The following is a 57,671-nucleotide window of genomic DNA, read 5'->3' on the forward strand; positions in this document are numbered from 1 at the left end:
GTCCGGCACGAGCGCGATCTGGGCTACGTGGCGGATCAGGTTCGTGAGCATTTCCCACTGGGAGCGGATCTCGCTCCGGTTTTACTGTCCGACATCTGTCGTGCGGACCTTCTGCTGGAGATCGAGGGCGTCTACCAATTCTCGCTTTATGAAAACTGATTGTTTCTTTCCACCGGAAGGCTATGTGCTGGGGATTCCCGGCGGGCCGATCCTACCGCAGCAGATTTTTCGTTCGCCGCTCATGGAGCGTCGCCTGCAAGCCGGCAAAAACCGTTATAGCTTGGTCTATTCGGCGGTCGCGCCGTCAGGGCAGAAACTCGCGCTGGCCGTTATCTGCGCGGGTTTGCTCGATACTATCGGCGTCCTGTGCGTCGAGGAAGGCAAGCTGTCGCATACACGGTCCGACGACGCCAATGCGCTGGTGTGGACGCCATTCGATGCGGCCGACGCGGTGATCGTCCAGATCGCGCGGCAATACCGATTGCCGGCGCTCGTCGATCTGGAGACGCACTCGGTAGTCAGCAATGATCCTTACACGTTGCCGTACAAGATCATCTTCGACCTCGGCAGCGAACACGACAGTAACGATGACGTGCTGAATGCCGCCCGTATGCGCCGCGACGATCACGTCGCGATCGAGCAGGACCTTTTCTACAACCTGCATGCGGCAGTCTACCGGTCAGGATTTCTAGACGGTCAGGCTTCGTACGACGCCGAAGTGGCCAAGGTCTACGACTACCTGCACCGGCTGGACGCGACCCTGGTCAATGAGCGGTATCTGGCCGGCGACGCGCTGAGTATCGCCGACTTGTGGCTGTTCAGCCTGCTGATCCGTTACGACAACGTTTACGCGACTGCATTTCGCTTGCACAAGTATCGGCTGAGGGACTTTTCCGGGATCTGGCGGTACGTCCGACGGCTTTACCAAAAGGAGGCGTTCTGCCTGACGACCAACTTTGACGTGATTTCGAGAGGCTATTTCCTAGGCATCCCCGCTCTCAATCGCGGTGTGGTGCCTCGCGGGCCGGATGACCTGTTCTTGTCGGAAAAATATGGAAGGATGAAATGAAACTGAAACGTGACCGGCGAGTCAGATGCGCGCAGTACCCCCCGCACCCAGATCGGCAAAACTGATTGTTCTCGCACCGCAGCCTTCCGTGAACTCGAGATCGTGACTCGAAAAGAACACCACCCGATCTTTTGCCAGTGTGCGGAACAGATCCATGAGGACGCCGCGCGCAGCGGCGTCGAGCCCGTTGCTGGGCTCGTCCGCAATGACGACCGAGGCTTTCCCGAGTGTGATGGCACTCAAGAAAATCTTCTTGCGAGTGCCGAGCGACATCTGCTCGAAGCGCTTTTCCAGATGCGGCGCCAACCCGAAACGATGCGCCAGATCGAGCGTGACGTGGTCGACTACCGTTTTTTTGGTCGACGCGACGAGCTCGAGGAACTCGCGGCCGGTCTGGAACGGATACGCCATGCAGTCGTCGGGCACGTACGCCAGCGAGGACTTTGCGTCGAGCGGCGCTTCACGTAGCGAATGACCATTGATCCAGACATCGCCTTCATCGGCATCGATGGTCCCGGCCAGGATGCCGAGCAAGGTCGACTTGCCGCTACCGTTCTCGTCACAAAGCGCCACGCACCCCGCCCCGAACCTGTGATGCAGCCCGTGGAATATGACGCGCTCGCCATAACGTTTGCGGATGTTTTCAATTCGAAGCATCGTAAGGTCGATCAAACGAAGATTTGCCATGCGGCGACGATCCAGACTACGGCGAGTATTACGCCGAGCAATACGGATTCTCTCGGCGCATAGCGTTGTGGAAAACGCAGCAGCACAAGCAGCGGCGCCCCGGCCAATACGATGGCAACAGCGACGTGTATCGACAGGACGCCGTGCACGACCAGAAGCAGTGGCGCGGCGGCCGCAAATGGCAGTGCGATCGCGGCGACCGTCAGTACATCCGCACGAACCTGCACAATCGCGCGCAGTGGGAGCGATCGCACAAAATGCGCCGCCCGAACATGACTCGCGCGCAAATCGCGATAGGTCGCCGCCGCGATCAGCGCGATCACGGCCTGTGCGATCAGCGTCAAGGGCACGGCGCGTGTGTCGAAATCCCAAAGGCGAGCCACGTAACAAGTGGAAACAGCGACCGCACCCATGACTACGCAGCGGCTGACGGTGCCTGCGAAGTGAAACCCCAGAATGCCGAGCTGAAGCTTTACGAACGCCGGAAGCCAACGTGCCGCATTGACGGACATTTGACCGGCCAGTCGACGCCACGTCGTACCGAACTGCCTCGCATGCGAAGAGGATGCCGCAGGCATATGGACCAACGCGAACGCAGCAATGATCAACGACGCCACCAGCAGCGTCGTTCGCACGGTGCTACCCGTCTGCAGCGCGCCGATCAGAATGAAATTGGCAATCACCAACGGCGTTCCGCTACGGATATTGCGCGACAGCACGGCCAATTGCCACCCAAGCGTAATCGTCATCAAACCGGTAACGTACAGATAGTTCGAGGCCTTGTCCGGCAAGTAAGCGAACGCGATCGCCGCAGAAATGACAGGTAACAGCAGCGGCGTACTGGCGATCAGCACGACGGCTGCATCCAGGGTGCGCTGACGCCGATCCGAAACAGGCAACGATTTGGCGAAGACGGCGAACGGGCCGCCGCTAATGGCCGTACGCTGGATCAGCACCCAAAACATGCCGATGGCTTCGAGCATATGCACCCAGACGAACCGCCATTCGAAGCCGTGCCCTGGAGCCAAAGGCGCGAGCACGGGCGCGCCCAGGAGGCGGGACTGTGCAAACACGGGCATGGTGGGCAGCAACAGCAGGATACTCAGGGATAGGGCCTGCCAGTGCCTGTGCAGCACCCGCGCCGTCGTTAGCACGTACCATCGCAATCGCGACGAAAGCATCATTTTTTATTCCCGTAACGCACCACGCGGCCCCGCATGATCGAAGCGGTATCCTGCCATGTCGGCCGGCATGGCACAACTCGTGCGACGACTTCCCGGCACTCGATCATCAGCTTTATGACGGTGAACGACCCTTCTGTCTTCGAGCCACAGCCGGCGTGTGGCCCAGATTTCGCCAGGCCGTTGCGGCGCCGACCACCAGCAGGAGCACCGAAACGACCAATGCCCGCTCCATCCCGTGCATGAACGGCACCCATGCTGTCTGCCGAACGAAGAAGCCGAATATCGCGACGCCCATCACGCCGCCGACCTGACGGGCAGCATTCAACAATCCCGATGCAACGCCCGAGTGGGCGCTACTCACCGCGGTGAGCGTCGCAGCGGTAATAGTGGGAATCGTCAGGGCGATGCCACTTCCTGCGAGCAGCATCGGCACTGCAAGCAGCCAGAAAGATTCCGCGGCGATTGCCGGCCACATCGCGAGATAGCCGGCTGCGGAAATCAGCAAGCCGACCGTCGCCAACGTCCGCGCGCCTAGCCGACTCGCCAGTCGCCCGGCAACGATGTTCATCAGCATCAAAATACCCATCATCGGCAAGAGTGCGACGCCCGAGCGCACGGGTGTCATGTGCCAGACGGACTGAAAGAGCAGGCTTAACGTGAAGACAATGCCGTAGAAGACCAGATTCGCGATCATGCCGATAACCGTCGCGCTGCGGACGGTCCGGTCCTGCCACAACGCGGACGGCAGCATCGCGGCCGGATTGCGTGCTTCCAATCGAATGAACACGATACTCAGCCCGATGCACAGCGCGAACGCGCCGAGAACAAGAGGACTGCTCCAGCCCAGCGCGCTGACTTCGGTCGATGCGAACGTGAGCGCCGCCAGCGCGAACGCACCGGTGAGCTGCCCGGGAAGGTCCAGGCTCCTGCCACGTTGGGCTTTCGTTTCAGGCGCGAAACGCCATGTCAACCAGATGCCTGCAACACCAACGGGCACATTGACCAGAAAAATGCTGCGCCAGCCGATCCCGGCGACAAGCAGCCCGCCCACAAGCGGTCCCGCGGCCAACGCGATACCACCGCCCGCGCCCCACCAGCCAATCGCCCGGCTACGCGCCGTCGTATCCTGAAACGCCAGACGCAGAACGGCCAGCGAATTCGGCACCAGCAGCGCTGCGCCGATTCCCTGGACGAGACGCCACTCGATCAACGCCCGCATGGATTGCGTCAGGCCGCAGCCGATCGATGACAGCGTGAATATCGCGTAGCCTGCGATGAACACATGCTTTGCACCAAGCCGGTCGCCCAGTGCGCCTGCGATCAGCAGCAACGACGCGAAAACGAGCGCATACGCATTGACGACCCATTGCAGGTCCGTGACGTCCGCGCCGAAAGCGATCCGCAACGTGTCGAGCGCGACGTTGACGACACTGACGTCGACCAGAACGACGACAAAGCCGAGGCATGCCGCCACTTGAACCAGCAACGCGTGATGTTTGGAGGGTGACGGCATCGACAATCCTTTGAATTGGGAAGGTCGAAGCGTAGAGGATCGCGGTCTGTGCGAATATTCCGCAAAATCGCACAGCAACCCGGAGAAAATGCACCGATGTTCGACTGGGAAAACCTTCGCTGCTTCATTGCCGTTGCGCAAACCGGCAGTCTCTCGGCCGCGGCGCGACGACTGAGTATCGATCATGCGACGGTCAGTCGTCGCATCAGCGCGCTCGAAGCTGAACTGCAGTTACGTGTGATCGACAGATTGCCGCGCGCGTGCCGACCAACGTCGGCGGGCAGGCAGATTCTGCAATTCGCCGAGCAGATGGAAGCGCACGCGTTTGCGATCGAGCGCCTTGCGCTGGCGGAGCACATGCCGATGCACGGCATCGTGACCTTGAGCGTGCCGCCGGTGCTCGCGAACAACCTCTTCGCGAATCACCTTCATGAATTCGCTCGATTACACCCGGGCATTCGGCTGTCGATGGCCAGTCAGGCGCAGCGAATCTCGCTCGGCCGCCGTGAAGCGGATCTTGCGGTGCGCCTCGCTCGCCCCGACGAACCACAAAACGTCACGCGCAAGCTTGGTGAGATGACGTTCGGGCTATATGCGAGCCACGAATATGTGCACGCGTCCCCCCCCGCCGATTGGGCATTCATTGGCTATGAAGCGCAATTCGCCGAAATGCCGCACCAGAAATGGCTCGAGTCGATCGCTCAAGGTCGCCCGATCGTTTGCGAAGTCAGTGACATCACGACGCAGCAGGTGGCGGCCCGAACGGGAGTTGGCGTAGCCGGGTTGCCAATATTCATGGGTGACAGCGATCCTGATCTGCAACGCCTGCCGTTCGATGGGGAGTCGTTCTCTCGTGAAATCTGGCTGGTTGTACATGCCGATCTCAGGCATGCGCCGCCGATTCGCGCGGTGATCGACTTCATCTCGAGCGTGGTCGGCCGGACCTTCGCCGCGAATTTGCAGCCGTAACGACAGTTGCAACGCGGGGCTTGCAACGTCGGGGGGGCAAGTGGCCGATGCTACGCCGAACGGACATTCGCCCACCGACTTCTCGATTCCACGAAACGCTGGCTTCCCGACTATAGCGTGGCACGCATCGAGGGAGCGGATACCAAGCTGATACGGCCCATTGACGCTTCACGACTGGCTTATCAGGATCGCCTTTCGTCCGTCGACGGATTCGTAGGCCATGGCATCGTCGATCAGATCGAAGCTGAATTCCTGACCGAGGCGCGTCCTGAACACGGGGTCGCCGATCATGCCCTCGAGCGCACTCAGCGCAGCCACCAACCTTTCATGTTCTCTAACCGTTCGGCTCTCGAAATTGCTGAAACGCTGCATCGACAGATCTTTCATCATGAAAAGCGATGCCGACACGGAAAACGGAACCGATCCGGCCATCGTGCCGTAGAAATATACCGATGAGCGCATCGGCAGGCAGGCTGCCATCTGGCCGGTCAGCGCACCGCCCACGCCATCGAATACAGCCGTCGTTCCAAGCTCGGCGGACAGCTTTTCGAGTGTGTCGGTGAAGTCTTCATCGGCGCGCACGATATGCTCGATACCCCGGCGTTGCAGCGCTTCCTGCGCCGCCTGGCTCCTCACCATGGAGATGACCGGCATATTTCTCCGACGGGCGAGTGCTGCGAGCGCTAGCCCGGTTGCCGAGTTCCCCGCCGTGGCAATCACGCCCCGGTGCCCAGCCTCGGCAATCGTTTCGAGAAACGCATAGGCCGTCATCGCGTTCACGAGCGACCCGCAATAGTCCCGTGCGCCGACGTGTTCGGGCAGGATCAGGCAACTCGTATATGGCACCTGCGCTGTTTCGCACCAAAGCCCGATGTTGTACGAGCCACGGTTCAGCGAGCGGTAGATAGCGACGCGTCTACCCATATAACGCGCGGGGACGCCGGCGCCTGTCGCCACCACCGTCCCGGCGCCGGAAGCGCCCCACACGTCGTACTGGCTCGCCGCGAGCGCTTTGCCATCGTCGGCACGCATACGCAGAAATATCTTGTCGCCATGGTTGATTGCAGATGCCTCCATGTCGATCAGCACATGGCCTGCTTCTGGCCGGCCCGGCGGCCGGATATCCCGTACTTCCAACGAGCGTTCAGGGGTCACGCAAATCGCTTTCATGACGCATTTCTCCAGCGGTAAACAGTGATGGCGGTAACGGCACAGGCGGTAACTTAAACAAGTACGCCCGTTGCCGAAACGCAGCCTCCCGGCATACCATCGATTCCGATACAGAATGGATCGATACACATACTCATGGATCGCCTGGATGCAATTCGCCTGTTTGTTCGACTCGTCGAATGCGGCAGTTTTTCCGCCGTAGGGCGAGAGGAAGGCATTGGACAACCGACCGTAAGCAAGCAGATTGCCGCGCTGGAAGCGTATCTCGGCGCTCAGTTGGTGTTGCGAACGTCGCGTCAGGTGGTGATCACTGCGGCGGGCCACGCGTTCTATGAGTCGGCCAAGCCCTGGATGGAGGGCTTCGATTCGCTGGAGTCATCGGTCGGGACGCAACAGCAAGCACCACAAGGACTGGTTCGATTAACGACGGCGCCTGCCTACGGCCGCCTGTGCGTGACGCCGCTACTTCCCGGGTTCTTTCGACAATATCCGCACGTTGCGCTCGAATTGTCCGTATCCGAGCGACAGGTCGACCTGGTCGGGGAAGGATTGGATCTGGCAATCCGCCATGGGCCACTGGTGGATTCCTCGCTGACGGCGAGAAAACTATCAGAGACGGAATCGCTGCTCGTGGCCAGTCCGGGCTATATCGCGGCTAAAGGCAGGCCTACCGGGCTGGTTGATCTGGACGGACATACTGGCGTCGTCTTCGCTCGAAACCGCGAGCGCCGCCCTTGGCAGTTCAAGGTCGGACGGGAAACCGTCCGTCGCGTTCCGCGGGGGTCTTTCTTGACAGGTGACGCAGAGCAGGTGCGCGCCGCGGTACTGCATGGGCTCGGCATTGCTCAGGCGCCACGATGGCTCTTCGAAGCGGAAATCGATACCGGACAAGTCGAGGTCCTCCTGCCTGAGTTTCAGCCGGAACGGATGGCAATTCACCTCGTCTATCCAGCCGGTAGACGCGTACCGACGCGAGTCCGGGTGGTGATCGATTATTTGATGTCGGCACTCGGAGCATGACGTACAACGAGTCGCCCATCGAGCGCAAAGGCATGTGAAGGCTCTCACTGCATCTCGTCGAAACGCAATTGCATTTTGCGGTAGAAGCCTTGCCCGCGCGAGCGGCCGAGCAGCTTCGCCTACCCTTCCATACTTCGATCCCAAGGCGGCTCGTTACCGAACGCTGCGGTCAGGTAGTCAACGAACCGTCGAACTTTAAGCGGTATGCGCCGTGCACTCGGGTAGACCGCCTGTATCGTCAACTCAGTTGCTCGGTAGTTTGGCAGTAGTGCTACGAGCTCGCCACGTCGCACATGCTCCCCGAAGACGAAAGTCGGGCCGTACGCGACGCCGGCGCCCGCCAACGCGGCAGACAGAAGCATTTGGGTGTTGTTGGCAGCGACTCGACAGGGTCCTTCGATAACATGCGCCCGGTTTTTCGCATCGAATAAGGTCCAATCTCCGGCCGAGACGGCTTCGCTGAAGACGAGCCGCTGTGCATGAAGCAGATCACCTGGCCTACGCGGCGTTCCATGCCGCTCGATGTACGCGGGTGACGCGCATATGACCATTCGACATGGCGCGATGCGACGTGTAACGAGCCCGTTGTCCTGCAGCTTCCCAATTCGGATTGCGACGTCAATACCGGCTTCCAGGAGGTCGACATAGCGGTCACCGAGAAGCACTTCCACATTGACCTGCGGGTGGTCCTCGAGATAGCGGGCAGTAACCTCGCCCAAGTGCATCGCACCGAACGTGACAGGCGCCGCAATTCGCAGAACGCCGCGCGCCGTGCGTTGCGAATCGTGCGCCTCCCGGTTGGCGTCTTCAAACGCTTCCAGAATTTGCTTGCTGCGAGCGTAGTACGTCTGACCGATATCGGTCAGACTCAAGCGCCGCGTGGTGCGTTGTAGAAGTCGCGCATTCAGTTGGGCCTCGATCGCACTCACGTGTTTTCCGGCCATCGCCGGCGACAACCCGAAGCGCCGCGCGGCCGCAGCCAGACTGCCTTCTTCGACCGCGGCGACGAACACGCCAAGGCTGGTCAATCGGTCCATTTCGCATCAACCTGATTCGATAACGACATTATCGACTGCCGCCACCCTACGCGCAATTATCGAATTGCAGGCTCGACGCTACGATTCACCCATCAAACCGGGAAGAGGTAGCGCAAATGGAAATTGAAGTGAATGGCACGCGAATCCACGTCACCCAAGCCGGCCAGGGCGAGCCGGCCCTGGTGTTCCTGCATTACTACGGCGGCTCGTCGCGGACATGGCAACGCGTAACAGACCAGTTATCAAGCCGATATCGCACTGTTGCCATTGACCATCGGGGCTGGGGAAAGTCGGATGCACCAGCGGATGGCTACCGTATTGCCGATCTCGCGGCGGACGCCGAGGGCATCATCAAGACCTTAGGCTTGCAACGCTACGTACTCGTCGGTCACTCCATGGGTGGCAAGGTCGCGCAGTTCATCGCGTCGCGACGCCCGACCGGGCTTCAAGGTCTTGTGCTCGTCGCGCCATCCCCACCGTCACCGATGCTGCTTTCCGTGGAAGAACGCGCGACGCTGACGGGCGCCTATCAATCGCGCGAGTCGGTCGAATTCGTGATCGACCACGTACTTACCGCCAGACCGCTCGACGCCGCCTGCCGCGAAATGGTCATCGAGGATAGCCTGAAGGCTGCGCCGCAAGCCAAAGCCGCCTGGCCGGACGTAGCGATGCGCGAAGATATCAGTGCAGCGGTCGCTTCGATCGACGTTCCGACGATCGTCATCTCCGGGGAATTGGACCAGGTGGATCGCGTGGCCACATTACGGATGGAACTGCTGCCGCGTATTCCGCAGGCGACCATGCACGTTCTTCCTGGTGTCGGTCATTTGGCACCGCTGGAGGCGCCGACCGAAGTTGCACGAATCATTGAAAACTTCCTTGCTGCCGCAGAAAACGAGGTTCATCGCGGGAAGCCGTGGAGGGTCTGAGGGCGATTGCGAAAAAGGGCCGTCACTGAATGGAGTGGCTACCCTTGCCGCACGATGAACACCCGATGTCCACGGCGCGCGTACTCAGTCTTCGTGCGGAATGCCTTCGATCGGGCACTCCGGCGTGCCAGGCGTTGCACGCGTGAGCGCTTCGACGCGGCGACGCGTGGCGTCGGGATCCGCGACCCAGTCGCGATAAAAGCCGAATGGACATTCGGCGACGCCATTCGCGCCATCGCCGGAATGAATCGTGCCGGTATAGCCGCGATGCAGCAGCTTGTAGAGATGATTCTGCGACTGCATGTTGCGCCGCGCGTCGCGAATCATGCCGAGCGACAGCTCCGCATACTGCACGCCCATTTCCTCCTCGCCGCATTCGCCGAGCGTGCGCCCGTCGAACCCGACGATCGCCGAATGGCCGAAGTACGAATACACGCCGTCCCAGCCCGTGGCGTTGGCCACGGCCACGTAGGTGTTGTTCATCCACGCCATGGCCTTCGCGACCATCACCTGCTGCTCTTTCGCCGGGTACATATAGCCCTGGCAGCGCACGATCAGCTCCGCGCCATTCATCGCGCAGTCGCGCCAGATCTCCGGATAATTTCCGTCATCGCAGATGATCAGGCTGATCTTGAGGCCCTTCGGCCCGTCCGTCACGTAGGTGCGGTCGCCCGGATACCAGCCCTCGATCGGCGTCCACGGCATGATCTTGCGATACTTCTGCACGATCTCGCCGCGATTGTCGATCAGCACGAGCGTGTTGTACGGTACCTTGCGCGGATGCGCCTCGTGGCGCTCGCCGGTGATCGAGAACACGCCCCACACGTTGGCCTTGCGGCACGCCGCCGCGAAAATATCCGTCTCTTCGCCGGGAATCGTGGACGCCGTATCGAACATCTCCTGGCGGTCGTACATGATGCCGTGCGTGGAATACTCGGGAAACACCACGAGATCCATGCCCGGCAAACCCTGCTTCATGCCGACCACCATGTCGGCGATATGGCGCGCGTTGTCGAGCACCTCCGCCTTCGTGTGCAGACGCGGCATCTTGTAGTTGACCACCGCGACACCCACACAATCGCGGCTACTCGAAATATCACCATGTCGCATAGCGCTTCCTCCTCGAACACGTTGACGCCGCGCGCGACGGCCGCTGCTTCCGGGCATCGGCTCGCGCGCGGCACACCTTAGTGGCTGATCATCCACGGCCGTCCCGCCGGCCGCTTGAGGCCGTCCGGCGCCGCGCCGGCGAGCTTCGCCGCGCCGCCCGAGCAGCAACTGCAACCGGCGCGATGGCGCAGCGGCGGCCCGTCGCCGGACTGACGCGGCGCGTGCGCGGCACGCTCGTTGGTCGCGTGGGCGGCGCGGCGCGCCCCTCCCATCAGCGCCAGCGATGGCGCGCTGACGACGCGTCCGCCTTCTGCGCCGCAATCGGGACAGCAGCACGGTTTTTCGCGATCCGCGATGCGGCGCATCACGGAGAACGGCCCGCAGTTTGCGCATTCGAAGTCGTAGATTGGCATGACAGCCTCCTGTTTCTGCGTCATTTCAGTGGGTCGCTCACGCCTTCGCGAGATCCGGCGAACACGGCAGATCCACGCTGCCCTGGATGTGCTGGATCGGGCCGTCGGCATTCGGGCGAATGTCGAAGTCGAAGATCTGCGTGGGCAGCCACAAGGTCGCGCACGCGTTCGGAATGTCCACCACGCCGCTGATATGCCCTTGCACCGGCGCACAGCCCAGCAGCGAATACGCTTGCGCGCCCGAGTAACCGAATTTCTTCAGATATTCGATGGCGTTCAGACACGCCTGCCGATACGCGGTGGTGACGTCGAGATAATGCTGGCCACCCTGCTCGTCGACGGAAATGCCTTCGAAAATGAGGTAATCGTTATAGTTTGGCGTGATCGGGCTGGGCTGAAAGACGGGGTTGCGAATACCGTATTTCGCCATGCCGCCCTTGATGAGGCTCACGCGCATATGCACCCAGCCGGCCATTTCGATCGCGCCGCAGAACGTGATCTCGCCGTCCCCCTGGCTGAAGTGCAGGTCGCCGACCGACAGGCCCGCGCCATCCACGTAGACGGGGAAAAACACCTTCGAGCCGCGCGACAGATCCTTGATGTCGCAATTGCCGCCATGCTCGCGCGGCGGCACCGTGCGCGCGCCCTGCGCGGCGGCCTTGTCGCGCGCCTCGCCGGCGAGCTTGCCCATGTGCGCGGTGGCCGCGAACGGCGGATTCGCGAGCGGCGGCACGCGATCGGGCTCGGTCGCGATCAGGCCGGTTTCGCGCGCGTTCCAGGTTTCCAGCAGCTTCGGATCGGGCAGGCAGCCGATCAGGCCCGGGTGAATCAGGCCCGCGAAATTCACGCCTGGAATATGGCGCGAGCTCGTATAGACCCCGTGAAAATCCCAGATCGATTTTTGCGCGCTGGGGAAATGATCGGTGAGAAAGCCGCCGCCGTTCGTCTTCGAAAAGAAGCCGTTGAAGCCCCATTGGCTTTCGGCCTTCGCGCCGATGTCGAGCAGATCGACCACCAGCAGGTCGCCGGGCTCCGCGCCGTGCACGCCCACCGGGCCGGAGAGAAAGTGCACGATCGACAGGTCGATGTCGCGCACGTCGTCGGCGCTGTCGTCGTTCTTGATGAAACCGCCGGTCCAGTCGTAGGTTTCGAGGATGAAATCGTCGCCGGGCTTGACCCAGCAGGCCATCGGAATGTCGGGGTGCCAGCGGTTGTGCACCTGTTCGTTTTCGTAAGCCGACTGGTTCAGATCGACCTTGATGAGAGTCTCGGGCATGGCGTTCGCTCCTGGGTTTGCGGATTGACATACGGCGCGGCGCGAACGCCGCACCGCGCTCAGACGGACAGGTATTCGCGGATGCGGTCGGTGTCGCCCGCATCGCGCGTGCTCTGGTGCACGAAGCGGCCGCCCTCGATCACGAACAGGCGGTCGGCCACGTCGAGCGCGAAGCTCAACACCTGCTCCGAAACGACGATGGCAATATTGCGGCTCGTGCGAATCTGGTTGAGCGCCTTGGCGATGTCCTTGATGACGGACGGCTGGATGCCTTCGGTCGGCTCGTCGAGCAGCAGCACTTTCGGGTCGGTCGCGAGCGCGCGCGCAATCGCGAGCTGCTGTTGCTGGCCGCCCGAGAGATTGCCGCCCTTGCGCTTTCTCATGTCGAACAGCACGGGAAACAACGCGTAAAGTTCGTCGGGCACGCGCTGGCTCTGCGCGTTTTCGAGGCCCGTCTGAATGTTTTCCTCGACGGTCAGCGACGCGAAAATCTGCCGCCCTTGCGGCACGTAGCCGATGCCCCTCGACACGCGGCGGTAGCTCTCGTCCTTCGAAACGTCGGCGCCGGCCACGCGCACCGTGCCGCGATTGGCGGGCAGCATGCCGATCAGCGCCTTGAACAGCGTGGTCTTGCCCATGCCGTTGCGGCCCATCACGGCCACGCTTTCGCCTTGCGCAACGGAAAAGCCGATGCCGTGCAGCACTTCGCTCTGGCCGTAGCTGACGACGAGATCGTCGACTTCCAGCATGATGTGTTCTCCGTGTTGTCGTTCGGTTGCCGACTCAGTGGCCCAAATAGACGTCGATCACGCGCGGATCGGCCTGCACCTGCGCCATCGGCCCTTCCGCGAGAATCTTCCCCTGATGCATGACCGTGACCTTGTGCGCGATGCGCTCCACGAAGGCCATGTCGTGTTCGATCACGATCATCGAGCGGTTGCGGCAGATGCGGTCGAGCAGATCAGCGGTCAGTTCGCGCTCGCGCACACTCATGCCCGCAATCGGTTCGTCGAGCATCAGCAGTTCAGGATCCTGCATGAGCAGCATGCCGATTTCGAGCCACTGTTTCTGGCCGTGCGAAAGCAGCCCCGCTTCCAGATCGAGCGCGGCGGCGAGACCGATTTCATTGGCCACGTCGCGCACGCGATCGGCCACTTCGGCATCCTCGCGATAGGCAAGCGCGCCAAACACGCTGCGTCCGCGCGGAAACGACACTTCGAGGTTCTGCGCCACGCTCAGGTTTTCGTAAATCGACGGCGTCTGGAACTTGCGGCCAATCCCTTTGCGCACGCGGCGGAATTCCGCGAGATGCGTGATTTCCTCGTTGCGGAACTTGATGCTGCCCGCCGTTTCCTTCGTCTTGCCGCAGATGAGATCGAGCAGCGTGGTCTTGCCCGCGCCGTTCGGGCCGATCACCACGCGCAGCTCGCCGCGTTCGAGATAGAGATTGAGCGAATCGATCGCCTTGAAGCCGTCGAACGACACGGTCAGGTCTTCGATCGCGAGCAGAAAGTCGGTATTGCTCATGCTTCACGCCTCCTCGTTCGCCGCGCCGAGCAGCCGCCGCACGCGCGGGCGCACATGCTCGTCGTAGAGGCCCGCCAGCCCGTTCGGAAACACCATCACCACGCCGATGAACATCGCCGCCATCAGATAGAGCCAGAGGTTCGGAAAGCTCTCCGAGAACCAGCTCTTGCCGAGATTGACGAGAATCGCGCCATACACCGCGCCGACCAGCGACATGCGCCCGCCAATGGCCGCGTAGATCACCATTTCGATCGACGGCACGATGCCGACGAACGACGGCGACATGAAGCCCACCTGCAGCGTGAACATCGCACCGCCGATGGCCGCGAGCATCGCCGCGAGACAGAACGCGAACACCTTGAACATGGCGACGTCGTAGCCGGAGAAGCGCACGCGGTCTTCCTTGTCGCGCATCGCGAGCAGCAGCGTGCCGAGCTTGCTGCGCTGAACCCAGCGGCAGGCGAGCAGCGCGCCGATCAGCAGCGCGGCGTTCACGAAATACAGCACGAGCTTCGCGTGATCGGTGCGGATGTCCCAGCCGAGCAGCGTGCGCAGGTCGGTGATGCCGTTCACGCCGCCCGTATAGCCTTGCTGGCCGATGATGAGCACCGAGAGAATCAGCGCGACCGCCTGCGTGATGATCGCGAAGTACACGCCGCCCACGCGCCGCTTGAACATCGCGTAGCCGATCACGAATGCGAGCGCCGTCGGCACGACGAGCACCGCGAGGATCGAGAACGGCAAGTAATGAAACGGCTTCCACCATGCGGGCAGCGCGGTGAGCTGGTTCCAGTCCATGAAGTCGGGAATGCCGGGCGTGGTCTGCGTGTGCGTGGCGGCCGGATCGGACGCCTCGAGCTTGAGAAACATCGCCATCGCGTAGCCGCCGAGGCCGAAGAACACGCCCTGGCCGAGACTGAGCACGCCGCCGTAGCCCCACGCGATCACGAGGCCGAGCGCCACGAACGCATAGGTCAGATACTTGCCCATCAGGTTCAGGCGGAACGTGTCGAGCGCGAGCGGAAACACGACCACGATCAGCAGCGCGAGCAGCACGATGCCCGCGTAGCCGGAGGCGTCGAGCCGCGCGACGCGCGCGCGCCAGCCGACGGGCGGCGCGCCCGGGCCGGATCGCGGGGATACGCCGCCCGCCGCGGGTTGGATGGGTTCCATGTCCATCTCTCCAGTCGAATGAAGCTGTGAATGAGGCTTGTGCATGAACGCGCGCTGACGCGAGCCGCGGCGCTTAAACTCGCCGCACCTTCGAGGCGAACAGACCCTGCGGACGTAGCATCAGGATCACCACGACGGTGAGCAGCGTGAGCACGCGCGCAATCGAGCCGGACAGAAAGAACTCGCTGATCGACTGCATCTGCGCGATGCCGAACGCCGACGCCACGGTACCGAGCAGGCTCGCCACGCCGCCAAACGTCACGACGAGAAACGAATCGACGATATAGAGCGAGCCGCTCGTCGGTCCCGTCGAGCCGATCGCCGTGAAGGCCGCGCCCGCCACGCCCGCGATGCCGCAGCCAATCGCAAACGTCATGCGGTCGGTGCGCCGCGTGTTGATGCCCGCCGCGTTCGCCATCGGCCGGTTCGCGACCGTGGCGCGCACGCGCAAGCCCCAGCGCGAGCGATAGAGCGCGAGCAGCAGGCCGCCCGTCATCAGCAGCGCGAGGCCCATCACGAACATGCCGCTCACCGGAATGTCGAGGCCGGGCGCGGGCTCCCACGAACCCATCAGCCAGTCGGGCAGCGCCGGACTCACTTCCTTCGGCCCGAAGGTCGAGCGGAACACCTGCTGCATGCCGAGGCTCAGGCCCCAGGTGGCGAGCAGCGTGTCGAGCGGGCGCTTGTAGAGATGGCGGATCAGCGCCCATTCGGCGAGCCAGCCCGCCGCGAAGGCCAGCGCGAACGCCGCGAGAATCGCGAAGAAGAAATACACGGGCGTGAGCGCGTGCCAGACGTTCTGCGAAAACCACGAAAACAGGTAGACCGTATAGGCGCCGATCGTCATGAATTCGCCGTGCGCCATGTTGATCACGCCCATCTGGCCGAAGATCACGGCGAGCCCGAGCCCCATCAGGAGCAGGACGCTGAAGAGGCTCAGACCGGCGAAGCCCTGCATCAGCGTGATGTTGAAAATATCGGTAGCGGACATCGAACGCTCCTCGCGCGGCGGCGTCATCGGCCGCCGCGCCGCTGCGGTTGACGGATTACATGTAGCCCTTCGGGAACGGATTCGGCTGGATCGGCTGCTCCGACTGCGCGACGACCTTGAACTGGCCGTCCGCCTGGCCCTGGCCGATCAGCGAGCGGCTCCACAGGTGATGGTTCGCATCGACCTTCGCGTAGCCTTGCGGCGCGTTCGCGACGTCGATACCGGCCGAATGCGCGACCACCTTGTCCACGTCGAAGCTGCCCGCGCGCTCGCATGCCGCCTTCCAGATCCACGGCCCGAGATAGGCGGCCTGCGTCACGTCGCCGATCACCGACTTCTGGCCGTAGCGCGCCTTGAACGCCGCGACGAACTTCTTGTTGTTCTCGTTATCGAGCGACTGGAAATACTTCATCGACGAATAGAAGCCCGCGAAGTTGTCGCCGCCGATGCCGAGCACTTCGTCTTCGGTCACCGACAGCGTCAGCAGGAACTGCTTCTGCGGCGTGATGCCCGCGGCCTTGAGCTGCTTGTAGAACGCCACGTTCGAGCCGCCCACCACGGTCGCGAAGATGCAGTCCGGGCGCGCGAGCTTGATCTTGTTCATCAGCGACGCGAACTCGGTCGTGCCGAGCGGGTAATACTCCTCGCCCACCACCTTCGCGTGCAGATGCTGTTCGATATGGCGGCGCGCGATCTTGTTGGACGTGCGCGGCCAGATGTAGTCGGATCCGATCAGGAAGAAGGTCTTGGCCTTCTTCGTGTTCGAGGCCCAATCGAGCGCCCAGAGAATCTGCTGGGTCGCTTCCTGGCCCGTGTAGAACACGTTCTTCGACTGTTCGAGGCCCTCGTAGAAGGTCGGGTAATACAGCAGGCCGTTGTCCTTCTCGAACACCGGCAGCACCGCCTTGCGCGAGGCCGAGGTCCAGCAGCCGAACACCGCCGCGACGTGATCGTTCTCCAGCAGCTTCTTCGACTTTTCGGCGAAGGTCGGCCAGTCGGAGGCGCCGTCTTCCTGAATGATCCGCACCTTGCGGCCGAGCACGCCGCCCATCGCGTTGATCTGCTCGATGGCGAGGCGTTCGGCCTGGATCGAGCCGGTTTCGGAAATCGCCATCGTGCCCGTGGCCGAGTGGAGCTGGCCGACCGTCACCGTGGTGTCCGTGACCGCGAGGCCCGTGGTGTTGACCTTCGCCGTGGGCGGCGTTTGCGCCAACGCGCCGCGCGGCAGGCCCAGCGCCATCAGCGGCGCGGCGGCGAGACCGCCGAGCATTTTCCGGCGCAGCGGCGAAGGCATCCGGGCATCGTCATCGAATCGATCGTCTGCGGACATCACGTTCTCCTTATCGGGTGCCCGGCGCGGGTCGCTGCGGGCTGGGTCGAGGTTGGACGCAATGTAGGAAGCCAATTTGACGATCGAAATACGTCAATCGACGTATTCCCGGCGCGCGGACTGGAATGTAATTTGCATTGCAGGGCGATCCTGAGCGGCGCGGTCCGCCGTCATGCCGTTCGCGCCCCGCTCGCGCCGCTTTCGCACCAATTCGGATCATCGTCATGTCCCAGAGTCACCCATCAGTGGGCGCGCCCGGTACGCAACGCATCGTCAAGGTGCGCCGCGACTACAACGCCTGGGTCGGCGACGAAACCCTCGAGGACTACGCGCTGCGCTTCACGCCGCGCTCATTCCGGCGCTGGTCGGAGCTGCGCGTGGCCAATACGGCGATCGGCGCGGTGTCGTTTCTGGTGCTGGAGGCGATAGGCGGCAGTCTCGTCGTCAACTACGGCTTCACGAACGCGTTCTGGGCCATTGCGGCCGTCTCCGTGCTGATCTGGCTCACCAGCCTGCCCATCAGCTATTACGCAGCGCGCTACGGCGTGGACATGGACCTGCTCACGCGCGGCGCGGGCTTCGGCTATATCGGCTCGACGGTCACTTCGCTGCTGTACGCGGTGTTCACGTTCATTTTTTTCGCGCTCGAAGCGGCCATCATGTCGCTTGCGCTCCAGCTTTATTTCCATATTTCCCTGGCGATCGCCTACGTCGTGAGTTCGCTCGTGGTGATTCCGATCGTCATGTTCGGCATCACGCTGATCAACCGCCTGCAAAGCTGGACGCAGCCGCTGTGGCTCGTATTGTTCGTGCTGCCCTACGCCGCCGTGCTGTGGCGCCATCCCGACCTGATCGCGCAATGGACCACCTTCGCGGGCTTCGCGCCGCAAGGCCGCGCTTTCAGCCTGATCGCCTTCGGTCAAGCCTCGACGGTCGTGTTTGCGCTGATCGTACAGGTGGGTGAACAGGTGGACTATCTGCGTTTCCTGCCGCCGCTCACCGCGAAGAACCGCACGCGCTGGTGGTTCGCGTTGCTGTCGACGGGGCCGGGCTGGATCGTGCCCGGCGCGCTCAAGATGCTGGGCGGCGCCCTGCTCGCCTTCATCGCGCTCCAGTACGAAGTCGATGCCAGCCACGCAACCCAGCCGACGCAGATGTACCTCGTCGCCTATCATCTGCTGCTCGATCCGCTGGGGCTCGCGAGCTGGGCGCTGCCCGCGATGACGCTGTTCGTGATCGTCTCGCAGTTGAAGATCAACGTGACCAATGCCTATGCGGGCTCGCTCGCCTGGTCCAATTTCTTCGCACGGCTCACGCACAGCCATCCGGGCCGCGTGGTATGGCTCGTGTTCAACGTCATGATCGCGCTGCTGCTCGTGGAAATGGGCGTGTTCGACGCGATCGCCAAGGTGCTGTCGCTCTACGCGAACATCGCGATTGCGTGGATCGGCGCGTTGTTCGCCGATCTCGTCATCAACAAGCCGCTCGGCTATAGCCCGCGACATATCGAGTTCAAGCGCGCGCATCTCTACGATGTGAATCCCGTGGGCGTCGGTGCGATGCTGATCGCAGCCGCCGTCGCGATGCTCGCGCATAGCGGCCTGTTCGGCGTGCTCGCCCAGGCGATGTCGTCGTTCATCGCGTTCGGTGCGGCGTTCGCGTGCGCGCCCGTGCTCGCGGTACTCACGCGCGGTCGCTATTACATTGCCCGCGCCGCGCAACCGACCGGCGACGCCACCTCGCTGCGCTGCGCGATTTGTGAAAACACCTTCGAACCCGATGATACGGCGCACTGCCCGGCCTACGGCGGCACCATCTGCTCGCTGTGCTGCTCGCTCGACTCGCGCTGCCACGATCGCTGCAAACCTCATGCGCGCTTCGCGTCGCAAGCCGACCGCGCGCTGCATCGCGTGCTGCCGGGCGCGCGACTCGGTCCCGCCGCGCTGCGCCTCATTCACTATGCGAGCCTCGTGTTCGCCATGCTCGCGGTGCTGGGCAGCGTGCTCTATCTGATCTGGTCGCAGAGCGCGACGTCGATGAGCGCCGCCGGGCCGGCGATCGGCCATGCGCTCTCGGGCAGTTTTCTGAATATCTTTCTCGCGCTCTCGCTGGTGGGCTGCATCGCGGCGTGGTGGTTCGTGCTGGAGCGCGAAAACCGCCGCGTCACGCAGGAGGAGTCGCAGCGGCAAAACGAATTGCTGATGCTCGAAATCGACGCGCATCAGAAAACCGACGCGGCGCTCAAGCGCGCGACCGCCGCCGCGGAATCGGCCAATCAGGCCAAGAGCCGTTACGTGTCCGGCTTGAGCCACGAGCTGCGCACGCCGCTGAACAGCATTCTCGGCTACACGCAATTGCTGCTGCAGGCGAAGGAAGAACTCACACCCATGCGCTACAACGCCGTGCGCACGATCCATCGCAGCGGCGAGCACTTGCTCGCGCTCGTCGACGGCCTGCTCGACATCGCGCGCATCGAGGCGGGCAAGCTTCAGTTGAACATCGCCAAGGTATCCCTCGCCGATTTCGTCGCGCACCTGACGTCGATGCTGCGTCCGCAGGCGCTCGAGAAAGCGCTCGCATTCGACGTGCAGACGGTCGGCCGGCTGCCCGCCACCGTGCGCACCGACCAGAAGTGCATGAGTCAGATCCTCACCAACCTGATCGGCAATGCGATCCGCTTCACGTCGAGCGGCGCGATCACACTGCGCGTGAGTCACGCGCTCGATACACTCAAATTCGAGGTGATCGATACCGGCCCCGGCATCCCGCCCGCCGAAATGGAGCGCCTGTTCCTGCCGTTCGAACGCGGCGAAGCGGCCCATGCGTACGATCACGGCGCCGGTCTCGGACTCACGATCTGCCGCCTGCTCACGCAAGCGCTCGGCGGCAGCCTGGAAGTGGACAGCGAAGTCGGGCACGGCACGCGCTTCGTGGTACGCCTGTTCGCCCCCGCCGTCGACGCGGCGGCCGAAACCCACGCCGAACTCGCGTCGATTCGCGGCTATACGGGTGCGCGCCGCGCCATTCTCGTGGTCGACGACCTCGACGATCAGCGCGACATCGTCGTGCAATTGCTCACGCCGCTCGGCTTCGACGTCGCTGAAGCGGCCAGCGGCACCGATGCGCTGCGCTGGCTGGCGATGCACACGGCGGACGCGATCCTCATGGACATTTCGATGCCGTTGATGGACGGCTACGAAACCAGCCGCCTGATCTCCGAGAATCAGTTGTCGAACGCGCCCATCGTTCTGCTCTCCGCCAACGCGTTCGCCGATGACCGTGATCGCGCGAGCGCGACCGGATGCAAGGGTTATCTGGTGAAACCGCTGCAGGTGAACCTGCTGCTCGACAAGCTTGCACAACTGCTTGCACTCGAATGGATTGCATCCGACACCCGCGCGAGCGCGCCGGCCGCGACACATCCGCTCACCCCCGCCGTGTGGCCGCGCGAGCTCGTCGACCAGCTGCATGCGCATCTCGAAGTCGGCTACGTGCAAGGCGTGATCGAACAGCTCGACGCCGCCCACGAGACCTGGCCCGCGTTGCGGGATCAAATCGCCGCGTTGCGCTCGTTGGCGGAACGTTTTCAGCTAAGGGAACTCGAGCATGAACTTGACCGACTCGCACGCGGCGCGGACGCGTGACGCGCACACCACGATCGCGGCCTCACCGATCGTCGACGACCCGGCCGCGCGGCTGCGCGAACGGCCGGTGATCCTGATCGTCGACGACACGCCGGAGAACCTCGCCTTTCTTTCCGATACGCTGCAGGCGCACGGCTACGCGGTGATCGTCGCGCTGTCCGGCGAGGACGCGCTCAAACGCCTCGCGCGCGTGACGCCCGACGTGGTGTTGCTTGACGCAATGATGCCCGACATGGACGGCTTCGAAACATGCCTGCGTATCAAGCAGGACGGACGGCACGAGCATCTGCCCGTGATCTTCATGACTGCGTTGACGGAGAGTGAGCACGTCGTGCGCGGCTTTCGCGTGGGCGGCATCGACTACGTGACCAAGCCGGTGCAGCCCGAGGAATTGTGCGCGCGCATCGGCGCCCACGTGCGGCGTTCACGCGCCCAGTTGTACGCGGAGGCGGCACTATCGCTCGACACGCGCGCGGCGCTGATCGTCGGCGCGGACGGCACGATTCAGTGGCAGAGTCCGCAGGCGGCACATCATATCGCTGCCTACACGGCCGCGCATGACGCCCCCGCCGGTGCCGCGCAAACCGCGAACGCACGCGATACCGATGCGCCGCCGAAGCTGCCTGCGCCGCTACGCGCCTGGTTCATCGACTGGCTCGCGCGCGGCGCCCAAGGCGACGCCGTGCACGAATTCAGCTCGGGCCCGATACGCCGCTCGGCCAGTGCGACGCTCGGTCCGGAACCGGGCAAATGGATCGTCATCCTCAAGGAAAGAGACGACACCGTGCATTGCAATGCGCTCGCCGAACGCTTCGGCCTGACCCTGCGGGAGGCCGAGGTACTGCTCTGGGTGTCGCACGGCAAGACGAACCGCGATATCGGCGACATTCTGGGCATCGCCCCGCGCACGGTGAACAAGCATCTCGAACACCTGTTCCGCAAGCTGCATGTCGAGACCCGTGCGGGCGCAGCCGCCGCGGCGATCAAGATGCTCGACCGCACGTGACAAGCGCGGATCCCGGCATCGTCCAGTCCCGATGCCCTTGCCGTGCGGCTCGCCGTGACGCGTCGTTCACGTGGCGATCCCCGTCGCGGCGACGTTGAATGCAAGCGCGTTCACGACGCGGATTCAGCTAGGCAGTCCAACACATAATTTCGCAAACTTGATCTTTTGCTCTGTTTATGGATAATTGTTCATAACTCGGGCGACATGCTCCCCGTAGATCTCGTCACGAGCCCCTAGCCGGCCAGCCCCGCTCGGCTGGCATCCCCTTTTTCGGCACCCGACCCTATTGGTCCGCCGAAATACCGTCACGATTCCACCCGGCAACGGCGGAATCGTTCGCCTGCGACGCAGGCCGTGAAGCGCCAGAGGAGACACTGGCGCCTTACTCCAAAGTGCGGCTCCAGATCGTGCTCAACCAGAGGAATCGTCGCGCCTTCGATCCAAACCGGTTTGGATGGGCTGCGAGCGGTTTCCCTACTCGGTGACCGACATGACCAGGCAATCACCCCGGATACAAACCGGAAGTCCACCTCATCGGCGCGTTCCATTTGCCCGACGCGGCAGCATGCCGCCCGGCCACGTCCCCGCGCTCGCCTGAGCGTCCGGGTGCGCCCTTCTGCGCCCGACTTCAGCGAAGCGTTGCCACCCATGCGGGGGCGCCTTTTACCGCAGTAGGCACATGCCGTCACGCTGCGCGTTCGTTCGCCGTGCGACGAACAGCATCACGAGGAAAACCGTCATGGCTTCTGATTCCGCCCTTCCCGACACCCCCGCGAGCCGCGCCGGGTCCACCCCATCCGCCTACATGCGGACCGTCGCATCGGTCGCGGCGATCGCCGGTGGGCTCTATGGATACGACACCGGCATCATTTCGGGCGCGCTGCCCCTCATCGCGCGAGACTTCGCCCTCGACTACCGCGCACAGGAGCTCGTCGCCGCGGCGATCCTGCTCGGCGCGGTGATCGGTGCGCTGGCCGGCACCCGCATGTCGGCCGCATTCGGACGCCGCAAGACCATTACGATCGTCTCGGCGATTTATGCGGCCGGCGTGCTGGCTGCCGCACTATCGCCCGACGTGTGGTCCCTTGCCGCTTCCCGGCTCGTGCTCGGATTCGCGGTCGGCGGCTCGACGCAGATCGTGCCGACCTACATCGCGGAACTCGCGGAGCCGGACAAGCGCGGTCGCCTGGTCACCTACTTCAACGTATCGATCGGCATCGGCATCCTGCTCGCGGCATTGATCGGCGTCGCGGGGAACGACCTGTTTCCCTGGCGCGCGATGATCGGTATCGCGATCGTCCCGTCGGTGATCCTGATGGTCGGCATGACCCGACTGCCGCGCAGCCCGCGTTGGCTCGTCGAGCAGGATCGCGTGGCCGACGCGCATGGCGAGTTGTCGAAGGTGCGGGAATCTCAGGCAGCCGTCCGACACGAGATTGCCGATATTCGGGATGTGGTCGAGCGACAGCAGAACAGCGCGACATCGGGCTGGCGCACGATGCGCGAGCCCTGGGTACGCCCCGCCCTCGTCGCGGGCCTCGGCGTCGCCGCGTTCACCCAGCTCAGCGGCATCGAGATGATGATCTATTACACGCCGACGTTCCTTCGCGACGCGGGGTTCGGCGCATCGGCATCGCTCTGGGCCGCACTCGGCGTCGCCATCACCTATCTCGTGATGACCTTCATCGGCAAGCTGATCGTCGACCATGTCGGCCGCCGCACGCTCAGCCTTGCGACTCTGCCCGTTGCAGCCGCCAGCCTCGTCCTGCTTGGCTGCCTGCTGCGCGGCGACATCGTTTCGCCTATGCAGCAACTGTGGATCGTCGCCAGCCTGATCGCGTTCATGGTGTTCAACGCCGGCGGTATCCAGGTCATCGGCTGGCTGACCGGCGCGGAAATCTACCCCGTCGCGATTCGCAACCAGGCCACCGGCGCGCACGCCGCGATGCTATGGGGCTCGAACCTGCTGCTGACCGGGACTGCGCTGACCGTGACCAAATGGCTCGGTGTCGGCGGTGCGATGTGGGCGTACGCGTGTCTCAACGCACTCGCCTGGGTGTTCATCTACTTCATGGTGCCGGAAACGCGCGGTCGCAGTCTCGAGGACATCGAGCGCGCATTGAAGCGCGGAACGTTCGGACCGCGCCATTCATGATCGAGCCGAGTCAAGCCGGTCACCTCTATCCCGCCTTCTCATCACGGAAACCGACATGAACGAACTCCCTGCCGCTCGTCGACTTTCGGACTATGCGCTCATCAGCGATTGCGATGGCGTGCTCGTCAATAGCGAGGCAGTCGCCGAACGCATCATCGTGACTCGCCTCGAGCACCTCTGGGGGCTGGCCGGCCTTCGCGACGTCGTGCGTCCCATGCTCGGCATGCGAACCGAGCAACTGCTGCGCACGGTCGCGACCGTCGTCGGTCGGCCGCTCGACGACGACACGATCGAGGCGATTCGCGCGGACGTCCACGCCAACGCGGTGAATGCGCCGGCCATCGACGGCGTGCGCGACGCATTCGCCGCCGTTCCGCTCGTCAAGGCATGCGCGAGCAACAGCGACTTTTCCTACGTGCGCAGCGTGGTCGACCGGATCGGCCTGGCCGACATGTTCGGCGAACGATTGTTCACGGCCGACCAGGTGCCCTCGCCCAAGCCCGCACCCGACGTCTATCTGGCCGCCGCCCTTCGCATGCATGTCGCGCCCGAGCGTTGCATCGTCATCGAAGACAGCGTGACGGGTACGGCAGCCGCGATTGCCGCCGGCATGACCGTACTCGGTTTCGTGGGCGCCGCGCATGCGGCACGCACGCAAACGGACAAGTTGCACGCTGCAGGTGCGTACGTCGTCTTCAACAACATGGCCGCGCTGCCGTCGCTCGTCGAGCGCTGGCTGCGAAGAATGCACGACACGGCGCCCGATGTGCGCATGCGCGCCTGACCTTCCTCGATCAAGCAACACCTCGCGATCATGAATGACAAAGAATCCCCGCTGGCACACGAAGATGGCTCGCGCCATCCGCTCTCCCATGCAACCATCGGACACGCCGCACCGCACGTCGCCGTTCCTGCCTACGACCGTCATCGCTTGACGGCAGGCATCGCGCATATCGGTGTCGGTAATTTCCATCGCGCACATCAGGCACGCTACATCGACCACGTGCTGCATCTGCCCCGTCACGAAAACTGGGCAATATGCGGAATCGGACTCGGTAACAGCCGGTCCTCGGTCGCAAAGGCCGATGCGCTCCGCGCGCAGGATTGCCTCTATACGCTGACGGAGTTCTCGAGCGACGGCGCGACAACCGTGCGTGTAATCGGTGCAATGATCGAATATCTGCACGCACCGAGCGATCCGGAGGCCGTCCTGACCAGGCTTGCCGATCCGGCGATCCGGATCGTATCGCTGACTATCACGGAAGGCGGTTACAACCTCGACGAGACGACCGGCGCATTTCGGTTCGATACGCCCGACGTCGCATACGATCTTCTGGGAGGACCACCCCGTACCGCGTTCGGGTTCATCGTCGAAGCGCTCAGGCGGCGCCGGGCCGCCAACGTACTGCCCTTCACCGTGATGTCCTGCGACAATCTGCGCAGCAACGGCGATACCGCGCGACGCGCGGTGCTCGATTTCGCCCGTGCGGTCGACGTCGATCTCGCTGCCTGGATCGAGCGTTACGTCGCGTTCCCGAACAGCATGGTCGATCGGATCGCGCCGCAGGTGACGGATGCGGTCCGCCTGCACGCCAACCGGTTGTCAGGCATCGACGACACGGCGCCGGTCGTTGCCGAAACATTCTCGCAATGGGTGGTCGAGGACAGTTTCAGCGCCGGACGCCCGGCATTCGACGCCGCGGGCGTCGAATTGCGCGACGACGTCCATGCATACGAGGCAATGAAGGGGCGCATGCTGAACGCTTCTCACATGTTGCTCGCTTATCCGGCGATTCTGTTGGGACATCGCTTCGTCCATGATGCAATGGCCGATCGCGATCTCGCCGCGCTGCTCGATACCTTCCTTACCCAGGACGTCGGCCCGATCCTCACGCTACCGCACGGCGTGTCCGCGCACACCTATGCTCAAAATACGCTCGCGCGCTTTCGCAACGCCGCACTGGGCGACCAGTTGCTGCGCGTCGCGCACGACGGCGCATCGAAGATTCCGGTGTTTCATGAAAAGACCATCGGGGCACTGGTCGCGCGCCACCGCGACATGCGCCGTGAAGCCCTGCTGCTGGCTTGCTTTCAGCATTACCTGAAGGGCGTCGACGATCTCGGCAACCCGTTCTCCGTCAGCGAACCGCAGTTCGATGCATCGGATCTCGATCGCGTGCGAAGCGGCGATCCGCTCGCGATCCTCAAATCAAAGCCGTTCGCCACACTGGGTCTCGATGGCAACGCGGGATTCGTCGATCAATTCCGCACGATGCAGGCAGCCGTGGCAAGAGGCAGGACGCGTGACGCCGTCCGGCTGGCGCTCGATTCGGATGCTTGAGCGACGTATCGCTTCGCGAACATCGGTGGCGCGATTGATGCTGTCGGAGCAATACGTCGAACGACCGCCTGAATGATCTGTGGATAGCGGGTACCGCTGACGACGGCGGATCGGTAGCCCGCCGCGGCGAGATCAGTCGGTTCCCGTCGAACCCGAACCCGCGCCGGCGATCAAGGGGTGAGGGATACGAGAGCCGCAGTTATCTCCGCCACCGTTCCTCGCCCGTATTTTTCCGGACAGCGCGTCCTCGAATGCCCGGTTGAGTTCGGTCAGCTTCGCGTCGAGCCAAGCCAGTTCCCGGTGGGCGGGTAACGGATGATCGCCGGACATCGCGAGCGTTCCGGGCCCGGCGTTCGCGGCCGCATCGGCTCGCGTCGCGCGGCTGCGAGCCAGATCGCTCATCAACGCATCGATCCGCGTGACGATGGCTGCGCGCGCATGCCGCTCGAATGCGACAACCGGGCCACCGGCTTCGACAGGCAGGAGTGTCGCCACGATTCGACCGTACAGCCAGCAGTACAGCAGCGCGTCCAGCAACCGTCGGGCATCGCCGGATACACGGAGCATGCGCCACGCGGCCAGCGGCCTGACAGCCATGCGCACGTCGTGAAAACGGCGATCGGCCGCGCGCGTCTGCGCCGCCCCCGGCCGCGTGCCGTCGTCGCGTTCGTGCACGAGTTCTCGCAGCGCGGCCAACAGGCTGTGCGAGCGCGTCGCAATGTGGCGCGACGCCGCCAGTGGCATCACCAGCATCGCCGCCGCGAACGAAACCGCGCAGCCGATCAACACCTCGCCGATACGCAGTTCCGCAAGCAGTCCGATCTCGAACCCGAGTTGCGCATAGACGAGGCCGATCAGCACCGTGAGAAAGAAAACGCCGCGTCCATAGGCGTGCAGGATGTGGTATGCCCAGGCAAACACACAGACGCCCATGACGATGGCCACGAGTGCATTCGCATGATGAACGGCGCTCACGACGAGTACGCTCGCGAGCGCGCCGGCGAGCGTACCGGCGACGCGTTGCGCGCCGCGATAGATCGTGTCCGCGCACGAATACGTGCCAAAGAACACGACGAACGTGCTGAGTACCGCCCACATCCACCGCTCCGACGACAGCGTCTCGCCGATCAACATGGCGGCGAACGCAGCCGCAGCAGCGCGGATCGCCGGTAGCCATGCAAGCGTGCGCCAGCCGACGAACCACGGAATCGCACGCGCGGGCCGCGGCATCGTGGCCGGACGGGCGGCGGTCATGCGCGCCGCTACTTCGTCGGCGACGGTATCGAAGCGAGCGATCGCGGCGCGCAGCGCCGCGGCGGCAGCGTCGGTCCGATCGTGGTTCAGCACGCGCCGGGCCGCCGCCATCTCCAATGCGACGAGCGCGGCGTGCAGCGCATGCGCGTCGCCTTCATCGAGTTTCGACGCGTGATTCTCGAGTGCGATGGCGGCTTCGTTCAACGCGAGCAAATGCGTCATCGCATCCAACGTGCCCGCGTCCGACACGTCACTTCGTGCGATGCATGCCGCTTGCAGCGATACCGAGCGCGCGATGAGCCGGGGCGTGTGCGCCGCATGCGTCGGCAACAGCATCCGGCAGACGAGCACGACGCTCGCCGGGCCTGCGATCGACATCGCCAGCATGCGGCCGACCTGTAGCGCGGTCGGATGCAGATAGAGGCCGAGGTAGTACATGGCGATCGCCAGGAACGCACATCCGACCGTGCGCGGCCCCTGGGTTTGGCACAGCATCGAACAGAACAGGACGATCACGAAACCCGCCTTGCCGACGGCGGGCCACGCGCTCACGACGGCGGCTGCGGCGAAGCTCGCGCATGCGACGCCGTACTGCCATGCAAGCGATTCATACCAATCCAGCCGGTGCGCATCGCGCAGGAACAGTGGCGCGATCATCGCGAAAAGTATTCCAACGGCGCCGGTGGTGATCGCAAAACCGAGATGGAGCGCCGATGCAATGCCGAGCGCGCCGGCAAGCAGGCTCGCCAGCGCGGCGCGCGCCCCGCCCAGCAGGCGATGAAGACCGGGGTCGACGATAAACAGGCGGTCAATGGCGCGTGACAACGAAACAGCTGACATGATCGAAGTATTCCAAGAGGCAGCGCGGCTGCGTTCGGCCGGAATGCCGACCGCGGCGTTCATGACGGCCATCGCGAGTCGCGAGGGCCGCCGTGCCGAACTCAAAACACGCGATCCACCCAGCCGTGGTGATCGGCGTCGCGCCCGCTCTGGATATCGAGCAGCGCAGCCTTCAGGCGCAACGTGACCGGCCCCGCGCCACCTTCGCCGATCGTGAAGTCGTACGCACGGCCCTTCACCCGGCCGATCGCCGTCACGGCCGCCGCCGTGCCGCACGCGAACGCCTCGACCAGTCGACCGCTGCGCGCGTCCGCCTGCCACTGCTCGATCGTGTAGCCCTCCTCCCGCACCGTGTAATTCAGATCCCGGGCCAGCGTGATCAACGACGCGCGCGTGATGCCCGGCAGAATCGTCCCGTTCAGCGGCGGCGTCTGGATCGACCCGTCGTCGAACACGAAGAACACGTTCATCCCTCCCAGTTCCTCGATCCAGCGGCGTTCGACCGCATCGAGAAACACCACCTGCTCGCAGCCTTCGCGGATCGCCTCCGCCTGCGCTGCCAGGCTCGCCGCATAGTTGCCGCCGCATTTCGCGTCGCCCGTGCCGCCCGGCGCCGCCCGCGTGTAGTGCTCCGACACCCACAGCGTCACCCCCGATGCGCCGCTCTTGAAGTACGCGCCGACCGGCGTCGCGATCACGCAGTACAGATACTCGGGCGACGGCTTCACGCCGAGCACCGCCTCCGTCGCGATCATGAACGGACGCAAATACAGCGCCGCGCCATCGAACGCCGGAATCCAGTCACGATCGGCGCGGACCAGCGCACGTACCGATTCGACGAACATCGCCTCCGGCAACGGCGCCATCGAGAGCCGCTCGGCTGAATGGCGAAAGCGCCGCGCATTCGCATCGGGACGGAATAACGCCGCGCCGCCGTCCGGCAGCCGGTAGGCTTTCAAGCCCTCGAAAATTTCCTGCGCGTAGTGCAGCACGAGCGTCGCCGGATCGAATCGGAACGATTCGCGCGGCCCGATTTTCGCGTGATGCCACCCTTGTTCCGCCGAGTAGCGGATCGTCACCATGTGATCCGTGAATACCCGGCCGAAACCGGGATTGTCGAGCAGCGCGGTGCGCTCGGCCGCCGCGACGGGGTGAGGATTTTGTTCGAATTCGAAGTGCTGGACGGAACCGGTGCTCATCATTTGCCCCTTGATCGGCAGCGGGACCGCCCCGGCTGCTACGGGCAAAAATTTATCGTAGAAAAAATAATTTCAGGTTGCGTGTTCGACTTAAGATGGACGCGGTTCAGCAATTCAATGCTTCAAAAATCGAACATCCAGGCACCGCGTGCCTCAACCGAATAGGTCGGATCAATGGCCGTGATCGAGCTGGACGAAATGGACCGTCGCATTCTGAGGGCGCTCCAGGAAGATGGGCGACTCCAGAACGTGGAACTGGCGCAGAAAGTGGGCTTGTCGCCATCACCGTGCCTGCGTCGAGTCAAGCAGTTGGAACAGGCTGGTGTGATCGAGCGCTACGCGGCGCTGCTCGACGCATCGAAGATCGGCGCGGGGTTGACCGTCTTCGTCCGCATCTGGCTGACGAGCCAGGACGCGAAAACGGTCGATCATTTCACCGAGGTGGTTCAACGTCTTCCACAGGTTCTCGAGTGCCACTTGATGGCGGGCGATTGCGATTGCCTGCTGCGTGTCGTGACCGCCGATATCGACGCCTATCGGAAATTCCAGATCGACCACCTGACTCGGATCGACGGCGTGCAGAGCGTGAAGACCGAGATTCCCATGCAGAAGATCAAGCAGACTTCCGTGCTTCCGCTTTGATCGCGCACGCCGCGACGGAACGCCGCATGCGAAACACCGGCGAGTCCTGTCGAACCGAGACTCGTGTCGGCGATCAAGTGGCGTTCGCGGAGTCATGCAGCCTCCGCGAACGGCATTGGCGTCAGAAATGATGCAGCAGCGCGATACGCGCGACATATTGATTCGGGCCTGACGAAATATCGGCGGCGCCCGGAATGTACGCGTAGTCGAAGTCGGTTCCAGTGTGCGCGTTCATCGCATGCTGATAGACGCCTTCCACGAATACCGACGTGCGTTTCGACAAGTCGTAATTCAACTTCGTGCTCAGTTGATGCCACTTCGGATTGAACGCGCCGACCGTCGACGCGACCCGGGCCTGAGTGTACGTGTATGCCGCGCCGATGTAGAACGCCGTCGTGAAGTGATAGAGGCCATTCACCTCGAAGTTGTCGAATTTCCACGATTTCCACGCACCGCCCGCCGGCTGCGTCGTACCGGTGAAATACGCGTCCGAAGTCGGATCGTAGACGTCGACGTGCGAATACGTGAATCCCACCAGCGCGTTCGAGAACGCATAATTCACGCCGATGCCAATGTTCTGCTGCGACGATGCATCGAACGTGTTGTCGCCGGTGATCGCCCCGTTCGGATCGGCATTGCGTGCGTTATTGATCTTCAAATACGACGCGCCGACCGTCAGCCCGCCCTGCTGATATTGCAGCGCGGCGCCATACAGGCGGTTGTTCGCGAAGCCGCCCGCCTGATTGCTGAATCCATACATCGCCTCCGCGGTAATGCCGTGCCACACCGGCGACACGTACTTGACCGCGTTATTCACGCGGAACGAGTAGTCGGTGTTGTCGTTGTCGTACGGATGCGAGAACAGGTAGCCGGTCCAGTTGCCGTTTGCGGTGAGCGGCGAGAAGAGATCGACGCTCGGATCGTACTGGCGGCCGAACGTCAGCGTGCCGTATCGATCCGACGCGATGCCGACGAAGGCCTGGCGGCCGAATTCCCGACCACCTTGGTTCATTTTGCCGGTGTTGACGTCGAAACCGCTCTCGAGCGTGAAAATCGCCTGGTAGCCTGCGCCAAGGTCTTCCGTGCCCTTGATACCCCAGCGGCTGCCGTAGTCATAGCCGCTTTGCAGTTGCACGGTCCCGTGGCCGCGTGCGTTGCTCGTGTAGTTGATACCGTCCTCGATCTTGCCGTACAGGGTCACGCTGCTCTGCGCATGTGCGGCTGCAGCAAGCAAGGCGGCGGGTGCGATGATCCCCCAACGCTTGTTCATGACGATTTACCCCCAAGTCTTTCGTTTGCCGGTCGTAACGCTTCCGCGCTGCGTATGTGCCGCGTCGAGGCTTCTCGACGATGCGACGGGCGCAGTGTAATGAGCCGATTTTCTGCTGATAGCCCTTCGCGGCAGGAAGGTGCTCTCCAAAACGGGGGGTGTTTGTCAGCGCGGGAAACGGCTAGCGGGCTGTTGAAAAGCGGACCGGCCAGCGCTCTATAGACAGTCACGAGCCGTTTGGCACGTAGCATGGCCGGCAGTCACGGAGACCGGAAACGGGGTTTCGCCCTCAGGTGCATCGAACGGGCACATGCTCAGGCAGCTTGATTTTATTCGTGGCTGCCTCTTTCGGCAGGCAGAGCATTTCCGTCACTTCCGCGGACCGTGCCGCATCTTCCTCACCATCGCATCGAACAGCTTGATCGCGAACCGATCATTGCGGATCAGCTGCGCTGCAAGCTCCGAACAACGCGCCTTGATCGCATCCGCCAGCGGCACATCGCTGCCACGCAGCGCCGCGGCCTGGCATTGAATTTCAGCGGCACGCTGCGCGGTCCACAGCAGCATGAAGGTACCCGGAATATCCTTCTCGCAAACAGCGATGCCGTGATTGCGTAGCACCAGCACATGTTTGTCGCCGAGGCTCGCGAGCATCCGTGTTTTCTCATCGTCAAACAGCGTGATCCCTTCAAACGTGTGATAGGCCACCCGCCCAAACAACTGCGCTCCGTAGAAATCGTCGTGGCGAAAGCCCTCTTCCTTCAAGGCTATCGCCGAAATCGGAGTCGTATGGGTATGGACGATACAATGCACGTCGTCCCGCGCGCCATGGATCGCACTATGCAACGCGAACCCGGCGGGATTGCCCGGATACGGCGACGGATCAATCAGATGACCCTCGTGGTCGACCTTCAGCAAGTTCTCCGGCGTCACCTCGTAGTAGTTCAAACCGAACGGATTGACAAGGTAATGTCCATCTTCACCCGGCAACCGTGCCGAGATATGGTTGAAGATCATTTCCGTCCAGCCCATGTAATCGATCAGATGATAGAACTCCGTCAGTTGAACGCGCAGCGCCCATTCGGCATCGGCGATATGGTCCGGTTTGCGAATATCTGAAAGGATGGCATATGTCATGACTATTCCCGTTTAAAAGACACTTCTGTAGTACATGCTTTAACGAAGCGTGCGCTGCGTCGTTCGATAGCGCGTGAGCGCGAGGATCGCGCGGGTAGTCGGCATCGGAATGCCATACCGGTCGGCAAGCTCGAGCACGGCGTCGCCGATCGCCGCCAGCTCCAGACGCTGCCCCTTCTCGTAGTCCTGCAGCATCGACGTGCGGAATGCCCCCATCTTTTCTCCCTGGACGAGAAATGCGTCCTGATTCAGTGCGATGCGTGCGCCGTAGCGCTCCGCCACGCTCATCACCTCATCCATCATGTCGACCACCAGCTCGCGCAACTCCGCTGCGCCGTAGATGTCCTGCAAGGTTCCACCGGTGACGACGGAGAGCGGATTGGACGTGAGATTGGCAATTAGCTTGGTCCACACGTCATCGCGAATGCACCTGCTGGCGCGCGCGTCGATGCCCGCGTCCGACAGCAGCGCGCAGACTTGCCGCAGTCGCGCGCTCGGACGGTTGTCCAGCTCGCCCAGAATCATCCGGTGCGGATTGGTTGCGATAACACGTCCGGGTTCGCGCGCCTCGGCGGTGATATACACGACACACCCCAGAATCTGCTGCGACGGCAGCATCGCAGCGAGGCTGCCGTCCGGGTCCACGGCGCGTACCGATTCGTAGCCGAGACCACTACCGGTGCTGCCGTGCCCACGACCGCCCTCACCGCCGAAATACCACCACGGCACCCCGTTGACCGTCGGCACGACCAACGTCTCTTTTCCGAGCATGGGCTTGATGGACGTCAGCAAACCCGATAACGCGTGAGCCTTTGCACAAACGAATACGATGTCCTGAATATCGAAATCGTCGACCCGATCACTGGCAGGCACATTCACCCGGATCGAACCGGACAGATCATCCAGTTCGATCCCTCGTCGGCTGATGGTCTCGAGTGTCGCGCCCCGCGCAAACACGCTGACCACCCGACCGCTAGCGGCAAGCCGCGCCGCCAGGGTGCTGCCGATCGCACCAGCACCCGCCACGCATATCTTCGGGTCCGACGGAATGCTGTCTCGATGACCTCGTTCTTCCGTGCGATCCATCTCAAGACAATCCCAAGTAAACGTCGACGATCCTCGAGTCCCGGGCGATCTCGTCCGCCGGCCCCTCCATCGTCAACGCACCCGTTTCCAGCACGTACGCGTAGTCCGCGACTTTCAGCGCGGCACGCGCGTTCTGCTCGATCAGCAGGATCGACACACCGCGCTCACGCAGCGCAGCCACGATACGGAACATTTCACGTACGATCAGCGGCGCCAAACCCAGACTCGGTTCGTCGAGCATCAGCAGCCTGGGCCGCGCCATCAACGCGCGTCCGACTGCAAGCATCTGGCGCTCGCCGCCGGACAGCGTGCCCGCGGCCTGGTTGCGACGCTGCCGCAAACGTGGAAACAGTTCGTAGACCTCCTGCATCGTCTGCGGATGGTCGCGATGGCCTTTGCGAATCCGACTGAACGCGCCTAGCAACAGGTTGTCCTCCACAGGCATTTCGGCAAACAACTCGCGCTTTTCGGGCACGAGATTCATACCCGCCGCTACCCTGTCCTCGATCAGCGCATGCGGGTGATGACGGCCGCAGAAGGCGATCTCGCCCTCCGACGGCAGCACGCCCATGAGGGCCGACAGCAGTGTGGTCTTGCCTGCGCCGTTCGGCCCGATCACGGTCACGATCTGCCCTTCGCCCACCCGTAGACTGACGTCCGACAGCGCACGCACCTTGCCATATGAGGCCGACAGATTGCGTACCTCCAGCAGTTCTCCGGCCATTCATTCCTCCCCGCCCAGATAGGCCTCGAGTACCGCTGGATGCTTTTGCACCTCGGCCGGCAGACCTTCGGCGATCTTCTTGCCAAAATCCATCACCACCACGCGATCGACCAGATTCATCACGAAGTCCATGTCGTGCTCGACCAGCAGAATCGCGAGTCCCTCTTCGCGCAGCTTGTTCAGCAGCTCGGCGAGATCGCGCTTCTCCTGATAGCGCAAGCCGGCTGCCGGCTCGTCGAGTAACAGCAGGCACGGATCGGACGCGAGTGCCCTGGCGATTTCCAGTACGCGTTGCTGTCCAAGAGCCAGCGATCCGGCTTCCTCGTTCAGATAGGCACCCAGCCCAACCCGATGGATCTGCCGCGCAGCTTCGGCCAGCAAACTGCGTTCTTCATCCCGTTCGCACCGGAACGCGGCGCGCAGTTCGCCACTGCTTCCGCGCAGGTGCGCACCCAGCGCGACGTTGTCGAGCACGCTCATCCGGCTCAGCAGCCGCACATGCTGAAAGGTGCGGCTCATACCGCGCCGGGCAATCTTTCTCGAGCCGATGCCGGTGATGCGTTCGCCGCGAAACACGACCTCACCGGAGGTCGGCGTATCGACGCCGGAGATCTGATTGAACATCGTGCTCTTGCCCGCACCGTTCGGCCCCAGCAACGCGACGATCTCCGCTGCGTGCACGCTCAGACTGACGGCATCATTCGCCACCAGGCCACCAAAGCGGCGCGTGACGTCGCGCACCTCCAGCAGGACTTCGCGCCGTGGCGGCATGGAGCGCTTCGGCAACGCAGCGGCATTCGCATCCACGCGGGAACCCATGCGGCTCGCGCTTCGGCCGATCACTGCCAGTTGACGCGCGAACAGCGGCCACAAACCACCCCGCGCGTAATGCAGCAGGAATACCATGCCAAAGCCGAACACGATGATCTCGAAGTTGCCTGTCTCGCCGAGCAGCTTCGGCAGGATGTCCTGCAACCACTGCTTCGCGATGGTGAATACGCCCGCTCCCAGCAGTGCGCCCCACACCTGCCCCGCACCACCGATGACGGCCATGAACACATAGTCGATCCCCATCTGGATGCCGAATGGCACCGGGTTCACGAACTGCTGCATATGCGCATAGAGCCAGCCGGACGCACTCGCCTGCAATGCGGCGATGACGAAGATCACCATGCGCGCACGCGCCGTATTTACCCCCATTGCTTCGGCCATTACCATGCCGCCCTTGAGCGCCCGTATCGCGCGGCCTGCACGTGAATCGAGCAGATTGCCGGTACAGACGATCGCCACCAGCAGGAACAACCAGATCAGGTAATACATGCGGGCGCCGTCGCGCAGGCTGACACCCGCCAGCGTCACCGGCGGAATATCGGCGATGCCCGTGTTGCCGCCCAATCCGCCGATCGCGCCGAACGCGAAATAGAGACTCAGGCCCCATGCGATCGTCCCGAGCGGCAGGAAGTGGCCCGACAGACGCAAAGTCAACGCGCCGATCAGGCAGGACGCCACCAGCGTCAACACCAGCCCCGCCACGAGCGTCAGCCATGGCGATGTACCCAGCCAGCCAATCCATGCCGGCAGCGTCGCAGCCTGCACGGTTAGCACGGCGGTGGTGTAGGCACCGATGCCGACAAACGCCGCCTGGCCAAAGCTGGTCATACCGCCGACGCCCGTCAACAGCACGAGACCCAGCGTCACGAGCGCGTACAACGCAATGTAGTTGAGCAGAGTCACGTAGAACGGCGGCAGCACGAGTGGGGCAACCGCTAATAGCACCAGTGCACAAATGAAGATGCGGCGAGGCGTCATTCTTCCTCCTCAACAGGATGACTCTTCAGGGAGCGCCACAGCAGCACCGGGATGAGCAGCGTAAAAACGATGATCTCCTTGTAGGGACTGGCCCAGAATGCCGAGAACGATTCAATCAGCCCCACCAGAAACGCCCCTGCTACTGCGACCGGATAGCTGACAAGCCCCCCGATGATCGAGCCGACGAAGCCTTTCAGACTGATCAGAAAACCCGAGTCGAAATACAGCGTGGTAAGCGGCGCGATCAGAATCCCGGACAGCACGCCGATTAGCGCAGCGATGAAAAACGTCGCCTTGCCTGCGAATACGGGTGAAATACCCATCAGCCGGGCACCGATCCGGTTGAATGCGACTGCACGCAACGCTTTTCCATAAACGGTGCGTTCGAATGCCTGGCGCATCACGACCATCAACAGTATGGATGTCGAAATAATCAGCAACGCCTGACTGCTCAGGTTGATGGTGCCGAGCTGCAACGGCACGTCGATGAACGGCGTGATGCGCGCGCCCTCCGGGCCGAAGATCAGCAAACCCAACCCCACGAGTGCCATATGCACCGAAATCGACACGATCATCAGCACCAACACCGACGATCCAGCCAGCGGTTGATAGAAGAGTCGATACAACTGTGGGCCGAGCGGCACGATCAGCGCAAAGGTCAGCAACGCTTGCAGCGAAACAGGGAGTTGAGCCACCGGCAGCACATGTACCAAGACGGCGAGCACGCATGCGTAAGCGAGCTTCCCGCATTCCACGGCCGACAGGCGAAGCGCGTGTATGCGCCGATAGCGCGCAGCGAGGTCCGCCGCCGCTTCTGCTAACGAGAATGCGACCAGCAACCAGACGACGAGTAGTGGCTTGCCCGACTGCATCGTTGCCAGCGTCAGCGCGCCGTAGACCACGAATTCACCCTGAGGGATGAACAGCACCCGGGTGACACTGAATACCAGCAGGATCGACAACGCCAGCAACGCATAAATTGCACCGTTGGTGAAGCCGTCCTGACTGAGGATCGAAACTATCTGAGCGTTCATCGGGACGTCTGGCTTTGACTTATTTGATGAGCGCCCAATTGCCGTTCTTGACGGTAATCAGCACGCGACCGCGATCGTCAAAACCGCTATGATCGGCGGAACTCATGTTGTAGACGCCCTGCGTGCCGACCAGATCGCGGGTCTGCTCGAGTGCATCTCGCAATGCACTGCGAAACGCAGCCGTACCGGGTCGCCCCGCCTTTTTTTCCGCAATCGGCACCGCACGTTCGAGCAGGAGCCCCGCATCGTAGACGTTCGCACCGAAGGTTGCGGGTTTTACGCCATTCAGCTTTTGATAAGCGTCGATATAGGTGGTCGCGACTTTCTTCGACGGATTACTGTCGGGTATCTCGGGTAACACGAGCATGAGACTAGCAGCCAGCACCGTGCCCTCGACCTTGCGGCCGCCAAGCTTCAGAAAATCGGGCAACGCCGCGCCGTGTGTCTGATAAAACTTGCCCTTGTAGCCGAGGTCATAGAGCGTCGCTTCCGGTAGCACACTGGCGCCGCCGGGCGCTGCGATCAGTACGGCGTCCGGATGGCTGGCCATCACCTTGAGCGCCTGCCCCGTCACCGAACTGTCCGCGCGCTGGTAGCGTTCATTCGCCGTAATCTGTATCCCGTGAGTCTTGGCAAGCCCCGAGAACACCCGATACCAGTTCTCGCCATACGGGTCATTCAAGCCGAGGAAGCCCACGGTCTTCACGTTGGTCCTGACCATATAGTCAACCAGCGCCTGAGCAATCAGGTCATCGTTTTGCGTGGTCTTGAATACCCACTTTTTCTGCTCGGTCATTGGCAGCACCACCGCGGCGGTGCCGACCGGGGCCAACATCGGCGTGCCGGATTCGGCGGCGAACTGGATCACACCCATCGCATTGGGCGACCCGGTCGGTCCAATGATCGCGTCGACCTTGTTTTCGGAAATGAGCTTCTTGAAGTTGGTCACCGATGCCGTGGGATCGCTCGCATCATCCAGAGAAATATAGTCGACGCTCAGATCGCCGATTTTCTTCGGTAACAGCGGCACCGTATTTTTCTGTGGAATACCGACAAGTGCTGTCGGCCCCGTCGACGAAGTAACCACGCCGATCTTGAGTTGCGCATAAGCCGGCAGCCAACCGGCAGCGGCCAGTGCGACGAGCGCCACCGTCGAAATTTTCTTCAACAACATTGCAAGCTCCCAAGGACAGGTTAGCGAATACCAGTGAGTCAATTAAGATCGGCTATGAATTCGGTTCGGCGGGTTAGCGCACGCGACACATCCGATGAAGCTGTCGGCAGTAGTAGACAGGGCTTCTGCGCCTTCTCGAACCTTGATGTCGACCAGTTCGACAAAAAATGACGGAATGCGAACCCACCTGCTTGGATTCGGTGATCTTCCCCTGAAAACTGACACTCGCAATTTCGGAGGGAAGTCAGTGACCGAGCAGACGGCTCGGGCCGACATGCCAGACCGGCCGCCATGAGCATCGGCAGTGACGGCACTGGCCTTATCGGAAAAATCTGAGCAGCACGCATCGGATACGCCGACTCGTTAAACGGTGAAGGCAGTCTAAGAGAACTATTTTTTGACAGTAACCCAACAAAACCACCGCCCGACCTAGGAAAATCTTTAGTCGGAGGCCCAGTCTGAAACAGGGTTCGTGCAATGAATGGACGCGTTCTGCATTCCACCACTGACATAGTTTCGCCAGTGAAGATTCGGTAAAAACCTAAAGATTATTCTGCAGCGGCAAGTGCATTCCTTTGCTTACCGTCAAAAAAATGATCACCTAGACTGCGCTCGTCGTCGGGACATTCAGAGTGCCGGGTTGGCTACCGGCGGCACCCGCCCCATCGCCCCAGCCTTCCGGTTCCTTACACGGTCTGGCGAATTGATTGCGGCATGGTCGTTTTATCGAATGACATGATTGCCAGTCCTTGGGGAGGAGCTCTGCCTCTCTTACATATTTGGACTACGAATCATGTCATCGAATACTGACTTACAAGAAAACTACGAGACACGGAACGAACCTTCAATCCAGGGGAACTAACAGCATGACCAAGCGAATCATTCTCACCTCGGCATTGACGTTATGTGCAACGCCAGTCCTTGCTCAATCAAGCATCACTCTGTATGGCCGGATCGACACATCGATCGAATATTCGAACTTCGGCCCCAATCACGTAGTCCACATGGGCAGCGGCGACATAGCCGCCACCTCATGGGGACTCAAGGGCGTTGAAGACCTGGGGGGAGGGCTACGTGCCATTTTCAAGCTCGAGAATGGTTTCAATTCCTTTAACGGCGTTAGCGGGCAGAACGGCGCATTGTTCGGCCGCGAATCATGGGTCGGTCTCGCGGGATCGTTCGGCGCGTTTCAGGCTGGCGTCAACTACACCCCGATTCATACGATTCTCGTCACGTATTCGCTGCCGGCTTACGGTGCGGGTCTGGGCTGGGGCAATGCTGCTGACAACTTCGTCTATGGCCCTTCACTGCGCGTGAGTAACTCGTTGCGCTATGTGTCGCCGCGCATAGGCGGGTTCCTCGTTCGCGCACTGATCGCCAGGGGCAACAACGGCTCGTCGAACAGCGCTCCGGCATCGCTTGGCGATACCTACAGCGGAGGTATCAACTACGTGTACAACAATTTGTCTGTAGATATCGGCTATCAGCTTCAACGCTTCAGTCCGGTCAGGACGCTCACCGCAAGTAGCCCGGTGGAAGGCGGCAATTACGCACTTGCCGGCGTGTCGTACAACTTCGGCTTCGTAAAACCGGCCTTCGTTTATATGAGGCACCGCGGCGGCCAGGACTTGCCCAATATGGCCGGCTCGACCTACGCGAATCCGCATTCCGACTTTTTCGAGGCAAGCGCCGAAGTACCGATCAGCGTCGGAAAACTACTGCTCAGCTACGGCCACTATCGCAAGATCGCCAATAGCGATGGAAACGCCGATTCGTTCGGTATCCGTTACGACTATCCGTTGTCGAAGCGCACCATCGTATATGCGGGCGCCGCCGAGGTTCGCAACGGCGACGCTGCGTCGTTCTCGCTGAACAATGCAGGCGGTCCCGCTGCGCTTGCCGCACCCAAGCCCGGCCAGAATTCGAACTCGGTCGTGATCGGCATGTTGCACATGTTCTAGACACGGATTCGCTTACTGCAACTTTTTTTGAACCGCTACGATGACAGCTGACCGGCTCGATGTTTCGGGGCGGCCAGCTATTCTCATTGCAGCGAACTTCGAAGCACGATATGGATGCACCGACCCAGTCCCCCATTGTGTACGTCGTCGATGACGACGAGGATATGCGTACGTCGCTGTCCTGGCTGCTCGCCTCGGTGAAGATTCAGACCCGCTGTTTTCAGGGTCCAGTGGAGTTCCTGGAACAATTCGATCCCAGCGTGCCGGGTTGCTTGGTGCTGGATGTACGCATGCCGAGGGTCAGCGGCTTCGATCTGCAAGCTGAGCTCAACCGTCGAAGTGTCTCGCTGCCTATCATTTTCGTTTCAGGTCATGGCGATATCCCGATGTCGGTACGTGCCCTGCAGAACGGCGCGATCGATTTCGTCGAGAAGCCTTACAACTCGCAGCAGATGCTCGACCGCATCCAGAACGCGATGAAGATCGCGAGCGAAACGCATCGGGTGAATCAGCATCTCCAGGCGTTGATCCAGCGCATCCGTGCGCTTACGCCGCGCGAGCAGGAAGTACTGAACGGCGTGATCGAAGGAAAAGCGAGCAAGCTGATTGCGCGTGAGCTGGGTATCAGCGCAAAAACGATCGACGTCTATCGCGCGAGCATCAAGGAGAAACTCGGCGCGACCTCTTTTGCGAGCTTGCTCAAGGACGTGATCGAAGCGCGGCATGCAATGGCCACAACCCACCCGCGTGGCTAGACCTCAAGGGCAGGCAGTCGGCCACTTCCACTGATCAATGTGCCCCCAGGTTGGCGCATAGTTCAGCATCACGCCGCACGCAAAAATTGCGGCCCTAACGACTCGATCGAGGGACAACCAAGCTGTCCCAGCGTACGATCGATTTCAGAGACCAGCAAGGATAGCGCATGCAGCGCACCGTGTTCTCCGCCCGCCGCGACACCGTAAAGCACCGGTCGGCCGATCATCACCGCGTGCGCGCCAAGTGCGAGTGCCTTAACCACATCGGTACCGCGGCGAAAACCGCTATCCACAATCACCGTTGCACGTCCCGCGCAGACGCGAACGATCTCGGCGAGCACGTCGATCGATGGCACGGTGCCGTCGAGCTGACGGCCACCGTGATTGCTGACGACCACACCGTCTGCACCTGCGTGGATTGCGCGGGTGGCGTCCTCGGCATCCAACACGCCCTTGACGATCAGCGTGCCCGCCCAGCGTTCGCGCAGCCACGCCACCTCGTCCCACGTAATCGAGGCATCCATCTGGCTCGCCATATAGCCCATGCCACTGCGCACGCTTTGCTGGCCAGCCGGCAGATATTCGGCAAGATTTGCAAACGTCGGAGCACCGTGCGGCATCAGCACATTTCCGATCCAGCGCGGATGGCACAGCACATCGATCTGATTGCGCCAGTTCAGTTTCATCGGCGCACGAAACGGTCGTTGTGCCCATTCTCGATTGCCAAGGTGGGTTGCGTCCGTGGTCAGCACCAGCGTGTCGCAGCCAGCCTGAGCAGCACGATGCATCAGTCCCGCGGTCACCGCACGATCCTTCAACATGTAGAGCTGCATCCAGACACGGCCGCCCGCTTCGCGTGCGAGTTCGTCGACACGCATGTTCGACACCGTGCTGAGCGTGAACGGGATGCCGGTCCGCGCCGCGGCGCGCGCGAGTGACAGATCCGCGTGACGATGGTAGATGCCGTTGAAACCGGTAGGCGCGACGATCAACGGCAACGCGACGGGCTTGCCGAACAGCGTGCTCGACAGGTCCCGGCGCTGCGTATCGACAAGCGCCTTCGGCACAAAGCGCCAGCGCTCGAATGCGCTCCGGTTGGCCTGCATCGTCACCTCGTCCTCTGCGCCTCCGTCCAGATATTCGAACGCGAAATTCGGCAGCCGGCGCCGAGCCAGCAGCCGGAGTTCGTCAACATTGCAGGCGCGGTGAAAGTGAGCGGGGACGAACAAATGTCTTTTCATCAGTGTTTGAGACGTGGGCTAAGTATGGATGCGTTGCTGCTGACTCGTGGACGACTGTGAGTCAACCATCCCGCTCTTCTAGCGGAAGCGTGAAGCAGAAAGACGTGCCGCTGCCTGGATTGGCTTCGGCCCATACGTCGCCACCATGCCGGGAAATGATGTTCTTGCAGAGCGACAGTCCGATACCGTTACCCCCGAGCTTCGACGTGAAGAAACCGTCAAATACTTTCTCATGCTGGCCAAGATCGATTCCGACACCGGTGTCCGACACGCGCAGCACTGCCCGACCGCGCTCCGAACACGTCCCGATGGTCAGGAAACGTGACGCCTCGGGCACGTCGAGCATGGCCTCGACCGCATTGAAAGCGAAATTGAGGATCACCTGCCCGATCAGGATCTTTTCGCAGCGGACCCGTATCGGGCGATCGCTAAGCGTGAATTCGAATGCCACGCCAACCTCCCGCGCCTTCAGGGCGACGAAATACTCGACATCGTGCACGATGTCGTTCAGGTCGATCACCTCCTCAACCTGTTCGAGCTTCACGACGTAATCGCGGACACTCTTGATGATGATCGACGCGCGCTCGACCTGTTTAAGCACGCTCTCCAGCCCCCACATCACTTCGTCCGGGGTAACAGGCGAATCGTTGAGTCGCATCATTCCGCCCTCGAGAAAATTACGCGCCGACGCAAGTGGCTGACTGAGTTCGTGCGAGAGCGTCATGGCCATCTCGCCCATTGCGTTATAGCGCGCAAGATATTCGAGCTTGCGCTCGCTTGCTCGACGCATTTCCTCGGCCTCGACTTGAGGCGTCACATCACGAAAATGCAGCAGGATGCCAGTCAGGTCGTCTTCCAGCTCAACATGGCGGCAGAATGCGTCATGCCAGCGCAGCGATCCGTCACCATTTCTGATTCGGTAGCGAAACGAAGTCGGCTCGTGACACAGCTCCGCTTCGGCGAGCTGTGCAAGCACAACCCGCTGCGATGCGCCATCGCATAACGCGGTGAAATTCATCGGTGTCGACGCATCCGCCGGCAACCCAAGCAGCCGACACGACGACTCGCTCAGATATTTGATCTCGCCGTTTTCCGACAGTACGGCAATACCTTCACTCAAGTCATGCATGAATTCCTTGAGGCGTGCTTCAAATCGCTTCAGATCCTTTTTGATTCGTTCTTCTGCTGCAATATCCCTGAACTGGACCATCAGTACGTCACGATCATGTAGCTTGACACATGTCGCTACCGCTTCTGAGAGGATTTCCGTGCCGTCTTTCGCGCGATAACACCATTCGATAATGCTCTCGCCGTTCTCCGCTGCATCCTTCAGCCACTGCAAGCCGATCTCATGTCGGTACTTTTCCGCGTTGCGGCTCATATCGGGCGCTTTGAGCGGCCGCAGTTCTTCGACGGTGAAACCCAGTGTGTTGCATGCTGCGGCATTGGCCCAAAGAATGGCCTTGGTTTTCGCGTCGTGCAGGATCATGCACGTCTTCAGCGATTGAAGAAGCGCAAGGCGGTCGGCATCCGACAATTCGAATTCAGGAGACGTTTCCATTCGCTGAGATCCAACGACGAAGTGTGACAGCTATGTAGCAAGGTCAAATCACAGCTTAATGTGTCATCGATTTTGACCCATAGAGGCGAAATGGGGTCCCCAGCCAAAGATTTCTTTAGTGGTAAGAGTCGCCTTGTATCTCTCCAACTGGTTGATAAAATTCTCGAATGCCGACATTGATAGCCACCAACTCGGTTTGGCCGCATTGCTCCCGAGCGCTACACCGTGGAGTTCAAGGGAAGACTTTAGGCGGATGAGTTGTGAGTGATGTACCCGTCAACAGGCGCAGAAGCGGAAATCGCAGGAGTCACGCGGACGTTTCGTTTGTTACCTGCACGACCAACCAACACGCCGACCGTATACAATAGATATACCGAAAACCATCTGCAAGACACATGACAGCGCCCGCTCCGACCCACTCCGAAAAACTCGGCGAACTCGCCTACCAAGCGTTGCGCCGCATGATCCTGGGCAAAGCGCTCAGAAGCGGCGGCCCGGTCGTCGAAGGCCGCCTCGCCGAGGAACTGAACATCTCGCGCACGCCGATGCGTGAAGCGCTCCTCCGCCTTGAAGGCGAAGGCCTGCTGGTTCGCTCTGGCGCGCGTTCATACTCGGTACGCCTCGTCAGCGCGCAGGAATATTTTCAGGCAATGAAGGTGCGAGAACTCCTGGAGTGCGAGGCAGTCGCACTCGCGATCGGCAAGATCGACAAAAAGCAGATTCACCAGCTTGTCAAGAAAATCAAGTCTCTCAGCAGCGGCCAGCAGGAACAGGCGCACTGGGAAGTCGACGATCAGGTGCATACGCTGATGGCCCGCGCGAGCGGCAACGATGTACTGGCGCGAACGATCGAACTCGTTCGAACCAACAGCCGACTATTCGAACTGGTCACGCCCTTTAATCGCATCGAGGACGATCGCGCCGAACACCTCGCGATTCTCGAAGCCTATCTGGCAGACGACGCATCGGCCGCGCGCACTGCCGTGCGTGCCCATCTTCAGAATCTCCGCCGCTATGTGCTCGAGCGTCTGGCCGAAGGCACCTATGGCTGATTCAACTCATGCGTCGGGCTCGCGAGGAGGTCCCGCAGCGCCAACGCGACCGTTTTCGTCGCGATGCGCAGGTCCTCGATTGCCACGCGCTCGTCGGCGCGGTGGCCGTTCGCCTCGAGCAGCGTGCGCGGGCCCGCCCCGTAAATGACTGTCGGAACACCTGCTTCGCAATACAGGCGTGCATCCGTATAGAGCGGCACGCCTTCCGTCGGGATATCCTGATCGAACACCTCTTTGGCCGCCCGCTGGAGTGCAGCGGACAAGCGTTCTGCGCCATCGATGGCGCGCAGCGGCGACGTCACGAGAACTTCGCGAATGTCCACGCCAACGCCGGGCCAACCGGTGACCGCCGTGCCGATCAGTGCCTTCAGGTCGCTCACCACGTCGTGAGGCGATTCCTCCGGAATGACGCGCCGGTCGAACCGGAACGTCACCTTGTCCGGTACGACGTTCGTATTGATCCCCCCTTCGATGAGGCCCACCACGAGCGTCGGATGCGAAATACCAGGCGTCGCGGAATGGATCTCGCGCAGGGCATTCCGATGGGCATAAAGCACACCGAGTATTGCAGTAGCCGCTTCCAGCGCATCATGGCCCGTGTCGGGCCGCGCGGCGTGCGCCGACTTGCCGCGCACCGTCACCTCCAGATGCACCGCACCATTATGTGCGGTCGTGATCGAATACGAGAAGCCCGCACAGATCGCATAGTCGGGCTTCACGATGCCCTGCTTCAAGAGCCATGCGGGACCGACGATGCCGCCAGTCTCCTCGTCGTATGTCAAATGAAGTTCGATCGTACCGGCCAGCGACAGGCCGCTATCGATCAGCGCCTTGAGCGCGAACGCATACGTCGCGAAATCGGATTTCGATACGGCGGCGCCGCGGCCGATCATCCAGCCGTCCCGGATTTCGGCACCGTACGGATCCGCACTCCATCCATCGCCCGGTGGAACGACATCGCCATGCGCGTTCAGCGCAACAACCGGGCCGTCGCCGAAACGATGGCGAATGACGAGATTGGTCGCGCTGACCATACCGGCCGCCATTACCTCAGATGCCGGCACCGAATGCCGCTCCACGGTGAAGCCCAGTGTCTCCAACCAGTCGGCTGCCATGTCCGCATGTGCGGCGCAGTCGCCGGGCGGGTTGTCCGACGGCTTACGCACGAGTGCGGCGAGAAAATCGACCTGCGTTGCGAAATTTCGATCGATGGTGTCGAGCAGCGCTGCTGAAAGCAACTTTGCATCCATTTGCGATTCCTTGAATGGCAGTGAGCTACCGCGCCGCTGCACCGGCGGTGCACGACGCGAACATGATATCCGGCGCCGAACCGGCTCAATGGCGCAGAATCTTTCCCACGAATTCGCGCGTCCGTGATTCTCGCGGGGCGTCGAAAATTGCTTGCGGCGATCCCGACTCGACCACCTGACCGCCCGCCATGAACACCACTTTCGTCGATACCTGCCGGACAAAGCTCATTTCGTGCGACACGATCACCATCGTGATGCCGCCCCGCGCCAGCTCGTGGATCGTATCGAGCACTTCGTTGACGAGTTCCGGATCGAGTGCCGCGGTCACCTCGTCCAGCAGCAACAGCTTGGGCTTCAGCACAAGCGCACGGGCAATCGCGACACGCTGCTGCTGTCCGCCGGACAACTCGTCGGGATAGGCTTGCAGCCGATGTGCGAGACCGACGCGCGTGAGCAGTTCCGTGGCCTCCCGCTCGACCTGCTCGCGCGGTCTACCGCGAATCTTCGTCGGCGTGATCATCACGTTCTCGAGCGCGGTCATGTTCTGAAACAGGTTGTATTGCTGGAACACGATTGCGACATCCGTACGCAACGCGCGCACGCGCTCGCGGCTGGCGTAATCGATCTCGCGACCATCGAGCAGCACGCTGCCCTGCGCGAGCGGCAGCAACCCGAGCAGCACGCGCAACAATGTGCTCTTGCCCGAGCCGGACGGACCGATCAGGCTGACGACCTCGCCTTTCTCGATGGAAAGATTGATGCGTTCGAGGACGGTATGAGCGCCATACGATGCTTTCAGATCAACGATTTCGAGTTGCGGCAAGGCTCTTCTCCAGATGCTTTCCAAAACGCGACAGCGGGTAAGACATGACGAAATACAGCAGCAGAATCGCGCCGTAGACGAGACCGGCGGAAAATCCCTTGTCGTTGAGCACCTTTCCGGCGGACGTCAGCTCCATCACGCCGATCTGCGAGGCCAGCGCGGTATCCTTGATGAACATGACGAAAAAACCGAACGTCGGCGGCACGATCACCCGCCAGGCCTGCGGCACAACCACATACCGCAGCATTTTCAGGTAACCGAAATTCAATGTGACGGCCGCCTCGCGCTGATTCGGATGAACGGATTCGAGCCCGCTTCGCACGATTTCGCCCAGATATGCCGACGCAATCAGGCTTACGCTGACGAGCGCGACCGAAAATGTCGACAGCTTTGCGCCGCTTGACTGGCTCGCAAAGAACACAAGCATCAATGTGACGAGGAACGGTATACGCCGAAACACGACGCAATACGCGAACAGCAGCGCCCGAACCGGCGCCAGTGCGCGGGTGCGCGTCACCCGGACCACGGCCACGGCGAACCCGACGGCAAAGCCCGCGGCACATCCGACGGCGGAGAGCGCGAGGGTCGCAACGAAACCTTGCACCAGCAGCGCGGCGTTGTAGTAGGAGAACAGATGGCGCAGTTCCGACGCGGCAGTATCGACCATCAAAACACCTTTATCTTCGCTCGGCACGCATATCGCCCAAATGCCGCGAGCGCGAACGTCGCAATCAACGTGATCGCGATGTACATCACCGCTGCCACACTAAACGCCTCGACGGACAGATACGTCTGCGAACTGAGATTGAACGTCCGCCCCGTCAATTCCTCGACACCGAACACCGATGCCATCGAGGTACCGAGCGTCATCACGATGAACTGGTTCGACAACGGCGGAAACATGACTTTCAACACATGCGGAAAGATGACGTAACGCACTATCTGCGAGGTCGAAAACCCGAGCACCTCCGCTGCCTCGATCTCTGCTCGACGCACCGATGCGAAACCGGCGCGCTGGATTTCGCACAGGTAGGCGCCCGCGTTGAAGGTCGCGCCGATCAGCACCGCCGAAAACGGGCTCAGCGTCACGCCGACTTCCGGCAGCGCGAAGAACAGGAAGAAGATCTGGACGAGCTGCGGCGTGTTGGTCGCGAACATGACGTAGGCGGCGACGACTCGCCGTAGCGACGCCGGCCCGTAATGCACAATGGACGCGCACACGACGCCGATCAGCATGCCGAACACGAACGCGAGCATGGCGATCTGCAGGCTCAGCCATGCACCTGCAAGCAGATACGGCCACTGTTCGAGGATCGGGGCGAACTGAAGTGTTATCGTCGTCACTTTGCGGCGGTCATAGGCGCCGCAGTCGGATCGTGCAGCATCGGGCCGCCGAACCAGCGCTTCCAGCTGGCTGCAACGAAGCCTGTTTTATGCAGCGTGGCGATTTCCTTGTTCAAACGTTCGGTCAGCGCGGTATTGCCCTTTCGGATGCCGATGCAATCGTAGTCGACCTCGATCGGCGAATCGACGACTCGCCATTTCGTCGGATAGTTCTTCGTATAGCTCAGCATGAAATCGAGCACGTCGATCAGCGCATCGGCCCGCCCCTGCGCAATCGCGCGCACCGCGTCCGGGTAGTTGTCGAGCAACAGCAATTGCGCCTTGGGCAACTGTTCCTGGATCAGCTTCACCGGCGTCGTGCCGCGAACCTGCACCAGCCTGACCGAGGGATCGTTCAGTTGCGTGTAGTCCTTGAACGTGGTGGCTTGCGTCGTCAGCACGCCCAGCACTTCGGTATTCACCGGATCGGTGAAATCGATCACCTTCAACCGGTCGGGGTTGCGGGTCATGCCGCCCATCACCGCATCGATCTTGTCGGCCATCAGGAACGGCACGCGATCGGCCGATCCGACGGGAACGATCTCGAGCTTCACACCAAGCGCATCGGCCAGCTTGCGAGCAACGCTGACATCGAAGCCGTCGATCGTATTCTTCGCGTCGTACAAACCGAGCGGCGGCAAATTCGGATTGATACCGAACACGATCTTCTTTGATTCGAGGATTTCTTGCAGGGAACGCGCGTGAGCCGGGGACGCGCCGATCAGCGCGACAGCGACGAGGCCGGCGGCAAGAAGACGGCTCAGGATGATCGGAGGCTGCATGGAAAGCTCCTAACGATACGGGTCGGGTTGCAAAGATTCGGGCTGGAAACGCTCACCTCGAAGTACGATTTTTTTGGTCATTTTGCGTATACGAATCGTATACGTTAGTATCAAATCATCGCCCAAAATCGTTGTCAAGCAACGCTGTGCAACCGGAGAACGTCATGCGAAACGAGATCGCGGATCAGGCTGCCACGGTCGAATTCTTCTTCGACGAACGAAAGTTCACCGCCCGCGCGGGCGAATGCGTCGCGGCGGCCCTGTTCGCCGCCGGCGTCAAGACGCTTCGCAAGAGTCCCCGCCTGTTTCAGCCGCGCGGCATGTTCTGCTTGATGGGGTCTTGTCAGGAATGCCTCGTCATGGTCGACGGCGAACGCTTGCTCGCTTGTCGCACGACGGTGACGGCGGCACTGCGCGTCCGGTCAATCCCGGAGGTCTGCGTCCATGACTGATTTCGATCTGGTCGTGCTGGGCGGCGGACCGGCCGGTGCAAATGCGGCGCTTGCCGCAGCCGGGGCAGGATTGAAAGTGGCGCTGTTCGACGAGAATCGTGCGATCGGTGGACAGGTCTATCGAGCGCCCGTCGATCCGCGGCCGGTGGACGGCGATGCGGAGCGCGAGAACGGCGATGCATTGCGAGCAGCCGTCGACAAGAGCGATGTGTCCGTCTTCACCGATCACGCGGTGTGGTCGATCGGCGGCAACTACCGTATCGACGCAGTCGGGCCGCGTGGCTTGGTTCAATGCAACGCGCGCGCACTCGTCGTCGCAACCGGCACGACAGAACGTGTCGTGCCTTTCGACGGCTGGACAACACCGGGGGTAATCGGTCTGGCCGCCGCAACCATTCTGCTGAAGTCGCAGCATCGTCTGCCCGGGCGAACGACGCTCGTTGCGGGATGTGGACCGCTGCTCGCCGCCGTCGCGGCGAAAACCATCCTGAAAGGCGGCATGGTCGTCGCGATAGCCGATCTGGCGGGACATGCGGACTGGTTGCGCACGCTACCGTCGATCTCGGCGCGCCCCGACCTGATGCGCCAAGGGTTCGACTGGTGGCGCGTAATCCGGCGCGCCGGGGTACCGATTCACTCGCGTCATACCATCGTGCGAGTCGAGCCGCAGGGCGAGCGCCTGCTCGCCACGCTGGCCCGATGCGATGCCGCCGGGCGTCCGATCGACAGCGCGCGCACGACGGTCATCGCCGACTGTGTCGCGGTCGGCCACGGCCTCACGCCTGCCACCGATGTGACGCGCCTGCTCGGCGCGTCGCACCGCTATTCCCGCCATGCCGGAGGATGGATTGCCACTGCCGACGATGACGGCCGGACATCCCGATCCGGCCTCTACGTCGCGGGCGACGCGGCCGGGATCGCCGGTGCGGCAGCGGCCGCCATTCACGGAAAACTCGCAGGCACTGCCTGCGCGCTCGACTTGTCGGCGTCCGATGTCGCGCGCGTGACCGAGCGGATCGACAGTTTGCGCCATGCATATCGGAAGGCGGCACGGGCCGGTCATGCCATGGCCCGTCTGATGGCCCTGCGGCCGGCCCAGGTGGACGCAATTGCGGCAGATACGATCATCTGTCGTTGCGAAGACGTACGGCGCAGCGAGATCGACGCCGCGATCGATGCCGGTGCGCTTGACATCAATCAGTTGAAGGCTTGGACCCGCTGCGGCATGGGGCCATGCCAGGGGCGCACCTGCAGCGACATCGCGGGCGAATTGCTTGCGCACCGGGCGGAGGTCGGAACACGTGAAGCAGCCGGCTGCCTGACCGCGCGCGCGCCGTTGCGGCCCGTTCCCATCGGAGCGCTCACAGGGACGTTTTGCTATGACGACATTCCGATTCCGCAGGCTGCACCGCTATGAAAGCGACACCCCATCGGATCTCCAGCCATTACGACACTGCCGTGGTCGGCGGCGGCGTCATGGGATGCACGACCGCCTTGTTTCTGGCCCGCGCCGGAATGCGCGTCGTGCTGCTGGAACGGGATGCGCTGTGTCGAGCTGCGTCGGGCGTCAACGCCGGCACGCTGACGCTGCACATGACGCGAGCCGCCCTCGTTCCCTATGCTCTCCGCGCGTGGGACATGTGGATGCATGCCGACACCTGGCTCGGCGGCGGCGTACTCGCGACGCCCGCGGCGGGACTGTCGCTCGCGTTCACCGATGCCGAATGCGCGCTGCTGAGGAAGCGGGCAGACGCGCGCCGTCAATACGGCGCTGCAATCGATCTGATATCTGCCGCTGACGCGTGCCGGATCGAGCCCGGACTCAATCCCGCCGTCCGCGAAGCGGCATTCTGCGCTACCGACGGCTTCGCAACCGCCTACCTGACGGGACGCGCCTATCACGCAGCGTTGCGCGAGGCGGGGGTCGAGATTCTGGAGCATACGCCTGTCACGCATATTGACCATGTGAACGGCCGCTATCGCCTGCATAGCCCGGATAGCGCGGTGTCCGTCGATGCGACGCGTCTCGTGATGGCAGGCGGCGTATGGCTGGAACCACTCCTCGCGTTGCTCGACATTCAAATTCCGGTCAAGACGCTCGTCAATCAATTGATCGTCACCGAGCGGATGCCACCGGTGATGCGCTCGGTTTTGAGCATCGCAAACGGGCTCCTCTCACTCAAGCAATTCGCGAACGGCACCGTCCTGATCGGCGGTGGCTGGCAAGGCATCGGCGACCGCACGCGTGGTGCGGTCGAGGCCTTGCCGCAGAACCTGATCGGCAACCTGCGTCTTGCGCAGCACGTCATTCCGGCCCTCGAGCACGCGCGCGTCGCAAGAATCTGGCTCGGCCTCGAGGCGGAAACCGCGGACGCGATGCCGATGATCGGCGCGCTACCCGGGCACGACGATGCCTGGGTAATCGGCTGTGTGCATTCCGGCTACACGAGCGGCCCCTATATGGGCAAGTTGCTGGCCGATGCGATGCTTGGGCGGACACTCGAAATGCCGCTCTTCGACCCCGCGCGGCTGATCGCATCAACGGGCACGCCCACCCTGACCTCACCGGAAGCCACCGCATGATTCCCTCGACACCGCACCCGTTTCACGGCGTGTACGCTGCCACGCTATGCCCGCTCGACGCGCACGGTCGCGCGCTCGACGAAACCGCGCTCGCCCGCCATCTCGACGACGTCACGTCGGTGCGCGGCATCGTCGGCCTCCTCGTCAACGGGCACGCCGGCGAAAACCATGTACTTTCCCGCGATGAAAAACGACGCGTCGTCGAAATCGCGCATGCCGTTTGCGGCGATCGTTCGATCATCGTCGCGGGCGTCAACGCAGAGGACAGCTACGAAGCGCAACGCCATGCTGACGATGCCAAACGCGCAGGCGCCGATGCGCTGCTCTTGTTTCCGCCATTCTCCTGGGCGCTGTCTACCGATCGCGACATCGTACTCGCTCACCACCGCATCGCGAACGCCACGGCGCGACTGCCGATGATCCTTTATCAGGCAGGCGTCAACACCGGCGCAATGGCGTATCCGCCCGATACGCTCGCCGCGCTCGCCGCTCTGCCGGACGTCGTTGCCGTCAAGGAGGGCAGTTGGGAAACCAGTGCGTACGATGCGAATCGGAGGCTCCTGCGGGAGGTCGCGCCGCACGTCGCCGTGATGGCCTCCGGCGACGAGCATCTGTTCACATGCTTTGCCTTGGGAACGGAGGGCAGTCTCGTCAGTCTCGCGGCGCTCGTTCCGGAGCAGATCGTTGCGCTCTATTGCGCGGTGGCGGAAGGTCGGCTCGCCGACGCACGGCGCGTGCACTCGATGCTCTACCCGCTCGCCAAGGCGATCTACGGTACCGCGCCCGGCTCGCGCGCCACCGCGCGGCTCAAGGCGTGCCTTCACCTGGCCGGCAAGTTTCCCTATCCGACGGCACGCCCGCCAGTCACACCGTTGTCCGCCGACGAAATTTCCCGTCTCGAAGCCGCCCTCGCTCTCGCCCTTGCCCTCGAACCAGACCGGAGTTCCACATGACGCACGCCACACCCCGTACCCTCATCAAGGGCGGCCGCCTGATCACGGCGGTCGACGACTACGTCGCCGACCTCATCGTCGAGGGGGAACGCATCACGTGCATCGGTCACGCGCTCGAAGTCGGCCCGGACACCCACGTGATCGATGCGACCGGCTTGCTCGTGTTTCCCGGCGGAGTCGACTGCCATACTCACATGGAAAACACCTTCGGCACATCGACCACTTGCGACAATTTCGCATCCGGCACACGGTCGGCCGCGTTTGGCGGCACGACCACGATCGTCGACTTCGCGCTGCAGACGCCCGGCACGAGCCCGCTTGAAGCGATCGCGCGCGCTGGAGCAAAAGCGTCGTCCGCTGCCAATATCGACTATGGCTTCCATGTAATCGTCACGCAAGTCGACGAGCAGGTTCTTGCAGACATGCGCGACGCGATTCGGCATGAAGGTGTGTCGAGCTTCAAGATGTTCATGGCCTACCCCGGGACCGTGATGTCCGACGACGCGGCGATCTTCCAGGCGATGCGCATGGTCGGCCAGCATGGCGGGATGATCGCGCTCCATGCGGAAAACGGCACTGTGATCGATCTGCTGATCCGCGAAGCGATCGCTCAGGGTCACACTTCGCCCCGTTATCACGCACTTACTCGTCCGGCCATCATGGAGGGCGAAGCGACCCATCGCGGCATCAAGCTGGCCGAGCTCGCGGAAGCGCCCGTCTACTTCGTGCATCTTTCTGCCAAGGAAGCCCTCAAGCACGTGATCGAAGCGCGCGACCTGGGCATTCCGGTCTTCGCTGAAACCTGCCCGCACTATCTGTTCTTCGACGAGTCCGTTTATGCCGACGAGAGTTTCGATCTGGCCCGCTACGTGATGAGTCCGCCACTGCGTTCAAAGGAAGCGCAGCATGCGCTCTGGACGGCGCTCAGGACCGATGACCTGCAATTGATCTCCACCGACCATTGCCCTTACTGCATGAAGGAAGGCCATCGCGGAAACTTCAACCAGAAACCGCTCGGCGCGAGCGATTTCTCAAAGATCCCGAACGGCGTCCCTGGCGTCGAAACGAGAATGACCGTCGTCTACGACGGCGGCGTGCGCGATGGCAAGATTTCGCTGAACCGGTTTGTCGAGTTGATGTCGACCGCTCCGGCGAAACTGTTCGGCCTGTTTCCAAGGAAAGGTACGCTCGCGATCGGCAGTGACGCGGATATCGTGTTGTTCGATCCGGACGAACGACACACGATCAGCGCGCACACGCAGCACAGCGACTGTGATTTCACGCTGTTCGAAGGACGGCAAGTGACAGGACGTGTCAAGAAAGTGATGCTGCGTGGACAATGGCTTGTCGACGATGGAGAGTGGGTCGGCCCGACGGGACGCGGACGGTTTGTCGCGCGGGGTGAACTCGGCGCGCGCGGATGATCACGACATGCCAATGTACGAATATGCATGTTCCGGCTGCGGCGTATTCGACGTGCGCCGCACGGTCTCCGAACGAGATGTTCCTGCATGCTGCCCACGATGCGGAGAACATGCGCCGCGTGTCAGGCTGACGCTCCCGTCGACATTCCGGTCGAATCATGACGCTTCGCACGACGGCGATGGTGGCGCGTATCTAACGCCTCGATTCGATTGCCATTGCTGCAGGCCGTAGTCTTTGATCGTTTTTACATCGCCCACCCCGTTGGCAAAGCGGTTGATCGGACTCGAAAACTTGGCCGGAACGAAGGGGCCGAGGATCGGACGACGAAGCTTCAGACTTGCATCTCTTGTTCCCACCAGCCGCGGGTGTTCACGTCAGCAGCGTCGGCGAGCGCTTCCAGCTCGGCGATTTCGTCGGTGGTCAGCGTGATGCTGCTGGCTCGAACCAGACCATCGACATGATCGGGCCTGGTCACGCCGATGATCGGTGTCGTTCCCTTGGCGATAGCCCAGGCCGTCGCGACATCGGGCGCTGCTGCACCCCGCTTCCGACCGATTGCGGCGAGTGTGTCCGTCAGCGCTTTCAGCCGAGGCAGCATGCGATTGTATGTCTGCGCCCGGTTGCTGCCTTCCGGCAAAGGATGCGCCGGACCGTACTTGCCACTCAGGGCGCCCTGTTCAAGCACCATATAGGCGAAGAACCGGATGCCGCGATTGCGGCAATAGTCCAGGATGCCGGCGCGCTCGGAATCGCGGTAAAGGAGACTGTAGTGGTTTTGGATGGCGTCGACCCGAAACCCGGCTTCTCCGAGAATCCGGTCAGCGTGTTCGATTTCGCTCAGGTTGTGATTCGAGACGCCGACATGTTTGACCTTCCCGCTCTTCAGCAACGGAATCAGGTGCGGCGTCCACCGCGCCACATCGGCCGGATTGTGAATCCAGTAGAGGTCGATGTAATCCGTACCGAGGTGGGCCAGACTCTGCTCCAGCATGTCCGCCACCGGATCGGCGCCGGTTCCCGCAGCCTGCGGGGTGAATTTCGTGGAGAGCTGGTAGTCGCTGCGCGCGAAGCGCTTCAGCACTTCGCCGAGGACAGTCTCTGAACGGCCCATGCCGTACACCATGGCGGTGTCCCAGAGGCTGAATCCGGCCGCATGGGCCTTGTCGGCGACCGCTTCCAGGCCAGCCTGAGTGAGGCGACTGCCGAAGTAGCCATCGCCAGCCTCGCCGCTGTCGCCCCAGGCCCACGTACCCAGTGCGATCGTGGGGGTCTTCAGATTATCGGTTGTCATGTGAGCTCCATATTCGTTTAGCGACCGGGTTTGCCGTGCCCCGGCCGCCACCAACACTGTGATGCACGGCGCCGCCGAGCTGTGAGCCTGATATCCCGAGATTGCTGCACGATCCTCCAGAAACAGGCTCGCGTTGCAGCCCTTCCGCGCACATGCAATAGTCGCACGCATGGAAACATTGACCGAAATCGCTTCCGTGATTGCCCGGCACGTCTCGACGGATGGCTTCCAGGCCACTCCGATCGACCGCATGACGCTCGTTCGCTCCTCCACAAATACCTCTTACGCTCCTTGCTTTTCGATGTAACCCGCCGACACAAGAAAGCGAATTCGATCCAAGTCAAACTTGTTCAGCGCTTGTTTCGAGTCGTAGACCATGCCGGGATGCCGACGGTTTGCGAAGCAAAGATGTCGCTTCACCGGTGCTAACATGCGTCGATCGAAAGCGACTCCGCGCAAACTACGCATGAGCAAGACGACCACCCCGACCAAATCGCGCCCGACCCGCAGCGACGCACAGCGGCAGGCGATTCTCGATGCCGCATCGTTGCTGTTCATCGAGAAAGGATTCGGCGGCACCAACATCAACGATATTGCCGACGCAGTCGGCATGACGCGCACGGCGCTGTATTACTACTTCCCCAGCAAGGAATCGATGCTGGAAGCGTTGACGCGGGAAGTCACCGAACGTGCCAGCGATCTGACGAAGGAAGTCGCGCAACGCGCGGAGCTGCCGCCCGACGAGGGGCTTCGGCAACTAATCCTCGGCCACGCCGGGCTGATCCTCACGCATCCGCTGCAGTTCCGTGTCGCCGAGCGCAGCGAAAGCAGCCTGCCGGACGCGCAGCGCAACGCTGCCCAGACAGCGCGGCGCGCCGTGCGAGACGATTTCGTGAACGTCATCCGGCGCGGCATCGAGCAAGGCGTCTTCCACGCGGTCGACGCCGATGTCGCGGCCTTCTCCATCATCGGCATGTGCAACTGGTGCGCGTGGTGGTTCGACGCTCGCCGGCACACGTCCGTCGACGCGGTCGCCGAACTCATCGCGTCGCTCGGCCTGCGCATGCTTCGCGTCGAAGACGTCGCCGACGGCACCCGGCCTCCCGCCACGCGCGCCGACGTCCGTCGCGCGCTGGCCGGCATGCACGAAGCGCTGGCCACCCTCGAAAGCAGTCTGCACGGCAAGGACTGACGCGCCCGGCCGCTCACCGTTCGCGTCCGAATCGGCGTTTACACTTACGTCAAAAAATTGACGTTACTGTCAAATCTACCTAGCATTGGCACATGGTCAATGTCAGGAGCGCACACGCGCGATTCGTCCGATGAACGGTTTACCTTCCTCCAGCAAGCCGGCCGCCCAAGCCACCGCGGGCTTTCTCAACACCGACTGGAACCCGCGCGACGTGCCGCCTGGCACGGTCACGACCAACGTCGTGCTGCGCACCG

53 protein-coding genes (2 of these 53 running past the window's edge) are annotated in these 57,671 nt (G+C 62.2%); 22 read left to right on the forward strand and 31 right to left on the reverse strand.

Annotated elements, in window-relative coordinates; translation table 11 throughout:
* Both HWW87_RS19020 and HWW87_RS19025 read left to right on the forward strand, forming a co-directional pair.
* Positions 1–159, forward strand: the end of a protein-coding gene (locus HWW87_RS19020) for a hypothetical protein (RefSeq protein ID WP_175821637.1). It extends 192 nt beyond the left edge of the window; only the last 159 of its 351 coding nucleotides appear in the window; its start codon lies off the left edge, out of view; its stop codon occupies positions 157–159.
* Positions 149–1,069: a glutathione binding-like protein gene (locus HWW87_RS19025; RefSeq protein ID WP_175821638.1), complete on the forward strand. Its 921-nt coding sequence runs from the start codon at positions 149–151 to the stop codon at positions 1,067–1,069. Before HWW87_RS19020 ends, HWW87_RS19025 begins: the two co-directional genes overlap by 11 nt.
* Positions 1,070–1,090: 21 nt before the next feature.
* Here HWW87_RS19025 and HWW87_RS19030 read toward each other — a convergent pair whose 3' ends face one another.
* The 3 genes from HWW87_RS19030 to HWW87_RS19040 all read right to left on the reverse strand — a co-directional run bounded on the left by HWW87_RS19030 (position 1,091) and on the right by HWW87_RS19040 (position 4,453).
* Positions 1,091–1,726, reverse strand: coding sequence for an ABC transporter ATP-binding protein (locus tag HWW87_RS19030; protein ID WP_175822107.1), 636 nt, complete (start codon positions 1,724–1,726; stop codon positions 1,091–1,093).
* Between the two features lie 11 nt (positions 1,727–1,737).
* A complete protein-coding gene (locus HWW87_RS19035) occupies positions 1,738–2,940 on the reverse strand; it encodes a hypothetical protein (protein WP_175821639.1) in 1,203 nt (400 codons plus the stop codon).
* Between the two features lie 112 nt (positions 2,941–3,052).
* Positions 3,053–4,453, reverse strand: coding sequence for an MFS transporter (locus HWW87_RS19040; protein WP_175821640.1), 1,401 nt, complete (start codon positions 4,451–4,453; stop codon positions 3,053–3,055).
* Positions 4,454–4,549: 96 nt separating this feature from the next.
* Here HWW87_RS19040 and HWW87_RS19045 point away from each other — a divergent pair, with 96 nt between their 5' ends.
* On the forward strand, positions 4,550–5,422 hold the full coding sequence (locus HWW87_RS19045; protein WP_175821641.1) for a LysR family transcriptional regulator: 873 nt from the start codon (positions 4,550–4,552) through the stop codon (positions 5,420–5,422).
* A 168-nt stretch (positions 5,423–5,590) separates the two neighbouring features.
* On the opposite strand, the gene HWW87_RS19050 is transcribed toward HWW87_RS19045, so the two are convergent.
* The gene (locus HWW87_RS19050) at positions 5,591–6,592 is read right to left on the reverse strand and encodes a zinc-binding dehydrogenase (protein WP_175821642.1); all 1,002 of its coding nucleotides are present in this window, start codon (positions 6,590–6,592) and stop codon (positions 5,591–5,593) included.
* A 135-nt stretch (positions 6,593–6,727) separates the two neighbouring features.
* Between HWW87_RS19050 and HWW87_RS19055 the strand changes: the two genes are divergently transcribed.
* Positions 6,728–7,612, forward strand: a complete 885-nt coding sequence (locus HWW87_RS19055; protein WP_175821643.1) for a LysR family transcriptional regulator — start codon at positions 6,728–6,730, stop codon at positions 7,610–7,612.
* A 119-nt stretch (positions 7,613–7,731) separates the two neighbouring features.
* Here the strand turns inward: HWW87_RS19055 and HWW87_RS19060 are convergent, their stop codons facing one another.
* Positions 7,732–8,649 carry a LysR family transcriptional regulator gene (locus tag HWW87_RS19060; RefSeq protein ID WP_175821644.1) on the reverse strand — a complete coding sequence of 306 codons (918 nt, stop codon included), beginning with the start codon at positions 8,647–8,649 and terminating at the stop codon, positions 7,732–7,734.
* 116 nt (positions 8,650–8,765) lie between these two features.
* Between HWW87_RS19060 and HWW87_RS19065 the strand changes: the two genes are divergently transcribed.
* Positions 8,766–9,578, forward strand: coding sequence for an alpha/beta hydrolase (locus tag HWW87_RS19065; RefSeq protein WP_175821645.1), 813 nt, complete (start codon positions 8,766–8,768; stop codon positions 9,576–9,578).
* Between the two features lie 84 nt (positions 9,579–9,662).
* Here HWW87_RS19065 and HWW87_RS19070 read toward each other — a convergent pair whose 3' ends face one another.
* The 8 genes from HWW87_RS19070 to urtA all read right to left on the reverse strand — a co-directional run bounded on the left by HWW87_RS19070 (position 9,663) and on the right by urtA (position 17,398).
* Positions 9,663–10,688 (reverse strand): aliphatic amidase, encoded by a 1,026-nt coding sequence (locus tag HWW87_RS19070; protein WP_175822108.1) that lies wholly within the window; start codon positions 10,686–10,688, stop codon positions 9,663–9,665.
* Positions 10,689–10,765: 77 nt separating this feature from the next.
* A complete protein-coding gene (locus tag HWW87_RS19075) occupies positions 10,766–11,101 on the reverse strand; it encodes a zinc ribbon domain-containing protein (RefSeq protein WP_175821646.1) in 336 nt (111 codons plus the stop codon).
* A gap of 37 nt (positions 11,102–11,138) precedes the next feature.
* Positions 11,139–12,377 (reverse strand): formamidase, encoded by a 1,239-nt coding sequence (fmdA, locus tag HWW87_RS19080; protein ID WP_175821647.1) that lies wholly within the window; start codon positions 12,375–12,377, stop codon positions 11,139–11,141.
* A gap of 59 nt (positions 12,378–12,436) precedes the next feature.
* Complete coding sequence (gene urtE, locus HWW87_RS19085) at positions 12,437–13,126, reverse strand: urea ABC transporter ATP-binding subunit UrtE (RefSeq protein ID WP_174389254.1); 690 nt, start codon at positions 13,124–13,126, stop codon at positions 12,437–12,439.
* Between the two features lie 34 nt (positions 13,127–13,160).
* Positions 13,161–13,904 (reverse strand): urea ABC transporter ATP-binding protein UrtD, encoded by a 744-nt coding sequence (gene urtD / locus HWW87_RS19090; protein WP_175821648.1) that lies wholly within the window; start codon positions 13,902–13,904, stop codon positions 13,161–13,163.
* 3 nt (positions 13,905–13,907) lie between these two features.
* Positions 13,908–15,077 carry an urea ABC transporter permease subunit UrtC gene (gene urtC, locus HWW87_RS19095; protein ID WP_175821649.1) on the reverse strand — a complete coding sequence of 390 codons (1,170 nt, stop codon included), beginning with the start codon at positions 15,075–15,077 and terminating at the stop codon, positions 13,908–13,910.
* A gap of 73 nt (positions 15,078–15,150) precedes the next feature.
* The gene (gene urtB, locus HWW87_RS19100) at positions 15,151–16,068 is read right to left on the reverse strand and encodes an urea ABC transporter permease subunit UrtB (RefSeq protein ID WP_175821650.1); all 918 of its coding nucleotides are present in this window, start codon (positions 16,066–16,068) and stop codon (positions 15,151–15,153) included.
* 55 nt (positions 16,069–16,123) lie between these two features.
* The gene (urtA, locus tag HWW87_RS19105; protein ID WP_175821651.1) at positions 16,124–17,398 is read right to left on the reverse strand and encodes an urea ABC transporter substrate-binding protein; all 1,275 of its coding nucleotides are present in this window, start codon (positions 17,396–17,398) and stop codon (positions 16,124–16,126) included.
* A 224-nt stretch (positions 17,399–17,622) separates the two neighbouring features.
* Here urtA and HWW87_RS19110 point away from each other — a divergent pair, with 224 nt between their 5' ends.
* The 5 genes from HWW87_RS19110 to HWW87_RS19130 all read left to right on the forward strand — a co-directional run bounded on the left by HWW87_RS19110 (position 17,623) and on the right by HWW87_RS19130 (position 26,544).
* Positions 17,623–21,042 (forward strand): ATP-binding protein, encoded by a 3,420-nt coding sequence (locus HWW87_RS19110; RefSeq protein WP_175821652.1) that lies wholly within the window; start codon positions 17,623–17,625, stop codon positions 21,040–21,042.
* 67 nt (positions 21,043–21,109) lie between these two features.
* Positions 21,110–22,048: a response regulator gene (locus HWW87_RS19115; protein ID WP_175822109.1), complete on the forward strand. Its 939-nt coding sequence runs from the start codon at positions 21,110–21,112 to the stop codon at positions 22,046–22,048.
* 739 nt (positions 22,049–22,787) lie between these two features.
* Positions 22,788–24,203, forward strand: coding sequence for a sugar porter family MFS transporter (locus HWW87_RS19120; protein ID WP_175821653.1), 1,416 nt, complete (start codon positions 22,788–22,790; stop codon positions 24,201–24,203).
* 55 nt (positions 24,204–24,258) lie between these two features.
* On the forward strand, positions 24,259–24,987 hold the full coding sequence (locus HWW87_RS19125; protein ID WP_175821654.1) for an HAD-IA family hydrolase: 729 nt from the start codon (positions 24,259–24,261) through the stop codon (positions 24,985–24,987).
* Positions 24,988–25,017: 30 nt separating this feature from the next.
* Positions 25,018–26,544, forward strand: a complete 1,527-nt coding sequence (locus tag HWW87_RS19130; protein WP_175821655.1) for a mannitol dehydrogenase family protein — start codon at positions 25,018–25,020, stop codon at positions 26,542–26,544.
* Between the two features lie 132 nt (positions 26,545–26,676).
* On the opposite strand, the gene HWW87_RS19135 is transcribed toward HWW87_RS19130, so the two are convergent.
* Positions 26,677–28,710, reverse strand: coding sequence for an FUSC family protein (locus HWW87_RS19135; protein ID WP_244107304.1), 2,034 nt, complete (start codon positions 28,708–28,710; stop codon positions 26,677–26,679).
* A gap of 29 nt (positions 28,711–28,739) precedes the next feature.
* Positions 28,740–29,837 carry a branched-chain amino acid aminotransferase gene (locus tag HWW87_RS19140; RefSeq protein ID WP_175821656.1) on the reverse strand — a complete coding sequence of 366 codons (1,098 nt, stop codon included), beginning with the start codon at positions 29,835–29,837 and terminating at the stop codon, positions 28,740–28,742.
* 183 nt (positions 29,838–30,020) lie between these two features.
* Between HWW87_RS19140 and HWW87_RS19145 the strand changes: the two genes are divergently transcribed.
* Positions 30,021–30,479, forward strand: coding sequence for an Lrp/AsnC family transcriptional regulator (locus HWW87_RS19145; RefSeq protein WP_208449954.1), 459 nt, complete (start codon positions 30,021–30,023; stop codon positions 30,477–30,479).
* A gap of 121 nt (positions 30,480–30,600) precedes the next feature.
* On the opposite strand, the gene HWW87_RS19150 is transcribed toward HWW87_RS19145, so the two are convergent.
* The 7 genes from HWW87_RS19150 to HWW87_RS19180 form a co-directional block, all read right to left on the reverse strand.
* Complete coding sequence (locus HWW87_RS19150) at positions 30,601–31,749, reverse strand: porin (RefSeq protein WP_175821658.1); 1,149 nt, start codon at positions 31,747–31,749, stop codon at positions 30,601–30,603.
* Positions 31,750–32,118: 369 nt separating this feature from the next.
* Entirely contained in the window at positions 32,119–32,886 is a 768-nt protein-coding gene (locus HWW87_RS19155) for a class II aldolase/adducin family protein (protein ID WP_175821659.1), read from the reverse strand.
* A gap of 39 nt (positions 32,887–32,925) precedes the next feature.
* On the reverse strand, positions 32,926–33,972 hold the full coding sequence (locus HWW87_RS19160; RefSeq protein ID WP_175821660.1) for a 2-dehydropantoate 2-reductase: 1,047 nt from the start codon (positions 33,970–33,972) through the stop codon (positions 32,926–32,928).
* A 1-nt stretch (position 33,973) separates the two neighbouring features.
* Positions 33,974–34,696, reverse strand: coding sequence for an ABC transporter ATP-binding protein (locus HWW87_RS19165; protein WP_174430146.1), 723 nt, complete (start codon positions 34,694–34,696; stop codon positions 33,974–33,976).
* Positions 34,697–36,505, reverse strand: a complete 1,809-nt coding sequence (locus tag HWW87_RS19170; RefSeq protein WP_175821661.1) for a branched-chain amino acid ABC transporter ATP-binding protein/permease — start codon at positions 36,503–36,505, stop codon at positions 34,697–34,699.
* Positions 36,502–37,539 (reverse strand): branched-chain amino acid ABC transporter permease, encoded by a 1,038-nt coding sequence (locus tag HWW87_RS19175; protein WP_175821662.1) that lies wholly within the window; start codon positions 37,537–37,539, stop codon positions 36,502–36,504. Before HWW87_RS19175 ends, HWW87_RS19170 begins: the two co-directional genes overlap by 4 nt.
* A gap of 19 nt (positions 37,540–37,558) precedes the next feature.
* A complete protein-coding gene (locus tag HWW87_RS19180) occupies positions 37,559–38,713 on the reverse strand; it encodes an ABC transporter substrate-binding protein (protein ID WP_175821663.1) in 1,155 nt (384 codons plus the stop codon).
* Positions 38,714–39,579: 866 nt separating this feature from the next.
* Between HWW87_RS19180 and HWW87_RS19185 the strand changes: the two genes are divergently transcribed.
* Together HWW87_RS19185 and HWW87_RS19190 are read left to right on the forward strand one after the other, a co-directional pair.
* Entirely contained in the window at positions 39,580–40,674 is a 1,095-nt protein-coding gene (locus HWW87_RS19185; protein ID WP_175821664.1) for a porin, read from the forward strand.
* Positions 40,675–40,784: 110 nt separating this feature from the next.
* The gene (locus HWW87_RS19190) at positions 40,785–41,429 is read left to right on the forward strand and encodes a response regulator (protein WP_175821665.1); all 645 of its coding nucleotides are present in this window, start codon (positions 40,785–40,787) and stop codon (positions 41,427–41,429) included.
* A gap of 68 nt (positions 41,430–41,497) precedes the next feature.
* Here the strand turns inward: HWW87_RS19190 and HWW87_RS19195 are convergent, their stop codons facing one another.
* Positions 41,498–42,670, reverse strand: a complete 1,173-nt coding sequence (locus tag HWW87_RS19195; RefSeq protein ID WP_175821666.1) for an alpha-hydroxy acid oxidase — start codon at positions 42,668–42,670, stop codon at positions 41,498–41,500.
* 61 nt (positions 42,671–42,731) lie between these two features.
* Entirely contained in the window at positions 42,732–44,231 is a 1,500-nt protein-coding gene (locus tag HWW87_RS19200) for an ATP-binding protein (protein WP_175821667.1), read from the reverse strand.
* A 395-nt stretch (positions 44,232–44,626) separates the two neighbouring features.
* Here HWW87_RS19200 and HWW87_RS19205 point away from each other — a divergent pair, with 395 nt between their 5' ends.
* Positions 44,627–45,283: a GntR family transcriptional regulator gene (locus HWW87_RS19205; RefSeq protein WP_175821668.1), complete on the forward strand. Its 657-nt coding sequence runs from the start codon at positions 44,627–44,629 to the stop codon at positions 45,281–45,283.
* On the opposite strand, the gene HWW87_RS19210 is transcribed toward HWW87_RS19205, so the two are convergent.
* The 5 genes from HWW87_RS19210 to HWW87_RS19230 all read right to left on the reverse strand — a co-directional run bounded on the left by HWW87_RS19210 (position 45,274) and on the right by HWW87_RS19230 (position 49,521).
* Positions 45,274–46,533 carry a M20/M25/M40 family metallo-hydrolase gene (locus tag HWW87_RS19210; RefSeq protein WP_175821669.1) on the reverse strand — a complete coding sequence of 420 codons (1,260 nt, stop codon included), beginning with the start codon at positions 46,531–46,533 and terminating at the stop codon, positions 45,274–45,276. The two genes, HWW87_RS19205 and HWW87_RS19210, sit on opposite strands and share 10 nt — an antisense overlap.
* A gap of 85 nt (positions 46,534–46,618) precedes the next feature.
* Positions 46,619–47,356 (reverse strand): amino acid ABC transporter ATP-binding protein, encoded by a 738-nt coding sequence (locus HWW87_RS19215; protein WP_175821670.1) that lies wholly within the window; start codon positions 47,354–47,356, stop codon positions 46,619–46,621.
* Positions 47,334–48,023, reverse strand: coding sequence for an amino acid ABC transporter permease (locus HWW87_RS19220; protein ID WP_175821671.1), 690 nt, complete (start codon positions 48,021–48,023; stop codon positions 47,334–47,336). The genes HWW87_RS19215 and HWW87_RS19220 overlap by 23 nt, the downstream gene beginning before the upstream one ends.
* Entirely contained in the window at positions 48,023–48,700 is a 678-nt protein-coding gene (locus HWW87_RS19225; RefSeq protein WP_244107305.1) for an amino acid ABC transporter permease, read from the reverse strand. The genes HWW87_RS19220 and HWW87_RS19225 overlap by 1 nt, the downstream gene beginning before the upstream one ends.
* A complete protein-coding gene (locus HWW87_RS19230) occupies positions 48,697–49,521 on the reverse strand; it encodes a transporter substrate-binding domain-containing protein (RefSeq protein WP_175821672.1) in 825 nt (274 codons plus the stop codon). The genes HWW87_RS19225 and HWW87_RS19230 overlap by 4 nt, the downstream gene beginning before the upstream one ends.
* A 164-nt stretch (positions 49,522–49,685) precedes the next feature.
* On the opposite strand from HWW87_RS19230, the gene HWW87_RS19235 reads away from it, so the two are divergent.
* From HWW87_RS19235 to HWW87_RS19260, 6 genes are read left to right on the forward strand one after another with little or no spacing between them, the layout of a single operon-like run.
* On the forward strand, positions 49,686–49,973 hold the full coding sequence (locus HWW87_RS19235) for a (2Fe-2S)-binding protein (RefSeq protein WP_175821673.1): 288 nt from the start codon (positions 49,686–49,688) through the stop codon (positions 49,971–49,973).
* Positions 49,966–51,390, forward strand: a complete 1,425-nt coding sequence (locus HWW87_RS19240) for an NAD(P)/FAD-dependent oxidoreductase (RefSeq protein WP_175821674.1) — start codon at positions 49,966–49,968, stop codon at positions 51,388–51,390. Before HWW87_RS19235 ends, HWW87_RS19240 begins: the two co-directional genes overlap by 8 nt.
* Positions 51,387–52,556, forward strand: coding sequence for an FAD-dependent oxidoreductase (locus HWW87_RS19245; protein ID WP_175821675.1), 1,170 nt, complete (start codon positions 51,387–51,389; stop codon positions 52,554–52,556). The genes HWW87_RS19240 and HWW87_RS19245 overlap by 4 nt, the downstream gene beginning before the upstream one ends.
* Complete coding sequence (locus HWW87_RS19250; RefSeq protein ID WP_175821676.1) at positions 52,553–53,509, forward strand: dihydrodipicolinate synthase family protein; 957 nt, start codon at positions 52,553–52,555, stop codon at positions 53,507–53,509. Before HWW87_RS19245 ends, HWW87_RS19250 begins: the two co-directional genes overlap by 4 nt.
* On the forward strand, positions 53,506–54,933 hold the full coding sequence (gene hydA / locus HWW87_RS19255; protein ID WP_175821677.1) for a dihydropyrimidinase: 1,428 nt from the start codon (positions 53,506–53,508) through the stop codon (positions 54,931–54,933). Before HWW87_RS19250 ends, hydA begins: the two co-directional genes overlap by 4 nt.
* Positions 54,934–54,946: 13 nt before the next feature.
* Complete coding sequence (locus HWW87_RS19260) at positions 54,947–55,165, forward strand: FmdB family zinc ribbon protein (RefSeq protein ID WP_244107306.1); 219 nt, start codon at positions 54,947–54,949, stop codon at positions 55,163–55,165.
* Positions 55,166–55,265: 100 nt separating this feature from the next.
* Here the strand turns inward: HWW87_RS19260 and HWW87_RS19265 are convergent, their stop codons facing one another.
* Entirely contained in the window at positions 55,266–56,225 is a 960-nt protein-coding gene (locus HWW87_RS19265; RefSeq protein ID WP_175821679.1) for an aldo/keto reductase, read from the reverse strand.
* 282 nt (positions 56,226–56,507) lie between these two features.
* A complete protein-coding gene (locus tag HWW87_RS19270) occupies positions 56,508–56,783 on the reverse strand; it encodes a hypothetical protein (RefSeq protein WP_175821523.1) in 276 nt (91 codons plus the stop codon).
* Between HWW87_RS19270 and HWW87_RS19275 the strand changes: the two genes are divergently transcribed.
* Together HWW87_RS19275 and HWW87_RS19280 are read left to right on the forward strand one after the other, a co-directional pair.
* The gene (locus HWW87_RS19275) at positions 56,773–57,417 is read left to right on the forward strand and encodes a TetR/AcrR family transcriptional regulator (RefSeq protein ID WP_244107307.1); all 645 of its coding nucleotides are present in this window, start codon (positions 56,773–56,775) and stop codon (positions 57,415–57,417) included. The genes HWW87_RS19270 and HWW87_RS19275 overlap by 11 nt on opposite strands.
* A gap of 130 nt (positions 57,418–57,547) precedes the next feature.
* Positions 57,548–57,671: the 5' end (the start) of an alpha/beta hydrolase gene (locus tag HWW87_RS19280; protein ID WP_175821680.1), read on the forward strand. It continues 1,160 nt past the right edge of the window; only the first 124 of its 1,284 coding nucleotides appear in the window; the start codon lies at positions 57,548–57,550; the stop codon falls past the right edge of the window.

The organism is Burkholderia sp. BCC0419 (assembly GCF_902830285.1).
Classification (GTDB): domain Bacteria; phylum Pseudomonadota; class Gammaproteobacteria; order Burkholderiales; family Burkholderiaceae; genus Burkholderia.

Excerpts from the sequence above, each read along its gene's own strand:
- fmdA (WP_175821647.1), bottom strand. The coding sequence starts at position 12,377 with ATGCCCGAGACTCTCATCAAGGTCGATCTGAACCAGTCGGCTTACGAA.
- HWW87_RS19240 (WP_175821674.1), top strand. The coding sequence starts at position 49,966 with ATGACTGATTTCGATCTGGTCGTGCTGGGCGGCGGACCGGCCGGTGCA.
- HWW87_RS19195 (WP_175821666.1), bottom strand. The coding sequence starts at position 42,670 with ATGAAAAGACATTTGTTCGTCCCCGCTCACTTTCACCGCGCCTGCAAT.
- HWW87_RS19130 (WP_175821655.1), top strand. The coding sequence starts at position 25,018 with ATGAATGACAAAGAATCCCCGCTGGCACACGAAGATGGCTCGCGCCAT.
- HWW87_RS19235 (WP_175821673.1), top strand. The coding sequence starts at position 49,686 with ATGCGAAACGAGATCGCGGATCAGGCTGCCACGGTCGAATTCTTCTTC.
- HWW87_RS19260 (WP_244107306.1), top strand. The coding sequence starts at position 54,947 with ATGTACGAATATGCATGTTCCGGCTGCGGCGTATTCGACGTGCGCCGC.
- HWW87_RS19230 (WP_175821672.1), bottom strand. The coding sequence starts at position 49,521 with ATGCAGCCTCCGATCATCCTGAGCCGTCTTCTTGCCGCCGGCCTCGTC.
- HWW87_RS19135 (WP_244107304.1), bottom strand. The coding sequence starts at position 28,710 with ATGGCCGTCATGAACGCCGCGGTCGGCATTCCGGCCGAACGCAGCCGC.
- HWW87_RS19060 (WP_175821644.1), bottom strand. The coding sequence starts at position 8,649 with ATGGACCGATTGACCAGCCTTGGCGTGTTCGTCGCCGCGGTCGAAGAA.
- HWW87_RS19190 (WP_175821665.1), top strand. The coding sequence starts at position 40,785 with ATGGATGCACCGACCCAGTCCCCCATTGTGTACGTCGTCGATGACGAC.
- HWW87_RS19220 (WP_175821671.1), bottom strand. The coding sequence starts at position 48,023 with ATGGTCGATACTGCCGCGTCGGAACTGCGCCATCTGTTCTCCTACTAC.
- HWW87_RS19125 (WP_175821654.1), top strand. The coding sequence starts at position 24,259 with ATGAACGAACTCCCTGCCGCTCGTCGACTTTCGGACTATGCGCTCATC.
- HWW87_RS19265 (WP_175821679.1), bottom strand. The coding sequence starts at position 56,225 with ATGACAACCGATAATCTGAAGACCCCCACGATCGCACTGGGTACGTGG.
- HWW87_RS19250 (WP_175821676.1), top strand. The coding sequence starts at position 52,553 with ATGATTCCCTCGACACCGCACCCGTTTCACGGCGTGTACGCTGCCACG.
- HWW87_RS19270 (WP_175821523.1), bottom strand. The coding sequence starts at position 56,783 with ATGAACAGCAACGATGCGGCATCGAGAATCGCCTGCCGCTGTGCGTCG.
- HWW87_RS19245 (WP_175821675.1), top strand. The coding sequence starts at position 51,387 with ATGAAAGCGACACCCCATCGGATCTCCAGCCATTACGACACTGCCGTG.
- HWW87_RS19075 (WP_175821646.1), bottom strand. The coding sequence starts at position 11,101 with ATGCCAATCTACGACTTCGAATGCGCAAACTGCGGGCCGTTCTCCGTG.
- urtB (WP_175821650.1), bottom strand. The coding sequence starts at position 16,068 with ATGTCCGCTACCGATATTTTCAACATCACGCTGATGCAGGGCTTCGCC.
- HWW87_RS19050 (WP_175821642.1), bottom strand. The coding sequence starts at position 6,592 with ATGAAAGCGATTTGCGTGACCCCTGAACGCTCGTTGGAAGTACGGGAT.
- HWW87_RS19210 (WP_175821669.1), bottom strand. The coding sequence starts at position 46,533 with ATGGATGCAAAGTTGCTTTCAGCAGCGCTGCTCGACACCATCGATCGA.
- urtA (WP_175821651.1), bottom strand. The coding sequence starts at position 17,398 with ATGTCCGCAGACGATCGATTCGATGACGATGCCCGGATGCCTTCGCCG.
- HWW87_RS19150 (WP_175821658.1), bottom strand. The coding sequence starts at position 31,749 with ATGAACAAGCGTTGGGGGATCATCGCACCCGCCGCCTTGCTTGCTGCA.
- HWW87_RS19180 (WP_175821663.1), bottom strand. The coding sequence starts at position 38,713 with ATGTTGTTGAAGAAAATTTCGACGGTGGCGCTCGTCGCACTGGCCGCT.
- HWW87_RS19120 (WP_175821653.1), top strand. The coding sequence starts at position 22,788 with ATGGCTTCTGATTCCGCCCTTCCCGACACCCCCGCGAGCCGCGCCGGG.
- HWW87_RS19110 (WP_175821652.1), top strand. The coding sequence starts at position 17,623 with ATGTCCCAGAGTCACCCATCAGTGGGCGCGCCCGGTACGCAACGCATC.
- HWW87_RS19140 (WP_175821656.1), bottom strand. The coding sequence starts at position 29,837 with ATGAGCACCGGTTCCGTCCAGCACTTCGAATTCGAACAAAATCCTCAC.
- HWW87_RS19170 (WP_175821661.1), bottom strand. The coding sequence starts at position 36,505 with ATGACGCCTCGCCGCATCTTCATTTGTGCACTGGTGCTATTAGCGGTT.
- HWW87_RS19070 (WP_175822108.1), bottom strand. The coding sequence starts at position 10,688 with ATGCGACATGGTGATATTTCGAGTAGCCGCGATTGTGTGGGTGTCGCG.
- hydA (WP_175821677.1), top strand. The coding sequence starts at position 53,506 with ATGACGCACGCCACACCCCGTACCCTCATCAAGGGCGGCCGCCTGATC.
- HWW87_RS19055 (WP_175821643.1), top strand. The coding sequence starts at position 6,728 with ATGGATCGCCTGGATGCAATTCGCCTGTTTGTTCGACTCGTCGAATGC.
- HWW87_RS19165 (WP_174430146.1), bottom strand. The coding sequence starts at position 34,696 with ATGGCCGGAGAACTGCTGGAGGTACGCAATCTGTCGGCCTCATATGGC.
- HWW87_RS19025 (WP_175821638.1), top strand. The coding sequence starts at position 149 with ATGAAAACTGATTGTTTCTTTCCACCGGAAGGCTATGTGCTGGGGATT.
- urtD (WP_175821648.1), bottom strand. The coding sequence starts at position 13,904 with ATGAGCAATACCGACTTTCTGCTCGCGATCGAAGACCTGACCGTGTCG.
- HWW87_RS19065 (WP_175821645.1), top strand. The coding sequence starts at position 8,766 with ATGGAAATTGAAGTGAATGGCACGCGAATCCACGTCACCCAAGCCGGC.
- HWW87_RS19175 (WP_175821662.1), bottom strand. The coding sequence starts at position 37,539 with ATGAACGCTCAGATAGTTTCGATCCTCAGTCAGGACGGCTTCACCAAC.
- urtE (WP_174389254.1), bottom strand. The coding sequence starts at position 13,126 with ATGCTGGAAGTCGACGATCTCGTCGTCAGCTACGGCCAGAGCGAAGTG.
- HWW87_RS19205 (WP_175821668.1), top strand. The coding sequence starts at position 44,627 with ATGACAGCGCCCGCTCCGACCCACTCCGAAAAACTCGGCGAACTCGCC.
- HWW87_RS19200 (WP_175821667.1), bottom strand. The coding sequence starts at position 44,231 with ATGGAAACGTCTCCTGAATTCGAATTGTCGGATGCCGACCGCCTTGCG.
- HWW87_RS19030 (WP_175822107.1), bottom strand. The coding sequence starts at position 1,726 with ATGCTTCGAATTGAAAACATCCGCAAACGTTATGGCGAGCGCGTCATA.
- urtC (WP_175821649.1), bottom strand. The coding sequence starts at position 15,077 with ATGGAACCCATCCAACCCGCGGCGGGCGGCGTATCCCCGCGATCCGGC.
- HWW87_RS19045 (WP_175821641.1), top strand. The coding sequence starts at position 4,550 with ATGTTCGACTGGGAAAACCTTCGCTGCTTCATTGCCGTTGCGCAAACC.
- HWW87_RS19160 (WP_175821660.1), bottom strand. The coding sequence starts at position 33,972 with ATGGATCGCACGGAAGAACGAGGTCATCGAGACAGCATTCCGTCGGAC.
- HWW87_RS19155 (WP_175821659.1), bottom strand. The coding sequence starts at position 32,886 with ATGACATATGCCATCCTTTCAGATATTCGCAAACCGGACCATATCGCC.
- HWW87_RS19040 (WP_175821640.1), bottom strand. The coding sequence starts at position 4,453 with ATGCCGTCACCCTCCAAACATCACGCGTTGCTGGTTCAAGTGGCGGCA.
- HWW87_RS19035 (WP_175821639.1), bottom strand. The coding sequence starts at position 2,940 with ATGATGCTTTCGTCGCGATTGCGATGGTACGTGCTAACGACGGCGCGG.
- HWW87_RS19185 (WP_175821664.1), top strand. The coding sequence starts at position 39,580 with ATGACCAAGCGAATCATTCTCACCTCGGCATTGACGTTATGTGCAACG.